The sequence below is a fragment of the Ferrovibrio terrae genome, assembly GCF_943372915.1.
Lineage (GTDB): Bacteria > Pseudomonadota > Alphaproteobacteria > Ferrovibrionales > Ferrovibrionaceae > Ferrovibrio > Ferrovibrio terrae_A.
Genome location: NZ_CALSAN010000019.1, coordinates 1 through 55,878, shown reverse-complemented (window position 1 = coordinate 55,878; position 55,878 = coordinate 1). Strand labels below are relative to the sequence as shown.

Annotated in this window: 57 protein-coding genes and 2 tRNA genes (1 of these 59 only partly in view); 29 read left to right on the top strand and 30 right to left on the bottom strand. The window is 64.4% G+C overall.

All coding sequences use genetic code 11. The features are described 5' to 3' along the window. From AAG821_RS14125 to AAG821_RS14050, 16 genes are all read left to right on the top strand, one after another. On the top strand, positions 1-685 hold the final stretch of the coding sequence (locus AAG821_RS14125; RefSeq protein ID WP_341914557.1) for a portal protein. It extends 944 nt beyond the left edge of the window; only the last 685 of its 1,629 coding nucleotides appear in the window; the start codon falls outside the window, past its left edge; the stop codon is at positions 683-685. Next, positions 685-909, top strand: coding sequence for a hypothetical protein (locus AAG821_RS14120; RefSeq protein WP_341914555.1), 225 nt, complete (start codon positions 685-687; stop codon positions 907-909). Before AAG821_RS14125 ends, AAG821_RS14120 begins: the two co-directional genes overlap by 1 nt. A 2-nt stretch (positions 910-911) precedes the next feature. Further along, complete coding sequence (locus tag AAG821_RS14115) at positions 912-1,805, top strand: hypothetical protein (protein ID WP_341914552.1); 894 nt, start codon at positions 912-914, stop codon at positions 1,803-1,805. Positions 1,806-2,018: 213 nt separating this feature from the next. Beyond that, on the top strand, positions 2,019-2,837 hold the full coding sequence (locus AAG821_RS14110; protein ID WP_341914550.1) for a phage capsid protein: 819 nt from the start codon (positions 2,019-2,021) through the stop codon (positions 2,835-2,837). A 47-nt stretch (positions 2,838-2,884) separates the two neighbouring features. After that, positions 2,885-3,154, top strand: coding sequence for a hypothetical protein (locus tag AAG821_RS14105; RefSeq protein WP_341914548.1), 270 nt, complete (start codon positions 2,885-2,887; stop codon positions 3,152-3,154). 69 nt (positions 3,155-3,223) lie between these two features. Beyond that, on the top strand, positions 3,224-3,370 hold the full coding sequence (locus tag AAG821_RS14100) for a hypothetical protein (protein WP_341914547.1): 147 nt from the start codon (positions 3,224-3,226) through the stop codon (positions 3,368-3,370). A gap of 3 nt (positions 3,371-3,373) precedes the next feature. After that, positions 3,374-3,952 carry a hypothetical protein gene (locus AAG821_RS14095; protein ID WP_341914545.1) on the top strand — a complete coding sequence of 193 codons (579 nt, stop codon included), beginning with the start codon at positions 3,374-3,376 and terminating at the stop codon, positions 3,950-3,952. Next, the gene (locus AAG821_RS14090) at positions 3,949-5,916 is read left to right on the top strand and encodes a hypothetical protein (protein WP_341914543.1); all 1,968 of its coding nucleotides are present in this window, start codon (positions 3,949-3,951) and stop codon (positions 5,914-5,916) included. The genes AAG821_RS14095 and AAG821_RS14090 overlap by 4 nt, the downstream gene beginning before the upstream one ends. Positions 5,917-5,919: 3 nt before the next feature. After that, entirely contained in the window at positions 5,920-6,663 is a 744-nt protein-coding gene (locus tag AAG821_RS14085) for a hypothetical protein (protein WP_341914541.1), read from the top strand. A 2-nt stretch (positions 6,664-6,665) separates the two neighbouring features. After that, a complete protein-coding gene (locus tag AAG821_RS14080) occupies positions 6,666-9,035 on the top strand; it encodes a hypothetical protein (protein ID WP_341914539.1) in 2,370 nt (789 codons plus the stop codon). Then, positions 9,036-13,214: a hypothetical protein gene (locus AAG821_RS14075; protein WP_341914537.1), complete on the top strand. Its 4,179-nt coding sequence runs from the start codon at positions 9,036-9,038 to the stop codon at positions 13,212-13,214. A gap of 1 nt (position 13,215) precedes the next feature. Beyond that, positions 13,216-14,568 carry a hypothetical protein gene (locus AAG821_RS14070; protein ID WP_341914535.1) on the top strand — a complete coding sequence of 451 codons (1,353 nt, stop codon included), beginning with the start codon at positions 13,216-13,218 and terminating at the stop codon, positions 14,566-14,568. Beyond that, positions 14,568-16,820, top strand: coding sequence for an SPRY domain-containing protein (locus AAG821_RS14065; protein ID WP_341914533.1), 2,253 nt, complete (start codon positions 14,568-14,570; stop codon positions 16,818-16,820). The genes AAG821_RS14070 and AAG821_RS14065 overlap by 1 nt, the downstream gene beginning before the upstream one ends. A gap of 10 nt (positions 16,821-16,830) precedes the next feature. Beyond that, on the top strand, positions 16,831-17,037 hold the full coding sequence (locus AAG821_RS14060; protein WP_341914531.1) for a hypothetical protein: 207 nt from the start codon (positions 16,831-16,833) through the stop codon (positions 17,035-17,037). Further along, positions 17,037-17,531, top strand: coding sequence for a lysozyme (locus AAG821_RS14055; protein WP_341916317.1), 495 nt, complete (start codon positions 17,037-17,039; stop codon positions 17,529-17,531). The genes AAG821_RS14060 and AAG821_RS14055 overlap by 1 nt, the downstream gene beginning before the upstream one ends. Continuing rightward, entirely contained in the window at positions 17,519-18,022 is a 504-nt protein-coding gene (locus AAG821_RS14050) for a lysis system i-spanin subunit Rz (protein WP_341914527.1), read from the top strand. The genes AAG821_RS14055 and AAG821_RS14050 overlap by 13 nt, the downstream gene beginning before the upstream one ends. A 63-nt stretch (positions 18,023-18,085) precedes the next feature. Here the strand turns inward: AAG821_RS14050 and AAG821_RS14045 are convergent, their stop codons facing one another. Then, positions 18,086-18,379, bottom strand: coding sequence for a hypothetical protein (locus AAG821_RS14045; protein ID WP_341914525.1), 294 nt, complete (start codon positions 18,377-18,379; stop codon positions 18,086-18,088). 187 nt (positions 18,380-18,566) lie between these two features. Here AAG821_RS14045 and AAG821_RS14040 point away from each other — a divergent pair. Continuing rightward, positions 18,567-18,641 (top strand) — tRNA-Thr (locus AAG821_RS14040). 14 nt (positions 18,642-18,655) lie between these two features. On the opposite strand, the gene AAG821_RS14035 is transcribed toward AAG821_RS14040, so the two are convergent. From AAG821_RS14035 to AAG821_RS14025, 3 genes are all read right to left on the bottom strand, one after another. After that, entirely contained in the window at positions 18,656-19,024 is a 369-nt protein-coding gene (locus tag AAG821_RS14035) for a nuclear transport factor 2 family protein (protein WP_341914523.1), read from the bottom strand. A 104-nt stretch (positions 19,025-19,128) separates the two neighbouring features. After that, positions 19,129-19,911 (bottom strand): DnaJ domain-containing protein, encoded by a 783-nt coding sequence (locus AAG821_RS14030; RefSeq protein ID WP_341914522.1) that lies wholly within the window; start codon positions 19,909-19,911, stop codon positions 19,129-19,131. Positions 19,912-19,914: 3 nt separating this feature from the next. Next, complete coding sequence (locus AAG821_RS14025) at positions 19,915-20,622, bottom strand: VWA domain-containing protein (protein WP_341914521.1); 708 nt, start codon at positions 20,620-20,622, stop codon at positions 19,915-19,917. Positions 20,623-20,837: 215 nt separating this feature from the next. Between AAG821_RS14025 and AAG821_RS14020 the strand changes: the two genes are divergently transcribed. Together AAG821_RS14020 and AAG821_RS14015 are read left to right on the top strand one after the other, a co-directional pair. Then, a complete protein-coding gene (locus AAG821_RS14020; RefSeq protein WP_341914520.1) occupies positions 20,838-21,824 on the top strand; it encodes a TAXI family TRAP transporter solute-binding subunit in 987 nt (328 codons plus the stop codon). A 98-nt stretch (positions 21,825-21,922) separates the two neighbouring features. Then, on the top strand, positions 21,923-23,884 hold the full coding sequence (locus AAG821_RS14015; RefSeq protein WP_341914519.1) for a TRAP transporter permease: 1,962 nt from the start codon (positions 21,923-21,925) through the stop codon (positions 23,882-23,884). Between the two features lie 74 nt (positions 23,885-23,958). Here the strand turns inward: AAG821_RS14015 and AAG821_RS14010 are convergent, their stop codons facing one another. From AAG821_RS14010 to AAG821_RS13970, 9 genes are all read right to left on the bottom strand, one after another. Then, entirely contained in the window at positions 23,959-25,464 is a 1,506-nt protein-coding gene (locus AAG821_RS14010; RefSeq protein ID WP_341914517.1) for a tripartite tricarboxylate transporter permease, read from the bottom strand. A gap of 13 nt (positions 25,465-25,477) precedes the next feature. After that, on the bottom strand, positions 25,478-25,936 hold the full coding sequence (locus AAG821_RS14005) for a tripartite tricarboxylate transporter TctB family protein (protein ID WP_341914515.1): 459 nt from the start codon (positions 25,934-25,936) through the stop codon (positions 25,478-25,480). A gap of 127 nt (positions 25,937-26,063) precedes the next feature. Next, a complete protein-coding gene (locus AAG821_RS14000) occupies positions 26,064-27,038 on the bottom strand; it encodes a tripartite tricarboxylate transporter substrate binding protein BugD (RefSeq protein WP_341916315.1) in 975 nt (324 codons plus the stop codon). 161 nt (positions 27,039-27,199) lie between these two features. Next, the gene (locus AAG821_RS13995) at positions 27,200-28,027 is read right to left on the bottom strand and encodes a division plane positioning ATPase MipZ (protein ID WP_341915577.1); all 828 of its coding nucleotides are present in this window, start codon (positions 28,025-28,027) and stop codon (positions 27,200-27,202) included. A gap of 37 nt (positions 28,028-28,064) precedes the next feature. After that, positions 28,065-28,484: a DUF1489 domain-containing protein gene (locus AAG821_RS13990; RefSeq protein WP_341915578.1), complete on the bottom strand. Its 420-nt coding sequence runs from the start codon at positions 28,482-28,484 to the stop codon at positions 28,065-28,067. Position 28,485: 1 nt separating this feature from the next. Continuing rightward, on the bottom strand, positions 28,486-29,391 hold the full coding sequence (locus tag AAG821_RS13985) for a hydroxymethylglutaryl-CoA lyase (protein ID WP_341915580.1): 906 nt from the start codon (positions 29,389-29,391) through the stop codon (positions 28,486-28,488). Position 29,392: 1 nt separating this feature from the next. Continuing rightward, entirely contained in the window at positions 29,393-31,411 is a 2,019-nt protein-coding gene (locus AAG821_RS13980; protein WP_341915581.1) for an acetyl/propionyl/methylcrotonyl-CoA carboxylase subunit alpha, read from the bottom strand. A 16-nt stretch (positions 31,412-31,427) separates the two neighbouring features. Further along, positions 31,428-32,222 carry an enoyl-CoA hydratase/isomerase family protein gene (locus AAG821_RS13975; protein ID WP_341915582.1) on the bottom strand — a complete coding sequence of 265 codons (795 nt, stop codon included), beginning with the start codon at positions 32,220-32,222 and terminating at the stop codon, positions 31,428-31,430. A 4-nt stretch (positions 32,223-32,226) separates the two neighbouring features. Beyond that, entirely contained in the window at positions 32,227-33,834 is a 1,608-nt protein-coding gene (locus AAG821_RS13970; protein WP_341915584.1) for a carboxyl transferase domain-containing protein, read from the bottom strand. 162 nt (positions 33,835-33,996) lie between these two features. On the opposite strand from AAG821_RS13970, the gene AAG821_RS13965 reads away from it, so the two are divergent. Next, positions 33,997-34,782 (top strand): SDR family NAD(P)-dependent oxidoreductase, encoded by a 786-nt coding sequence (locus AAG821_RS13965; protein WP_341915585.1) that lies wholly within the window; start codon positions 33,997-33,999, stop codon positions 34,780-34,782. Here AAG821_RS13965 and AAG821_RS13960 read toward each other — a convergent pair. From AAG821_RS13960 to AAG821_RS13915, 10 genes are all read right to left on the bottom strand, one after another. Further along, complete coding sequence (locus tag AAG821_RS13960; RefSeq protein ID WP_341915587.1) at positions 34,767-35,720, bottom strand: DMT family transporter; 954 nt, start codon at positions 35,718-35,720, stop codon at positions 34,767-34,769. The genes AAG821_RS13965 and AAG821_RS13960 overlap by 16 nt on opposite strands. Positions 35,721-35,729: 9 nt before the next feature. Further along, positions 35,730-36,335: a 2-hydroxychromene-2-carboxylate isomerase gene (locus AAG821_RS13955; protein WP_341915588.1), complete on the bottom strand. Its 606-nt coding sequence runs from the start codon at positions 36,333-36,335 to the stop codon at positions 35,730-35,732. Between the two features lie 32 nt (positions 36,336-36,367). After that, on the bottom strand, positions 36,368-36,973 hold the full coding sequence (locus AAG821_RS13950) for a 2-hydroxychromene-2-carboxylate isomerase (RefSeq protein ID WP_341915590.1): 606 nt from the start codon (positions 36,971-36,973) through the stop codon (positions 36,368-36,370). Positions 36,974-37,001: 28 nt separating this feature from the next. After that, entirely contained in the window at positions 37,002-38,783 is a 1,782-nt protein-coding gene (locus AAG821_RS13945) for a potassium/proton antiporter (protein ID WP_341915591.1), read from the bottom strand. A 24-nt stretch (positions 38,784-38,807) separates the two neighbouring features. Further along, positions 38,808-39,953, bottom strand: coding sequence for an acyl-CoA dehydrogenase family protein (locus AAG821_RS13940; protein WP_341915592.1), 1,146 nt, complete (start codon positions 39,951-39,953; stop codon positions 38,808-38,810). A 14-nt stretch (positions 39,954-39,967) separates the two neighbouring features. Further along, on the bottom strand, positions 39,968-40,354 hold the full coding sequence (locus AAG821_RS13935; protein WP_341915594.1) for a RidA family protein: 387 nt from the start codon (positions 40,352-40,354) through the stop codon (positions 39,968-39,970). A gap of 3 nt (positions 40,355-40,357) precedes the next feature. Further along, a complete protein-coding gene (locus AAG821_RS13930; protein WP_341915595.1) occupies positions 40,358-40,978 on the bottom strand; it encodes a hypothetical protein in 621 nt (206 codons plus the stop codon). Continuing rightward, a complete protein-coding gene (locus tag AAG821_RS13925) occupies positions 40,975-42,147 on the bottom strand; it encodes an isovaleryl-CoA dehydrogenase (protein WP_341915596.1) in 1,173 nt (390 codons plus the stop codon). Before AAG821_RS13925 ends, AAG821_RS13930 begins: the two co-directional genes overlap by 4 nt. A 61-nt stretch (positions 42,148-42,208) precedes the next feature. After that, entirely contained in the window at positions 42,209-42,685 is a 477-nt protein-coding gene (locus tag AAG821_RS13920; RefSeq protein ID WP_341915598.1) for a PaaI family thioesterase, read from the bottom strand. Further along, entirely contained in the window at positions 42,682-43,134 is a 453-nt protein-coding gene (locus tag AAG821_RS13915; RefSeq protein ID WP_341915599.1) for a thioesterase family protein, read from the bottom strand. The genes AAG821_RS13920 and AAG821_RS13915 overlap by 4 nt, the downstream gene beginning before the upstream one ends. Positions 43,135-43,242: 108 nt before the next feature. On the opposite strand from AAG821_RS13915, the gene AAG821_RS13910 reads away from it, so the two are divergent. Continuing rightward, positions 43,243-44,130 carry a LysR family transcriptional regulator gene (locus AAG821_RS13910; protein ID WP_341915601.1) on the top strand — a complete coding sequence of 296 codons (888 nt, stop codon included), beginning with the start codon at positions 43,243-43,245 and terminating at the stop codon, positions 44,128-44,130. Here the strand turns inward: AAG821_RS13910 and AAG821_RS13905 are convergent. From AAG821_RS13905 to AAG821_RS13895, 3 genes are all read right to left on the bottom strand, one after another. Next, positions 44,127-46,433: an NADP-dependent malic enzyme gene (locus AAG821_RS13905; RefSeq protein ID WP_341915602.1), complete on the bottom strand. Its 2,307-nt coding sequence runs from the start codon at positions 46,431-46,433 to the stop codon at positions 44,127-44,129. The two genes, AAG821_RS13910 and AAG821_RS13905, sit on opposite strands and share 4 nt — an antisense overlap. 129 nt (positions 46,434-46,562) lie before the next feature. Further along, positions 46,563-46,649: transfer RNA gene (locus AAG821_RS13900), tRNA-Leu, on the bottom strand. A gap of 72 nt (positions 46,650-46,721) precedes the next feature. Beyond that, entirely contained in the window at positions 46,722-46,961 is a 240-nt protein-coding gene (locus AAG821_RS13895) for a FliM/FliN family flagellar motor switch protein (RefSeq protein WP_341895870.1), read from the bottom strand. Between the two features lie 82 nt (positions 46,962-47,043). Between AAG821_RS13895 and lipB the strand changes: the two genes are divergently transcribed. Beyond that, positions 47,044-47,760 (top strand): lipoyl(octanoyl) transferase LipB, encoded by a 717-nt coding sequence (gene lipB / locus AAG821_RS13890; protein WP_341915604.1) that lies wholly within the window; start codon positions 47,044-47,046, stop codon positions 47,758-47,760. A 29-nt stretch (positions 47,761-47,789) separates the two neighbouring features. Here lipB and AAG821_RS13885 read toward each other — a convergent pair whose 3' ends face one another. After that, positions 47,790-48,020, bottom strand: a complete 231-nt coding sequence (locus tag AAG821_RS13885; protein WP_341915605.1) for a hypothetical protein — start codon at positions 48,018-48,020, stop codon at positions 47,790-47,792. Positions 48,021-48,513: 493 nt separating this feature from the next. On the opposite strand from AAG821_RS13885, the gene AAG821_RS13880 reads away from it, so the two are divergent. Beyond that, positions 48,514-49,194 (top strand): hypothetical protein, encoded by a 681-nt coding sequence (locus AAG821_RS13880; protein ID WP_341915607.1) that lies wholly within the window; start codon positions 48,514-48,516, stop codon positions 49,192-49,194. Between the two features lie 129 nt (positions 49,195-49,323). Here AAG821_RS13880 and AAG821_RS13875 read toward each other — a convergent pair whose 3' ends face one another. Both AAG821_RS13875 and AAG821_RS13870 read right to left on the bottom strand, forming a co-directional pair. Then, positions 49,324-49,887 carry a hypothetical protein gene (locus AAG821_RS13875; RefSeq protein ID WP_341915608.1) on the bottom strand — a complete coding sequence of 188 codons (564 nt, stop codon included), beginning with the start codon at positions 49,885-49,887 and terminating at the stop codon, positions 49,324-49,326. 177 nt (positions 49,888-50,064) lie between these two features. Continuing rightward, on the bottom strand, positions 50,065-50,355 hold the full coding sequence (locus AAG821_RS13870) for an acylphosphatase (protein WP_341915618.1): 291 nt from the start codon (positions 50,353-50,355) through the stop codon (positions 50,065-50,067). A 163-nt stretch (positions 50,356-50,518) separates the two neighbouring features. Between AAG821_RS13870 and AAG821_RS13865 the strand changes: the two genes are divergently transcribed. The 6 genes from AAG821_RS13865 to arsB all read left to right on the top strand — a co-directional run bounded on the left by AAG821_RS13865 (position 50,519) and on the right by arsB (position 55,536). Next, positions 50,519-50,920: an ArsR family transcriptional regulator gene (locus AAG821_RS13865; RefSeq protein ID WP_341915609.1), complete on the top strand. Its 402-nt coding sequence runs from the start codon at positions 50,519-50,521 to the stop codon at positions 50,918-50,920. A 62-nt stretch (positions 50,921-50,982) separates the two neighbouring features. Beyond that, positions 50,983-52,380, top strand: coding sequence for an FAD-dependent oxidoreductase (locus AAG821_RS13860; protein WP_341915611.1), 1,398 nt, complete (start codon positions 50,983-50,985; stop codon positions 52,378-52,380). After that, positions 52,380-53,564 carry an MFS transporter gene (locus AAG821_RS13855; protein WP_341915612.1) on the top strand — a complete coding sequence of 395 codons (1,185 nt, stop codon included), beginning with the start codon at positions 52,380-52,382 and terminating at the stop codon, positions 53,562-53,564. Before AAG821_RS13860 ends, AAG821_RS13855 begins: the two co-directional genes overlap by 1 nt. A 73-nt stretch (positions 53,565-53,637) precedes the next feature. Continuing rightward, entirely contained in the window at positions 53,638-53,988 is a 351-nt protein-coding gene (locus AAG821_RS13850) for a metalloregulator ArsR/SmtB family transcription factor (RefSeq protein ID WP_341915614.1), read from the top strand. Further along, positions 53,960-54,478 (top strand): arsenate reductase ArsC, encoded by a 519-nt coding sequence (locus AAG821_RS13845; RefSeq protein WP_341915615.1) that lies wholly within the window; start codon positions 53,960-53,962, stop codon positions 54,476-54,478. The genes AAG821_RS13850 and AAG821_RS13845 overlap by 29 nt, the downstream gene beginning before the upstream one ends. A gap of 38 nt (positions 54,479-54,516) precedes the next feature. Then, positions 54,517-55,536 (top strand): ACR3 family arsenite efflux transporter, encoded by a 1,020-nt coding sequence (gene arsB, locus AAG821_RS13840; RefSeq protein WP_341915620.1) that lies wholly within the window; start codon positions 54,517-54,519, stop codon positions 55,534-55,536. Here arsB and AAG821_RS13835 read toward each other — a convergent pair. Continuing rightward, positions 55,533-55,878 (bottom strand): SRPBCC family protein (locus tag AAG821_RS13835; RefSeq protein WP_341916312.1); only part of this gene is annotated, 346 nt, incomplete at its 5' end. The two genes, arsB and AAG821_RS13835, sit on opposite strands and share 4 nt — an antisense overlap.

The following is a 55,878-nucleotide window of genomic DNA, read 5'->3' as shown; positions in this document are numbered from 1 at the left end:
TCCGGCTAACGTCCGGCTTGTGCCTGGCGCGATCATTCCCAAGGCGCTCGGTTCGACCGGCCTGACCCCGCTCAAGCCCGCCGCTGATTTCAACCTTTCGACCATCATCCTTGGCGATCAGCGCGCGCAAATCGACTTAGGGATTGCCGGGCCGCTGCCGCCCGAGGCGGCCCGGTCGTCGCGCCGCACGGCGGAAGAGGTCGCGACCGACGAACGGCGGCACCAGCGCATCGACATGCCGAAAACGCTGCAGGTCTATGCCGAGCTCTACGAGCCGCTTGTCGCAGCGATCCTCTACACGCTCGGCCATCCCTACAATGCCGGCGGCCGGTTCCATGTTCCGCGCGAGGATCAACCGACCATCTGGCCGATATCGCCGCTGGTGCGGCTGCGGAACCAGCACAAGGCCGAGCAAATCCTGCGGACCTTTGTGAATGCGCGCGCTATCGCTGAGGATTTGGTCGCGGAAATCGTCAAGGTTCCCGACCTGATCCGCTGGTATCTGGATTGGGGCGGCATGCCCGGAGAACTGATCGTCTCGGCCAAACAGCAAAAGCCGGCCGGCCCGTCGCCTGTCGAGGAACTTGCTGGCGCGGTGGCTGCGCCTGCGGCGAATGCCGCCGGCAAGGTAATCGGCGAAGCCGCTGCGGCTGAGCTCGTCTCGTCTGCGGTTGGGGGCGGCTGATGGCTGATCATGCTGAGCTCGCCCGCATCGCCGTGCAGCTTTTCAAGTCGCATCCCGGCTCGGTCCTGTTCGAGCATCTGCGTGCCCGGACGGTTGATCACCAGTTGCCGGCCAGCGCGACAGAGGCTGAATTGCGCGATCTGGAAGGCCAGCGTCGCAACTTTCGTTACATCGAAAATCTCGTGCGTAGCGGTTCCACTCAACCTCCATCCCCCGAGGAATGACCATGACGACTCCTGCCGATAATTCTGCTGGTGATAGCGCCGCGACCGTGGACACGGCCGCCCTTATGGATTTCACCCCGCCCGGTAATCAGGGCGGCGCGGATGACACTGCCGCCGATCAGACTGGCGATGCCAAGATTGCGGCCGACAAGGCAGCGGCCGATAAGGCGGCCGACACTGCCGGCGGCAAGCATATGTTCAAGATGCCGGACGGTGCCGAAATCGAGGTTCCGCCGGAGCTCTGGGATGCGAAGGCGAATGACGGCAAGGGTGGCGTCAATCACGCAGCCGCGCTCAAGCGTGCCATCGACCTGCGGCAGAAACTCGGCCTGGCCGGCGATGCCGCCAAAGAGTTGGTTCTGACGGTTCCGAAAGAGTTCGAAGGGAAATTCGAGGTCGATCTGCAGCACCCGTTGGCGCAGGCGCTTGGCGAGGCGATCAAGGGCGGGGCAATGATCCCGCAGAAAACAATCGACGCGCTGTTCGAAACCTTCGTCAAGGGCGAGCTCGGCCGCGACGATTTCTCGGCCAAGCAGAACGAGGAACGCCAGGCCGATATTGAAGCGATCAAGGCTGATGGCGCGAAGCTGCTGAAAGAGATTGGCGGCAATGCCGGCACCGTGCTCGGCGAGCTCAATAGCTGGGCTGCAGCCACGTTCGGCACCGATCCCGAGACAGTCTCCGAACTGCAGGCGATGCGGTCGAGCTACACAGGAACGAAAATTCTGATGAAGATGCGCGACCTGATGAAGGGCGGCGGCGGTGGCGGCGGCGGCGGTGTCTCGCTGACACTTGAGGATCTGCACAAGCTGCAGGAAAGCCCTGAATACCTGAATGGTGACATCGAAGTTCGGCGGAAGGTCGAGGCGGGCTACAAGGCCCTGTACCCCGGTTGACCGCAGCGGGCGTCGCCCTCCCGTGGCCGGGACCGACGCTTTCCGCATTTAGCCCGCCAGGTCGAGCGTTATCGACCCGCTGCGCGGCAGCCCATCTGGGCTGGCCGCGCCTCCGGGCCTCTCTCGGCAAGACCCCGGCAGTAGTTGCCCGCTGCCCGTAGCGCGAAACGGGCGCAAGCAACCCACTGTGTCATCAAACGAGAGAGACAACCCATGAACCCGACGATTGAAAATTCCTTCGTCAAGCAGTTCGAACACGACGTGCATGTCGCCTATCAGCGCCAGGGCGCGAAGCTGCGTTCGACTGTTCGCAGCAAGACCAGCGTCAAGGGCTCGTCGACCACCTTCCAGAAGGTCGGCAAGGGCACCGCGAGCACCAAGGCCCGTCACGGCAAGGTTCCGGTGATGAATGTCGACCACGGTTCGGTCGAATGCATTCTCGCCGACTACTATGCTGGCGAATGGGTCGACGCGCTCGACGAACTCAAGGTCGGCCACAGCGAGCGCGATGTCGTGGTCAATGCCGGGGCGTATGCGCTCGGCCGCAAGACCGACGAGCTCATCATCAAGGCGCTCGACGTGAATACCAATTTCGCCCTGACCGACGCCGATGGTCTGACCAAGGCGAAAATTCTGGCCGCCTTCGAAGCGCTCGGCAATGCCGACGTGCCCGACGACGGTCAGCGTTATGCCGTGGTCGGCTGGCGCCAGTGGTCGCAACTGCTCGACATCCCCGAGTTCTCGGATGCCGATTATGTCGGCGACGCTGATCTGCCGTGGAAGGGCGCGCAGGCCAAGCGCTGGCTCGGTACGCTGTGGATGGCCCATAGCGGCCTGACGCTGACCAGCAGCAAGCGGTTCTGCCACTGGTATCACAAGACCGCTGTCGGCCATGCCTCCGGTCAGGATGTCAAAAGCGACATCACCTGGCACGGCGATCGTGCGGCGCATTTCGTCAACAACATGATGTCGCAGCAGGCGGTTCTTATCGACCCGACCGGCGTCGTGACGATGCGCTGCCACGAGGCGTAATCGCCTCGCGGTTCTCCCATCCCGAAACCTAACTAGGAGCCTGCATCATGGCGCTTAACACTAAGAACTTCGCGGCGCTGTCGTATGCCAATGGGTATACCCACTGGCATTACGCCACGCCCGACACTGCCGCCACCGTCGATACGACGGGCTACTTCAATCTGGTCGCCAGCATGGTGAATGTCGGCGACCGCATCACCGCCAATGTCGGCATCGGCGGCACGCCCGCCTATGGCGAGTTCGTCGTGCTGTCGAACACGGGCGGCGTCGTCGATGTCGGCGACATGACCGCCATGGGCGGCACCGATACCGACTAACCCTCGGTCGTATTGCCAGGGCGCGGCGACCCCGCGCCCTGGTCCTTTCCCTCTAGCCTGCGAGGCAACATGACCAAACAGACCGATAAGAAAGCCGACGATGACGCAGCGCTGAAAGCTGCGGCCGAGAAGGCCGAGGCCGATGCCCAGCCGGGTCAGCGCTTCAAGACGCGCACCGTGTCTTGGATTTCCGGCCATCCGAAAAAGGCTGGCTAAGCCATGCTCGGGCCGCTGGGTATCCTCAATGCATCGCTGATCGAACTCGGCGTCGGGACGATCACGGCGTGGGGTGAGGACTCGCCCACGGCTGAAGCCGCGCGGACCATCTATCCGATGGTCCGCGACGCGCTTCTCTCTTCCTATACATGGTCGTTCGCGACGGTCGATGAGGACCCGGTTCCGGTGCCGACCTCTGAGGGGGCTCCGAAACGCTTCGCGATCCCGAACGCCTGCCTGCGCGTCGTCACCTTGACGGCTGGCGAGGATAACAGAATTAAGGTTCCGTACCGCCTGCGGAAGCCGCGCCATATCGTGATCCGCGCGAGCGCGATAGAGCCGGATACGATTACCTTTATCGAACGCGTCGATGAAAGCCTGTGGCCGTCCTATTTCGAACAGACCATGGTTATCGGCGTCGCAGCCAGGCTTTGCATTCCGCTGACCGAGAATGACGCGCGCCGCGCGGCTCTCAGCACTGTTCTTAAGAACGAGCTCTCAGGCGCACGCCTGATTGACGCACAGTCCAGCACGCCGCAGGCCCTTGAAGGCGTCGGCGATCTGATCGCGGTACGCTCGTGAGCACCACGCGGCTCGCATCTAATGTGTTCTCTCGGGGTCAGCTTGACCCCGATCTGTGGCCGCGTTCCGATCTGGAAATCTATTACAAGGCCGCGCAGAAAATCGAGAACCTGCAAAGCCTGCCACTCGGCGGCGTGGCGCTGCGCCCCGGTCTGGTCTTTGTGGCCGACCTTGGCGTTGCGGCGGATATGCACCGCATCAAGGAATTTGTGTTCGATCCGACTGCCGGCTCGACGCAAAGCTATCTGCATGTTTTCGTCGACGGCAAGCTGTGGGTTTATCACAACGATGTACGCGTTGCGGAGCTCGTGACGCCTTGGACGGCCGCGCTCGTTGGCGACATCGACTACGCGCAGTCCCTCGACACCATGATTGTCACGCATAAGCAGGTGCGAACCCGCCGCGTCATGCGCCGTGGCCGCCATGATGCGTGGGTTATTGAGAACGCGCCTTTCGAGAATATCCCAAAATTCGAATATGCCCGCAGCTTCCCGAATATGACGCTGACCTTGGCTGCCCTCAGTGGCGGGTCGGTTGCCGTTTCGACAAATGTCGACTGGTTCGAAGCCAATGACGTTGGCGCGACGGTTCGGGCGGATACCGGCCAGGCGACCGTAACGGCCGTCGCCGATGCTCGCCATGCAACGCTGAATATCAGCGTCGTTTTTGTTGCTCTGGTGCTCGATCCGTATTTCTGGTCGATTGACCGCAGCACGAGCACAACCAAAGCCGAGGACGTTTGGTCCGACCGGCGCGGCTGGGCTGGTGCTGTGGCGTTGCATGATGGTCGAACCTATCTCGGCGGCTCTCTGTCGCGCCCGAGCACGATCTGGGGCTCGTTCGTCGAAAAGGCATTCGACTTCAAGAGCACGACTGACGCGCACGATGACGAGGCGGTCGAGGCCACGCTGTCCGAAAACAATCCTGTCATCCGCAGGATGCGAAGCATCGGCGGCGCGCTCTGGGCGATGACCTCGGCCGGAGAATACTCCGTGACTGCGGTTCCGGTCACGCCCAAGGATTTCGCGCCGACCCGTCAAACCGACCTTCCGTCCGCGATGATCGCGCCGGCCGAAGTTGAAGGCTCGCCGGTTTTCGTGCGCTCCAATGACGACGGCGCGGACAATGCCATTTATGAGCTGGTGCGGTCGTCTTCCGAAAGCGTCGACAACGTAGCCTATGAACCGGTCGACATCGCGCAGCATGCCGGCAACCTGATCCGCACGCCGATACAAGATCAGGCTTACGCGCCGGGCAGCGATACCTCCGGCGCGAACCATCTTTTCGAGGTTAATGGCGACGGCACGCTCGCGGTATTCAATACCCGCCGCAAACAGAACATTTCGGCCTGGACGCTTTACACCTCGGCCGGGCAGTTCAAGCGCGTCGCTGTTGTCGGCGGCCGGGTCTATCTGACTGCAACCCATGGCGGCCGTCTCATGCTGCTGCGCCTCGACCGCACTGCTCGACTTGATTTTTCCAAGACCGTGACCAGTGAAGCGCCGGCAACGAACTGGCCGGGCTTCAATCATCTGGCCGGTCTGACTGTCCATGTCTATGCCGATGGAAAATTCCTCGGCCCGCATGTCGTCTCTGTTGGCGGTGCGATCACCACGGCGGCGGCCTATAGCAACGTACATGCCGGCCTGCCGTTTACCTGGCGGCTCAAGCTGCTGCCGGAAGAGGCGCGCACCGAGGAAGGCACGATAGTAGGCCGCCGCTATCGAGTTGTCGGCGTCAACATAAAAGTTCGCGATACGGCTGAGCTCTACATCAACGGCAAGCCGGTCGATTTTCGCAGGCTCAAGACCACGAATGACCCGATCCCGCTGTTCTCCGGTCATATCGAGCAGCGGTTGCTCGGCTGGTCAATCGGCGGCGATGCCGATGGCAGCCTCGAATTGTCCGGCCCGAACTGCAAGCCGGTCACCATTCAATCAGTCGTGCGTGAAATTAAGGGGTGAAGCATGGGTGCTAAAGCGATTATTCCAATTGTCGGCCTTGGCATCCTTGCTGTTGCTACGGGCGGTTTCGGGCTGCTCGGTGCTGGTGCTGCGGCGGGGGCTGGAGCCGGTGCCGGTGGCGCGGCGGCGGCAGGTGCAGCGGGAACGTCGCTCGTCGGCGGTGCCGCGGCCACTGCCGCCGCCGCTGAAACCACAGCCGCGATTGCGGCTGGCGACGTGCTGGCCGGCGCGGCCGCCAGCACTGCGACATCTGCGGCGGCAGTCGGAGCGCCGGTTGCTGCTGCGGCAAGCCCATGGGCGCAATTTCTGACTTGGGCCGGCGCGAACAAGACCGGCATCGGCCTCGGCATGTCGGGCGTTTCGTCGGTCTGGAATGGCGTTCAACAGTCGCGCCAGGCGTCCATGATGGAAGGGCAGCTTAAGGCTGAGGAAAGCTACCGCGCCCGCGACGAACTGACGGAAGAGGTCGAGGCCGAACGCGAGCTCGGGCGCGCGCTGGCGGCGCAGTCGGCGCTCTATGCCGCCGCCGGCATCGAAGCCGGTTCCGGCTCGGCAGGCAATATCGCCGACGCGACACAGCGCGAGGCGGGCGAGCGTTCCGCGACCATGCGGCTCAATTCCGAAGAGGCCGCCGGCATGGCGCTGCTTGACCGCCGCGCCGTGCGCCGCCGCCGTTCCATGGCCCCGGTCGATAGCCTGCTGCAATTCGGCGGCTCGGCCACGACCGCCCTGCTCGGGAGGGCCTAAGCATGGCTGGGCTTCCCTTCGCCTATCGGCAATCGGGTCTGCCGCGCCGGCCCGGTAGCACGCTGGCACCGCTGGCCTCACTGGATAGCACTGCCGGCGCGAGTTCGATCATTGCCCGCCTGGCCGATAACCTGATCCAGTCCGGTGCAATCGACCGTGAGCGCGCCGACCTGACCACTGCCCATGGTGAAGGTATCTCCGAAGGCCTCGCGGCAGCGGCCGAGGGCCGGCAGGTCCAGCGGCGCACGGGCGGCAGTGCTGCCGATGTCGCTTATACCCGTGCGGTTGCGACCTCCTATTTCACCCGCCGGCAATTGAATATCGACGACGCAATTTCCGGTGCGGCGGTCGAGAACTCCAAAGACGTTTCGGCGTTCCGCGCCAAAGCCGGCGAGCTCAAGGCAAATCTGCTGTCGAGCGTGCCGCCGGAAATCATGAATGACGTGTCGCTGTATATCGACAAGTCTGTTTCCGAGAACGGCCGCACCATCGCGCTCGCGCAGCGCAAGGATGTCGAGGCTAATGCCAACGCTGTACAGCTTGAGGCCTTCACCCGGTTCAGTGATAAGTCCGCTGCCGCCTGGCGCTCGGGCAATCAGACGGAAGCCGCGGCGCGCGACCTCGACGCGCGCACCGCCCTTGATGCGCGCTCCGATCTGACTGCGCCGCAAAAAGCTGCCGCGCTGCTCGAAATGGAAAAGCGCGGTCAGCGCGAATTGCTGCTCGGCGGATTTGACCGCGCCAAGGGGCGCGGCCTCGAATACGCCGAAAGCTATATCGCCGCCGTCCGCAAGAATGAGGCTGTCGAGCCCGACCTGCGGAACAAGGCTGCAGATTGGATGACGGCGCATGTCGCCGATCTGCGGCGCGACGCACGCGAAGCCGAACAGGAAACCCGGACCAAGACCGAGGAACAGCGCCAGCGCTGGCTGAGCGATTTCACTCTGCGGTTCGACGGCAACGGCGTTCGCGAGGCTGACATCGAGGACGCCTATGGCAAGGGCATGCTCAAGCCGACCGAGCGGACGCATTTCCGCCAGCAGCTTGCCAAGCGCGAGGGCGATGTCGTTCGCGTCGACCGTGCGCTCGATGGCGGCCGCAAACTCGATCCGAAAGAGGGTGACGACCGCAAGGCCGTCGACGCGCATTTCAAGCGCCGCTCGGCGGTATGGTCTGACCTCGATCCGTTGACGCGCGGCAACCGCGAGCTCGACTACATCGCCAAGGTCGGCGTCGTGCCTGATAGCGTGCAATCCCGCATCCGCGTGGATCTGCGTCAGAACGACCCGGCGAAGCTGGCTGAGACCTCGGGTTTCCTCGACCGCCTGTTCACGACCAATCCGTCGTTCCGCAATGATTTCAGCGATAGCGAGTTGTCGCTTGCCGATGCGGCGGCGACGCGCATGCGTCTGGGTGAACCGCCTGAGCAGGCCGCGCGTGCGGCGCTCGCGGCGCAGGCCGCGACGCCACAGGAACGCAAAATCCGTTCCGAGCTCTTTAAAGAGGAAAAGCCCGAGGTTTCGCGTAAGTGGATCAAGGGTAAGACCTCCGGCGGTGTTTTCTCGTCGCTGCCTGGCTCGACCGAGGATGCGCTGATTGGCGATTTCAATGCCGCCTATGAGCAGGAATTCATGGCGCATGGCAATGCCGAGGTCGCCAAGGAACTCGCATGGAAGCGGCTGCAGCGCGTGTGGGGTGAAAGTAACGCGGACGGCGGCGGCAAGCGCTGGATGCGCTATGCGCCCGAGGCGATCTATGGCAACGGACAAGACCCTGAATGGATTGGCGAGCAATTGCGCGCTGACCTCAAATCGGTCGGTGCTGAGCCTGGCGAAAAGGCCAAGCTGCGGCTGCAACCCGATGCGCTGTCGGCCTATGAGACCGGCGTCGACGGTCGGCCGATGCCGCATTACCGCATCGTCAAGCTCGGCGATGACGGCGCATGGCGGCCGATGCTCGACAAGGATGGCGGCTATCTGCGCTGGCGGCCGGAATGGTCGAACAGTCCGGCACGGTCCCGCCTGGTCGATGAAGCCAAGGGGGCGCTCAAGCGCGACCCGCTCTCGGCCGAGGCGACGCCAGATAAGCCCGGCGCGACCGGCAGTCCGATCCGAACCGGTGAAATCAAGGACTGGTTCTCCGGCCTCGGCAAGCTGGTGCGCGAAGGCGGCGGCGCTGACGGCTTCCGCGCGCGGTTCGATCAGTCGATGCAGACCTCGGCTGAGAACAACGACGCGATGTATGGCCGCCTGCGGAAAATTCTCACCTGGGATTTCGAACGTCTGACTGCGGCTGAGGAAGCGCAAATGGAAGCGCTGTATGCCGATCTGCAGCACGGCGGCAACTGGAACTTTACCGGCAAGGGGCGATGAATGCCGTTTCACACTCCCAACCAGACCGCAGCCCGCCCGACCTTCGCGGCTGATGGCCTGCTGTTCGATACCCTGCCGGCCGCACCGCGTACCGAGCTCTCGGCCGCACCGACCTTGATCCCGGAGCGGCCCGAGCGGGATATCCCGTTTGCCGATCTGCTTGCCGCCGGCTTCCGCCAGGATAACAGCATCGGGTCGCTGATCACGGCGGGCCGCTATCGGCGGCCGGCCGGCGCGGCGGGCGAACCTGATTTCGACCCGCTGCCGATGCTGGAAGATCGTTACCTCGCCCATGCGACGCATTTCGTCGACGCGGAGTCGGCCGAGGATGTCTCCCGTATCAAGCGGCGGCTCGACGCCGAGGCCGAGGATAAGCGGTTGCTGGCCGAGGGTGGGCTTGCCGGCATGGCGGCATCGCTGGCCGCCGGCCTGACTGACCCGATCAACTTTATCCCGGTCGGCGGCCAGATTTACCGGAGTGGCCGCATAGGCGCTTCTGTGGCCCGCTCAGCGCTTTCGACGGGCGCGGCGGGTGCAGCGGCCGGGGTACTGTCCGAAGGTGCCCTGCAGGCCACGCAATTGACCCGCACGCCGCAGGAAAGCGCTGAGGCGGTCGCCGCCTCGGCGATGCTGTCGGGTGTGTTTGGCGCAGCCGCGCCACTGGCCTATGCCGCTTTCGCGCGCGGCCGGGGTCATGCGACCCTTTCCCCGGCCGATGCGGTCGGCCTGGCCGAGCGCCAGGTCGCGGCCGATCTGGCCCCGCGGGCTGTCGGTCTGCCTGATCCGGCCGTAGAACCGCACGGCGTGCGGATTTCGGCGGCCGACGCCGAGGCCAGCATCGCGGCCGAGCGGGCCGCCCTGCGTGATGCTTATGGTGATGTCCGCGACCGGCCGGACGGTCCGTCCGATGATCCGCTCGTTCTGATCAAGCCTGAGGATATCGAGGGCACGATTGTTTCGCGCGGCGGCTTCCGTGAGCTCGGCGGCGCTGATGTCTCTGGCTCCGGCTGGGGCCTGGTCAAATTTATCTGGAAGCATGGCGAGAAATCGAACAAGGCGGCGGTCAAGCAGGTGACCGAGGCCGATGTCGTCAACTTCCCGAATGTGATCCGGGAATACGAACCGAGCGTGCGCGGCGAAACCCGCGAGTGGATCGTGCCGCGCGGTGACGGCGAAACGCTGGTCTATGTCGACCGCAAGTTTGTCGAGGATGGTCAGCGCCGGACGGTCAGCATTTTTGTGCAGGAAAAGCCTGATGGCCGCCCGCTGTCCGCTCGACTGAATGATGGGAAAGGCACCGGCCCGGCTGGGTCTCCCGACCGGGCTGTTCAAGGCCCTGCCGGGGATACGACTGGTCCGACTTTGAGATCGGCGGACCAAAGCCAGCGCGGGCCGGCGGACGCCAGTATAGACCCGCCGTCGCAATCCGGCAATCCGGCTCCCGGCGGCGGTTCGCTGTCGGCCGCCAGCGCCGCCGAGAACGTACTGCACGAGCGGCTGAAATCCGCCCTTGGGGTCGAAAAGGCGACGGCCTTCCAATCCCCCATGCTCCGCCTGGCGACTGCCGGCTCGGTCAAGGCGCGGCAGATGCTGCAGCTCGTGGCCGAGACCCCGTTCATGTACGAAAAGAACGCGCTCGGCATCGCTTCGCCGGTCTCGGCTGAAACGAGGGTCAAGTTGCGCCAGGCTCCGCTTGCCGAGGCGCTGGCCGAGGTAGACCGGCAATGGCTGAAGCATCGCGGCATCGAAGGCGGCAGCCGCCGTCTGCGTGAGGCGGCCGACCTGTTGCGCTCGCCGGAGGCCGGCCAGCTTCCGCGCCGGGCATTCATGGAAGAGGTCGGCCGCGCCATGCGACGCGGCGACGCGCACGAAATCCCCGAGGTTGCGGCAGCGGCGCGCGAACTGCGCCGCAAGGTGTTCGACCCGCTGAAAGATGCCGCGATCCGCGAGGGGCTTCTGCCTGAGGATGTCGCCGTTGAAACCGCGACCAGCTATCTCAGTCGCGTCTATGACATCGAACGGATGAAGGCGCGCAAGCCCGATTTCATCCGCACGGTCGGCAACTGGCTGGAAAGCGAACAGGCAGAAAAGGCCACGCTGCAATCCCGCCTGCGCGATCTGGATACCGACCGTGACGACCTCGTGCGGCTGCTAGACCAGACCGACGCGAAGATTGCCCGGCGCGAAAGCGCGCTCGGCAAGCTGACGGCGCGGGTCGATGAAGCCGGCAAGGCGCTCAAGACCGCCGTACAGCGCGGGTTCGACCTGGGCGGCCGGCGCGATGCGGCCGACATTGAAAGCCGCACGCTCAAGGTCCGCGCGAACGAGGCCGACTATCAGGGCCGCCGCCTGTCTTCCCGGTCGCAGGCGCTGCAGGACCGTCTCAGCGGCATCACGCATGACGCCGACGCCCTGCGTCTGCTTCGCGACGATATCGACGCGCGGCTGACCGACAATGGCAAGGCTATGGATGACATCGTGGCGCGCTGGCCGGGCAAGTCGGATACGCCCGACGCGATCCTGAAAGCCGATACCTCGCGCGAGCGGGTCGAGCTCGACGACGTTGCCGCGCAAATCTATGACCATATCCTGCGGACGCCTGGCGGCCGTGCGCCTTACGAGGCCGCGCCGATCAATCGCCGGCTTGGCGATCCTGCGGCGCGTGGCCCGATGAAGGCGCGCGCCTTCAATATTCCCGATGCGATGATTGAGGATTTTCTGATTAACGATGTCGGGGTGATCGCGCGCAACTACAGCCGCACCATGTCGCCCGATATCGAGCTCAAGCGCGCGCTCGGCAGCATCGACGGCGCCGACTGGATGGGCAGTATCCGCGACGACTACAACCAGTTGATCGGCGCGGCCAAGTCCGAAAAGGAACGCCGCGCGCTGGAACGCCAGTCGGCGAATACCGTGCGTGATGCCGAGGCCATCATCCAGCGCCTGCGCGGCACCTATGCGGCTCCGGCCGACCCCGACCATTGGGCGGTGCGGACCTCGCGGCTTGTGCGTGATTGGAATTACCTCCGCATGCTCGGCATGATGACCACGAGCGCTATTCCTGACATGGGGCGGCCGGTCATGGTCTATGGCATCGGCCGCGTGCTCGGCTCCGGCCTTGCTCCGCTGATGCGCGACCCGGCTGCCTTCAAGCTGCTCGGCCGCGAGGTCCAGCATGCGGCGGCGGCGCTCGACATGGTGCTCGATAGCCGCGCGCTCAATCTGGCCGACATCGGCGACGACTATGGCCGCCTGTCCAAATTCGAACGCGGCGTGCAGGCCATGGCCGACAATTTCGGCGTCGTGACGCTGATGGCCCCGTGGAATGCGACGATGAAGCAGTTTGCCGGCGCAGTCGCCAGCCAGGCATTCATTGACGATATCCGCGCCGTGGTGCGCGGCGGTGCGGCGGCCAAGGTGACGGAACGGCTTGCCGCTGCCGGTATCGACCGGGGCCGCGCCGGCATGATCGCCAAGCAGCTTGCCGAGCATGGCGAGAACCGCTCCGGCCTGGTGCTGCCGAATACCGAGCGCTGGACGGACGCGGCGGCGGTCGAGAGTTTCCGTGCCGCCATCCTGCGCGATGTCGACCGGGTGATTATCACGCCCGGAATTGGCGACCGGCCGCTGTGGATGTCGAGTGAGCTTGGCAAGCTGATCGGTCAGTTCAAGTCCTTCGCCTTTGCCTCGGCGCAGCGCGTCGCCATTGCCGGCCTGCAGCAGCGCGACGCAGCGGCGCTAAATGGCCTGCTGCTGATGACCGGCCTCGGCATGCTGACCTATGGCGTACAGGGCACGCTCGCCGGCCGCACCCTCAGCGATGATCCGGCTATCTGGCTGTCGGAAGGTATCGACAAGGCGGGCTATACCGGCTGGCTCTACGACGTGAACAATATCGTCGAGAAAGCGTCCCGTGGTCGGCTTGGCATTCATGCCATGACAGGCGGGCCGCCGATTTCGCGCTATGCGAGCCGTAACGTGATCGGTGCGCTGTTGGGGCCGTCTGCCGGCACCGTTGCGGATATGACGCAGGTGATGGGCGGGGCGGCATCTGGCGAGTGGACCGAGACCGAGTCTCGCGCTGTTCGGCGGCTGCTGCCCTATCAAAACCTGTTCTACCTGCGCCGGATGCTCGACCAGGCCGAGGCCTCGATAAACGACGCATTCGGGGTCCAATGACATGCCTGACGTACCGGTTCCTGCCATCGTCCCCCGCGAGCAGTATCTTGCGACCGGTGCAGGCCGGGTCGATTACGATTTCACCTTTCCGTTCCTGTCGGCCGAGGACATCGTTGTCTATCTGAATGTCGCGCCGGCCGATGGCTTCTACATCACGGGCGACGGTTCGGCGGAAAGCGGCACGGTGCATTTCGGCGTATCGCCTGTCACCGGAACGCTTATCACCATCATGCGGAAAATGGACCTCGTGCGCGAGGGCAACCATGTCGATGCCGTGGTGCAGGACGATTTCAACCGCCTAACCATGCTCATTCAGAACCTTGCCGAAATTACCGGCCGGGCGCTGACCGCATCTGAAACCGATCCGCCAAGCCTGCCGATGATCGTCCCGCCGGTCGCGGCGCGCGCGAACCGCGTGCTCGGCTTCGACGATGATGGCAAGCCGCAGGTGTCCACGCTATCGCTCGGCCAGCTTGAGGCCGGTATTTCCGGCGCGACCGAGCAGGCCGGTATCGCCACGACGCAGGCAGGTATTGCCACGACCAAGGCTGGCGAGGCTGCGGCCGACGCGGCCGACGCCGACTTGCACCGCATTGCGGCGCAGGCTGCGGCGGCTCAGGCCGAGGCCTTTGCGGCGGCGGTCGGCTTCGATCCCATCATTCGCGTACTGCCAGGCGACAGCCCGATTGCCGCGCAGAATGGTGCGTTCTATGTGTTCGAAAATCTGGCGGGCGCGATCACCTGCCAGATGCCGCAGATTGGCCCGTCGGCCGAGCCTTACAAGCTGGGCTGGTCTGTCATGTCCGAGGCTTATCCCGTCACGTTCCAGCCCCATGCCGGCGACACCGTGAACGGCCTGGCGTCGGCCGTGGTGCAATCCGTCGTGCATGGCCAGCTTGACGCCGACGACAACACCGGCACCGACGACTGGCTGTTCCGCATCTTCAATAAGCCCGGCACGAATACGGTCGGCATCGGCGAAGCGAAAGCCGAGATGAAGGCCTATGATCTGCCGTTTGTCGCTGGCTATGACGCGGACGGTACGGCGGAAACCTGCGAGGTCAAGGCGTTCCCGCCGATGGCGCTCGGCCGCGATGTCACGTTCGAAGGCTTCGCCGGCAAGCTGGCGAGTGCGCCGGCCGGCGCGGCGCTCATCTTCGACATCGAGCTCAACGGGGTGACCATCTTTTCCGTCAAGCCGCAGGTGGCGGCTGGCGCAACGGCGATCACTGCCGGCACGCTGAGCACGACGCAGGGTGCGGCCGGCGACCGTATCCAGTTCAAGGTTACGCAGGTCGGCAGCACCACGCCAGGCAGCGGCCTTATCGCGACGCTCAAGGCGCGGGTGCGATAATGACGCATCTGCTGTCCTCGCCGGCAGCGCGCGGCCTGCCGATCTTTCAGCGTAAGCACGGCATCGTCTTAAAGGGCTCTCACTACCTGACGCGCAACGTCGGTTCCGCTGGCGCGCTGAAAAAGTGGACGCTTCTCTTTGGTTTGCGCCGCACAAAGATCGCAGTTTCAAGTACCCAATATCCCACGGTGGTAAATGCCGGCGGCAGCGCCGGCTTTGGTTTTTATTTTACGGCCGCAGCGGCTCATCTGAATAAGCCGACGATTTACAACAACGGCACCGATTACCGCGCGGCTGAAATCGACCTTGAGTTCGCCGCGACCGAGCATCATTGCATCCAGTGGGATAGCGCCAATGCGACGGCTGCTGATCGTCTCAAGTATTTTCGGAACGCCAGGCAGACTGGCTTCGATGCTCTCGGCCTGAATGTCGATAGCATCTGGAATGCCGCGAACACTCATTACATTGGCACATTCAACCAAGTCGCGGGCTACTGGCTTGAGGGCCTGCTCGAATACGTCATTTTCGTTGACAACACTCTGGTCGCTCCGACTGCGGTTCTCCGCTACAGCGCGCAGACGAACGGCTATATCCCGCGCGCTTACAGCGGTCCTGTCGGGGCGGGCAACAGCTTCTATCTCGATTTCTCGAACGATGCCTCGCTGACCACGCTCGGTCACGACAAGTGGAACGGCAACCACTGGACCTTGAGCGGCTGGGCGAATGTCGCCGATGCGATCACCAGCGACCTCGGCACGCTGGGGCCGACCAAATCGACCTATCCGCGCCTTGATCCGTTGTCGTCGGCTGGCACCGTATCGAATGCCGGGCAGTCCGTATCCTCTGCGAACCTTACGCGCGTCACCGCGCCGCTGCCGAACTCCGGTGTGTGGCAAGCGGAATGGAAGGGCGGCGGCTCGACCGAAATGCCGGGCGTCTGCACGAACCGCGTCGATGCTGCAAACTACCTCGGCAACAATGCCTATGGCTGGTCGTACCATGGCAACGGCACGAAATATAACAACGCCTCCGCGCCGGCCTATGGCGCGGCATGGGGCGCTGCTGATTTCATCGGCATTGTCGTCGACAGCAATGCTCATACGCTGACCTTCTGCAAGAACGGCGTGTCGCAGGGTGTGGCCTTCTCTGGCCTGCCCGAGGATCTGAGTTTCGCTATCGGCCAGGCGACGGCCGGCGGCGTCATGAATTGCGGTCAAGCGCCATTCCAATATCCTATTGCCGGCGCGAAGCCGCTGAATGCCTATAACGCGCCATCGCCGGCAGTGAAGCGGCCAACAAACGTAACGGCAATTCCGACCTGGACTGGCAACAACGGCACGACAAATGTCCCGCTGCCGTGGGATGCCACGACCGAGCCGACGCTTGTGATCGCGCGCAACTATACGCAGACCTATTACGCGCAGGTTTATGATACCGTGCGCGGTGCCGGGAATGTGCTCTATGCCGGCTTGAACAACGCGCAGGCTTCGCTCGCTGGCCTGACCGCTTTCACGTCGACGGGCTTCACAGTCGGTAGCCATGGCAGCCTGAATGCCGGCGCAAACCAGTCGATTGCCTTGGCGCTGCGGATGCGGCCGGAATACGGCTGCCAGATGGTCGCCGTTCCGGCCGGCACGTTTACCGGCGCGGCACCCGTGGCGGTGGCCGCGCATTCCGGCGGCCCGAATGGCAACCGCGCGCCCGACATGATCTGGGCAAAATCCCTCGGCATCGGCAGTTGGGTTTGCTGGGTCAAGGGGATGGCGAACAACGAGTATATCTCGCTCAATCAGAATATCGGCATCACCACAAGCGCCAATGTCTGGGGCGCGCATTCCGCTTCGCAAATCATCGCCAGCCCTTCATTCATCTTCGGCGATAACGTCGCCGGCATCATCTATCTGTTCTGGAACGTGCCGGGCCTGCAGCATATCGGCTACGGCCGGGGCACTGGCGGCACCGCGCCTGCTCGCCGCGTGCTGACCGACTTCGATCCGATGTTCTGGCTTTGCAAATGCGTCAGCACGACATCGGCATGGATGCTGCTCGACCGCGCGCGTTCGTCGCGCCGGCAGTGGGGTAATTACCTGCAACTTAATGTCGACAGCCCGCAGTTCGGTAACGACACGTCGTTCCCCAACTATCCGGTTGCGACCGGCATGGCTGTCGGCACGACCGACGCAAACTGGAATGCCAGCGGTGCTTTCTATCTCGACTGGCTGCGCGCTGATCTGCACTGGAAATATGCTTAAGGGGGTGGCTGTGATCCACGACGAAATCAAGACGCAGGCGTTCAAGGCGGCTCCGGCCGTTGCCGGCGCGGCCTATAGTCTGACCGAGCTCACCGCGTCGAATATCGCGGCGTGGTCGACCGTGGCCTATATCGCGCTGCAGGCGTTTTTCCTCGTGCGCGACAAGTGGTGGCGCGATCCGCAGCGCAAGCGGTTCCGTCGCAAGGTGCGCGGCTAATGGCTGTGCCACGTCTCCCGCCGCGCGTCGTTGCCGCACTCGCCGGCAGCGGTGCGATGGCGATAGCCGCCACCTTCATCGACGTTCACGAGGGCTTGGAGTTGCAGGCCTATCAGGATGGCGCAAAGGTTTGGACGATCTGCCGGGGCCATACCAAGGGCGTCAAGCCGGGGATGCGTGCCACGGTCGATGAATGCGACAGGCTGTTCGCTGCCGACCTGGCGCAGACATTCGCCGAGGTCGACGGCCTGGTCAGCGTGCCGATGTCGGACCCCCGGCGCGCGGCCGTGGCGTCGTTCGTCTACAACTTCGGCGCGGCCAAGTTCTCGGACTCGAGGTTACGCCGCAAGCTGAATGCCGGCGACGCCTCGGCTTGCGGCGAGTTCCTGCGCTGGCGCTACATGGCCGGGTTCGACTGCTCGGCCAAGGGCAACACGGTTTGCGCGGGCCTGTGGACCCGCCGGCAACAGGAATACCAGCTATGCCAGCGCTGATCCCGTTCCTTGCGAAGTACTGGAAGCCGCTCGCCTGCCTGCTGCTCGCCGCCGGAATCTTCTTTGCCGGCTGGAAGGCGCAGGGATGGCGCTACGAGGCCCGCCTGGCGGCCATGGATGCCGCGCAGGCCGACGCCCATGCCGAGGCGCAGAAACTCGCCCTGCGCCGTCTGGTGGCGGAACAGGCGCGCTATGCCGATATCGACAACGCCAAGACCAAGGAACTGACCGATGCGCGCACTGAAGTTGATCGCCTTCGCAACGATGTTGCTGCCGGCCGTCGCCGGCTGCAGTACGCCACCCGCCCGGCCGATCACTGTCAGCCCGGAGCCGCCGCCGCCGCCGGCTTGGATCATGCGCGCCCTGCCGAGCTTACTGCCGACGCTCGACAGGCTTATTTCGATCTCCGAGCCGGAATAGCCGAGCGCGAGACGATGCTTTCGGCCTGCCAGGCGATCCTGCGCGGGCGGACGCAGCACGAGGCCGAATAGCGCCCTCAGCGCCGTCCTCGTGGACCTGCGAAACGGTCGCCTTCGGGCGGCCGTTTTCATTGGTCAATCCTTCCAGCCCTGACCGAAACCCCAGTGCGCCTTAAAGAGCTCGCGGTCGCGCAGGCGGTGGCTTGGCACGATGGGATAGGCCGTTACCGTTTTCTGCTTGCATGATCTGCAGCGCATTTTCCGGGCGATCTGGTTGGGGTCGGTGTATTCGGGATAGGCTTTGAGCGCGTCGCGCGTCGCGGCCGTGCGCCGGACTCCGCAGAGGCATTTAAAACCGATGTCGGCCTCGGCCTCGTGGTAGGCACGCAGGCTGTCTAGGTGCTTGTGCGGGTCGTGCCGGCTGGGCATTCCGGCCTTAAATCATGTTCTCAAAATGTTCTCAAGTGACAAAGGCCGGCCGGTTGACAGGGATGGGTACTGCCTCTAATTCGGTGCGCGATCCGCCGCGCTGCCCGCTAAAGTTGGATGCGTCCAACCCATGTTCCGATTTTCAGTTGGACGCGCCGGGGCGAAATGGTAGTGATATCAAGTAGATGCCGGATTAGCTCAGCGGTAGAGCAGCGGTTTTGTAAACCGAAGGTCGGGGGTTCAATCCCCTCATCCGGCACCATTTTCCCGTTTTGCTCAGCCCCTGGGGTCGAGCACCGGTTCGCCCATCACGAACCAGGCTTTGGCGATCCGGCCGTCCCTCACCTCGTAGATGCCGATCACATCCACCCGGCCTGGTCCTTCCGGAAACATGCGCGTCACCACTTCGCGGTCGACCACGGTGTTGCCCACCGCCATGCGCTGGACCAGCCGGCCGAACAGGTTGGGTTCCTGGAAACGCAGCACATGGCGGGCGCGAATCTCCGCAGCACCATTGGCCAGCAATGTGTCGGGGTGGGCGAAGACCTGCGCATCCTCGGCCCAGAAGGCCATGAAGGTGTCGATGTCCTTGGCGTTATAGGCATCGAGTTGGCCCTGCACGATCGCTTCATTCTGCGCTGTCATCACTCGCATTCCATACTGGTTTCCTGCCGGCACTCTAGCGAGCGCCCGCGCAAACGAAACAGCGGAATTGTCAGCATGCAATGTGCCGGCCGATTGCCGGTGCGCTATTCGCCGAGCAGCAGATCCTTGGCGCGGTTGATCTGCGCCGCCAGGAAGGTGGAGCCGCCCTGGTCGGGATGGAATTTCTTCATCAGGCGGCGATGGGCACTGCGGATATCGGCATCGCTGGCGCCCGGGGGCAGGCCCAGCACCTCCCAGGCCTGTTCGCGCGTCATCGCGCCGCTGCTGGCCGGCGATGCGGCCTCGCCGGCATCACCGGTCGTGGCCCGCTCGCGCCAGTCCTCGCCGATGCTGCGGTCCAGATAGGCCTCCAGCAGGGCGGCCGCCTGGTTGTCGCTGGCGCGGCAGTCGCGCAGCAGCAGAATCAGGTCTTCAAAGCTGAGCGACGACAGCCGCCGCCCGGCATGGCGACCCTGAAGCACATCGCCATCCATGCGGCCGGTGGCGTGATCAAGCTGCATGCGCAACCAGCCGGTCTCGACCGTGGACTGCTGGCCGGTGCCGCTGCCATTGCTGCCATCGAGATCGGCATACCCGGTGCGGGCGCGCTGCCAGCCACTGCCCAGACCACGACCACCGAACAGGTTGCTGAACGGCAGCAGGCTGCGCGGCAGATAGCCCAGCGAAAATGCCGCCACCGCACCCAGCATCATCGCCACATCGATGCGGCCACGGATCAGGAAAAAGATCGCCAGTCCGCCGCAGATCACGGCGCCGCCGATCTTCAACACCCTGGCGAGAAATTTCGGATCGGCTTTGACGAAACCGCGTGCACCGAGCAGCAGCAGGATCAGGCCGACAACGCCCAGCGCAAGATAGGCGATCATGGCTTACCGCATCTGCCCGATCAGGGCGCGCACTTCGCGGCCGGATCCAGCGGCGAAATTCTCCAGCGCGCGATAGCCGCCGGCGGCATAGACCGCAACAGCAGACAGCAACTCGCGCAGGGTGGCGGCACTGGAAGCATCGAAGCTGGAATAGGCGCCGCGGGTGAGCCGCGCCATTTCCTGGAAACAGGCCTTGGCGCGTGGCTCGCCGCCCTCCTGGAAAGCAAAGATCGGTACGCCGAGCAGGCCCAGTTCGCCGGCTTTCACCGCGATGTCGTCCGGGCTCTCTTCCATGCAGTCGCCGATATAGACCAGCGCATTGACCTTGCGCTCGCGTCCTTCGGCCAGGGTATGCTTGAGCACGCGTTCGATCTGGGTATGGCCGCCGACGCAGTCCACCTGACGCATCAGCCGCAGCATCACATTGGCTTCCGACACCCAGGGCGAGGCGCGGCATTCGCCCAGACCCCGGAAAAACACCAGCTGGATATCGAGGCCGCCAAGCGCGGCCGTGGTGCGGAACATCTCGGCCTGGATGCGCTGCGCCTCGTTCCAGGTGGAGCGGCGGCTGGCGGTGGCATCCATGGCGAAAACCAGCCGGCCGCGACCATCGGCAGCAGGCGCGGTGCGCGGGCTGAGCGCCACCTGACGGAGAAAGGCCTCAACCTCATGGGTCGCTGCTGGGGCCGGAATTCGGCCATCGGTACCCATTTCAACTCCCACGGAAGACTGATCCAACTCAGGATATAGGCATCGCCCGCATGATTGCCAGCCCGGCAAACCGGAACCGGACGGTAAATCGTTTGCGCCGCCCACAAATCCGCTGGTCAGGACGCGAAGCACATGGGTATCCTGCGTGCCTAAGTTCGGCGAGACCGCTCAACAACCGCGGCAATCAGTCCGGCAATCTCTCGGGAGGAGATATAATGATCGCGTCCAAACTGAAGACTCTACTTGCCTCTGCCGCCCTGCTGCTGGCGGCTCCGCTGCTGGTCTCACAGGCCGTGCAGGCCCAGCCGAAATCGCTCACCCTGGGCACCGCCTCGGTCGGCGGCACCTATTTCATCTATGGCGGCGTGGTTGCCACCCTGCTGACCGACACCATCGGCATCAATGTCTCGACCCAGCAGACCCAGGGCCCGAACCAGAACATCATCCTGGTCGATGGCGGCAATATCGAGCTGGGCATGACCACCATGGGCATCGCGCTGCAGGCCTGGGAAGGCAGCGGCGAATGGACCAAGGGGCGCAAGTTCACCAATGTGCGCGCCCTCTTCCCGATGTATGACACGCCGTTCCATTTCGTCACCACGGAAAAGACCGGCATCAAGTCGGTGGCCGAGATGGCCGGCAAGACGCTTGGCGCCGGCCCCAAGGCCGGCACGCCCGGCACTTATTTCCCGCTGATGTTCGATGCGCTGGGCATCAAGGCGAACTGGCGCTTCGGCCAGGCCAGCGACATGCAGAACCAGCTGGCCGATGGCCTGCTGGATGTCTTTGCCTTTGCGGCCGGACTGCCGATCGCCGCCTATTCGGAACTGGAAGCCCAGCGGCCGGTGCGCTTCATCACCTATACCGATGCGCAGCTCAACACCCTGAAGCAGAAAATGCCGGAGCTGAGCGACAGTGTGATCCCGAAGGGCACCTACAAGTCGTTGACGGAAGACCAGAAGACACTGGGCGTCTACAACTTCGCCATCGCGCATAAGGATCTGCCCAACGACGTCGCCTACAAGATCGTGAAGGCCGTGCTGGAAAACAACGACCGCATGGTCAAGGGCCATGCTGCCGCTGTCGAAACCCTGGCCAAGAATGCATCGCGCAACGGCTTCCTGCCGTTCCACCCGGGTGCTGCACAGTATTACAAGGAAAAGGGCATCGCGCTGAATCCGAAGGCCATGCCGTCCAGCTAGACCGGCATCGCACCATCACCTGAATGCCGCCGTCGGAATTGCGACGGCGGCATTTGTATCTTCACCATTCAGAGCGCAGATAAAAACGGGGGCGCGGAATGGCCGCAGGGCAGGACAAGGCCGGAGATATGGTCGATATCTCCGCCGCCGACAATTATGAATTCACCGGCTACAAGCGGAACCTGCAGGGCTGGCAGGGGCACCTGATCTTCTGGTGTTGCGTCAGTTTCACGGTTTTCCATCTGCTGATTCTGAATGTCTTTCCGATCGACTCCATCCTGTTCCGGGCCATTCATGTCGGCTGGGGCGGCGTGATCGCCTTTGCCGTCTATGCGCCGCTGCGCGGCAAGACGCTCGGGCAGATCCCGCTTTACGACTGGCTGTTCATCCTGCTCAGCATCGCCTGTGCCGGCTATGTCGGTTATTACATCGACGAACTGCAATTCCGCGCCGGTGCCCTCTACGAGCCCGGCGATGTGGCAGCCGGCTTTGTCGGCGTGCTGCTGATCCTGGAAATGACCCGTCGTACCGCCGGCCTGGCACTGCCGATCATTGCCGGCGTGTTCATCCTTTATGCCTTCATCGGCCCGTGGCTGCCCGGCATCCTGTATCACAAGGGCTATGGCTTCGGCTTCTTCTTCTCCTATATCTACAGCGACCAGGGCATCTTCGGCGTCACCACCCAGGTCTCCTCCACCTATATCGTGCTGTTCATCACCTTCGGCGCCTTCCTCACCGCGTCGAAGGCCGGCGATTACATGAACGAACTGGCGGTCTCCCTAGTCGGCTGGGCCCGTGGCGGTCCGGCGAAAGTGGCCGTGCTCTCCGGCGTTCTGTTCGGCACCATCAGCGGCAGCGCCGTGGGCAACGTGGTGGCCAGCGGCATGATCACCATCCCGATGATGCGGCGCGTCGGCTATGACCGCTCCACGGCCGGCGCCATCGAGGCAACCTCCTCGACCGGCGGACAGATCACGCCACCCGTGATGGGCGCCGGCGCCTTCCTGATGGCTGAAATCACCGGCATTGCTTATACCGAGATCGCGCTGGCCGCAGTGATTCCGTGCCTGCTGTTCTATATCGCCTGCTATGTGCATTGCGACCTGCATGCGGTGAAACACGGCCTGCGTGGCCTGCCGCGCAGCGAACTGCCGCCGATTGGCGCCATGCTGCAGAAAATCTATCTGCTAGCGCCGATCTTCGTGCTGATCGGTACGCTGCTGATGGGCTATTCCGAGTTCCGTGCCGGCACTCTGGGCATTGTCAGCGCCCTTGTGGTCAGCTGGATCAGTTCCAAGCATCGCATGGGGGTGAGCGCCACGCTGGAGGCTTTGCATCACGCTGCGCGTGAAACCGCACAGCTGGTGGCGATCTGCGCCTGTGCCGGCATTATCGTGGGCGTCATCGCGCTCACCGGCATCGGCGGGCGCTTTTCGCATGTGATCCTCACTGTCGCCGGCGAAAACCAGGTCCTGGCCATGTTCTTTGCCATGCTCATCTCGCTGGTGCTTGGCATGGGCATGCCAACCACGGCGGCCTATGCGGTGGCGGCGTCGGTGGTGGCACCCGGCCTGGTGCGCATCGGCATCGAACCGATCGTGGCGCATATGTTCATCTTCTATTACGCCGTGATCTCCTCGATCACGCCGCCGGTGGCGCTGGCCTCGTTTGCCGCCGCCGCCATTGCCCAGGCCGACCAGTGGCGCACCTCGATCATCGCGGTGAAACTGGGCCTGGCCACCTTCATCGTGCCGTTCATGTTCTTTGTCAGCCCGCTGCTGCTGGCGCAGGGCGAGTTGCTGCCGATCCTGTATGTGTTCGTCACCGCCAGTGCCGGCGTCTTCTTCCTCGCCTGCTCGACCGAAGGCTGGCTGAACGGGCCGCTGATCTGGCCGCTGCGCATCCTGCTGTTCGGCGGCGCGATCTGCCTGATCACGCCGGAAACGATCACCGATCTGATCGGCATCGCCATCGGCATCGGCGTCTGGGGCTTCCAGCGCCTGCGCCATGGCGCCGATCCCGGCGCCAAAATCCCCTCACCCGCCATCGCACGGTCATAGGCCGGACGGCGCCGGAAAGCAAAACGCCGCCGGGATGAGCCGGCGGCGTTTGCAGGGGTGACCGGATAACCGGATCAGCCTTCTTCGGTGAAGGCCTCGTCGCGTTTCTTGCGGATCGAGGGCAGCAGCACCACCACCAGGCCGATCACCGCCATCGCCAGCATGGTGGCGCTGATCGGACGCTCGATGAAGACCATCGGGTCGCCGCGCGACAGCACCATGGCGCGCCGCAGGTATTCCTCCATCATCGGACCGAGGATGAAGCCGAGCAGCAGCGGTGCCGGTTCGCAGTCCAGCTTGGACAGCACGTAACCCAGCACGCCGAACAGGGCCATCATGTAGACGTCGAAGCCGGAATTGTTCAGCGAGAACACGCCGATGGCGCAGAACACCAGGATGGCCGGATAGAGCAGATGATAAGGCACGGTGAGCATGCGCACCCACAGGCCGATCATCGGCAGGTTCAGCACGACCAGGAAGAAGTTGCCGATCCACATGGAGACGATGATGCCCCAGAACAGCGTCGGCTGTTCGGTCATCACCTGCGGACCTGGCTGGATGCCCTGGATAATCATGGCGCCGATCATCAGCGCCATCACCGGATTGGACGGAATGCCCAGCGTCAGCATCGGGATGAACGATGTCTGCGCGCCGGCATTGTTGGCCGATTCCGGTGCGGCAACACCCTCGATGGCGCCCTTGCCGAAATTCTTGGAGTTCTTCGAGACTTTCTTCTCCAGCGAATAGGCGGCAAACGAGGCCAGCATGGCGCCACCGCCCGGCAGGATGCCGAGTGCGGAGCCCAGCGCGGTGCCGCGCAGCACCGGCGCCACGATCTGCTTCAGATCCTTCAGGGTCGGCCACAGGCCGGTGATCTTGCGAGCAAAGACGTCGCGGGTCTCTTCATTCTCCAGATTGCGGATGATCTCGCCCAGGCCGAACATGCCCATGGCGACGATGACGAAATTGATGCCATCGGCGAGTTCCGGAATCTCGAAGGTGAAGCGCGGCGTGCCCGAGGTGACGTCGGTGCCGACCAGGCCGAGCAGCAGGCCGAGCAGGATCATCGCGATCGCCTTGGGCAGCGAGCCATGCGCCAGCACCACCGAGGCGACCAGGCCCATCACCATCAGCGAGAAGTATTCCGCCGGACCAAATTTCAGCGCAACTTCGGCCAGCGGCGGTGCGAACAGCGCCAGCAGGAAGGTTGCCACCGTGCCGGCGAAGAAGGAGCCGAGCGCCGCCGTGGAGAGAGCGAGGCCGGCCTTGCCCTGACGCGCCATCTGATAGCCGTCCAGCGCGGTGACCACCGAGGATGATTCACCTGGCAGGTTGATCAGGATCGCGGTGGTCGAACCGCCGTATTGCGCGCCGTAATAGATGCCGGCCAGCATGATGAGCGCCGAAACCGGCGGCAGGCCGAAGGTGACCGGCAGCAGCATGGCAATGGTGGCCGTCGGACCGAGGCCCGGCAGCACGCCGATCAGGGTACCGACGAAAACGCCACCCAGGCAGTACAGCAGATTCAGCGGGGTCAGCGCGACTTCAAGGCCAATGTAAAGATTGGAAAGCAGTTCCATAACGCAAATCCCCTCAACCGCCGAGCCACGGCCCGCGCACCGGCATCGGTAGGCCAAGCGCGTAGACGAACACGACAACACAGAAAATCGCCATGCCGATGGCCAGCACCAGCGTGGGCTTCCAGTTGAAGCGCTGGCTGGCGATGGCGCTGACGGCAACCATCAAGGCAACCGCGATCGGCACGCCCGCGGTGCGCACCAGAAAACCAAAGATCAGGGTAGAGAGCGTGACCAGGACAAGACCCTTGAGGGTGAAGCCCTTCGGCGGGTCTTCGGTCATCGCCACGCCGCGCACGCCAATCAGGATGCCGATGGCGATCAGGATGCCCGACAGCACGATCGGGAAGAAAGCCGGCCCCATGCGACGGGCCGTACCAAAACCGTAATCGCGGGCCAACCAGATGAAACCGATGCCGAACAAGATGAACAGCAAGCCGGCAAAGAAATCTTTCGGGTTGCGTATAAAGGACATTGTTCCCCCTGCGCCGTGTCTCCGGCTGCCCCAAGGTCACCCTGACCACGGGGCAGTCTTTGTACAAGGGGCGCCCGACCTGCAAAAGGCCGGACGCCCCAACTTTTACGCCAAAGATATGCCGCGTTTAGTCGGCGTATTCACCGGCTGCTTTGATGACCGGCGCCCACTTGGCGATCTCGGCTTTCAAATGCGCACCCAGCGCATCCGGCGTGGCGCGGTTCTGCGCGACAGGCTCGGTGCCCAGCTCGGCAAAGCGCTTCACCACATTCTCGTCCTTCAGGGCGACCTTCAGGGCTTCCGACAGCTTGTCGATCACCGGCTTCGGGGTGCCCTTCGGTGCGTACACGCCATGCCAGATCGAGACCTCGAAGCCCTTGATGCCGGCTTCGTCCATGGTCGGCAGGTTGGGCAGCGACGGCACGCGGGTCTTGGTGGTCACCGCATAGGCCTTGATCTTCTCGCCCTTGATCTGACCGGTGGTGTTGGTGGTCTGGTCGCACATCAGGTCGATCTGGCCGCCCAGCAGGTCATTCATCGCCGGGCCGGTGCCCTTGTAGGCAACCGTGGTCATCTGGGTCTTGAGCGCGCTCATGAACATCAGGCCGCACAGATGCGAGGCCGCGCCGATGCCGGCATTGCCATAGGACACCTTGTCCTTGTTCTGCTGCACATAGGCGATCAGTTCCTTGAAGTCCTTCGGCGGCAGATCCTTCTTCGCCACCATCGTCATCGGCACGTCGGTCACCAGACCGACCGGGGCGAAGTCGTTGATGGTGTCGTAGGGCAGCTTGCGGTACAGCGTGGCGCTGGTGGCATGGCCGATATGATGCAGCAGGACGGTGTAGCCATCCGGCGCGGCGCGCGCCACGCGGCCGGCGCCCAGCGTACCGCCGGCGCCACCAACGTTTTCAACGATGACCTGCTGCTTCAGTGTGGTGCTCATCGCCTGGCCGACCAGGCGGGCGACCGTGTCGGTCGGGCCGCCAGCGGCAAACGGCACCACGATGGTGACGGTCTTGTTCGGGAAATCCTGTGCCTGGGCGGCAGCGCCCGTCAGGATAAGGGTGGCACCGGCCAGCAGCGATAGCGTGGTCTTCATGATTTCTCCCCGTGAGAACAGCGTTCGGAATAAGCCCCCGAATTGACGCTGTATAAAGCACAGATCAGGGGCTTCCTCCAAGGGAAAGCAGGGTGTTTTCGACATCTTGTGAAATCGAAATTTCCCTTTGTGCGCTGCAGCATGCCGCCGTTTAAGGCAGATCAGTCTTCCGTAATCAGATTGAGTCCGAGCAGCAGCGCGCGCACCTCCTGCCGTGCCGCCGCCTGGGCCATGTTCAATCCCGCCACACCGCCTGACAGGCTGGTGCGGTCCAAGTCCATCAGCGTCAGGCCGGAGAGGAAAAGTTCGCGGAAAATCACGCGTTCCGACAGGCCCGGGAGAAACCGGAAGCCGATGCGCTTTTCCAGCGCTTCCAGCACATGGCCAACATTGCGCTTGTTGCGCGCATCCAGGTGCGACAGGCGGTTGCGGATCACCACCCAGTCGACACTCTGGCGATCGCGCGCCAGCCGTTGCTTGCGCTGCTCCCAAACCATCACGGCATATCGGCTCGGCCTGATCACCTTCAGCGTGTCGGGGTCGACGCTGGCCAGCAAATCCACATCAATGAAGCTGTCATTTACCGGCGTCACCAGCAGATCGGCATGGGAATGGCCGACCCGGGCCAGATTGGTGTCGCTGCCGGGACAGTCGACCAGGATGAAATCATGGGCGGCCGAAAGTTCGGCCACGACAGACTCAAAGCGCGCCGCCTCCTCTGCGGCCGCCTCCGCCTTCAACGGCAGGTCGCTTTCGACGATCACGCGATGAACGGGCATAGCCAGCTTGAGCGCGTGTTTGTCGATGAAGGACTGGCGGTTTTCCAAGTAGCGCGTCAGCGTGCGCTGCTTGCCGTCCAGGTCGACGGCGGCAACCCGGCCGCCCTCGGTCAGCAGGGCAATCAGGATATGCATGGCCGTGGTCGACTTGCCCGAGCCGCCCTTCTCGTTGCCGACGACAATGATGCGCGGCCGGGGCTGCACGGTCATCCCGAATCACCTGATGGAGGAAACAGACTGCTAGGTATTACAGCAGACCGAGGTCGCGCAACTCGGCCAGCAGCTTCGGCGGCAGCTCAGCGGCACCCTTGCCGGCATCGGCGACATCGGGCGGCGCGTCTTCGGCTTCGAGATAGCGCCAGCCCTGATGCGGCCGGCGCGGCAGCGGCAGCACCGGGATCAGCTGGGTCTTCATCACGATGCCGCAATGGGGACCCTTGTTTTCCAGCACGGCCTCTTCCAGCCGCACGATGGGGCAGCGTACGGCAATCGCGCCCTTGACGATCCAGTAGAGCGAACCGCCATCCAGCACTTCTTCAGCCCGCTTGGGCATATGGCGGGTGTAATGCGTAAACGTCTTGCCGGCCTTGCGACGCACCTTCATGCGTTCGCGGAAATGCTCCAGGCTTTCGATACCGACGGCGATCTTGAGCAGATGAACCGGCATCTCACAGGCACTTGGATTTGAGCGCGCGCGCCACACTGGACGCGGGCGGACGGCCAAGGCGGTCGGAAATCCACCAGGCGGTCTGCACCAGCTTCTTCAGGTCGACGCCAGTTTCGATGCCCATGCCGTCCAGCATGTAGACCAGATCTTCGGTGGCGACATTGCCGGTCGCACCCGGCGCATAGGGGCAGCCGCCAAGGCCGGCGACGGAGGCATCATGCCGCGCGATGCCGCATTCCAGTGCTGCCAGCGTATTGGCCAGCGCCTGGCCGTAGGTGTCGTGGAAATGACCGCCGAGTTTCTCCACCGGCACCAGTCTGGCGCAGGCCTCGATCATCGCCTTCACCTTGCCAGGGGTGCCGACGCCGATGGTGTCGCCGAGCCCGATATCGTCGCAGCCGAGGTCGTACAGCTGCCTGGTCACCTTGGCGGTCTGCGCCGGTGCGATCTCACCTTCAAACGGGCAGCCGACCACGACCGAGACAAAACCACGCACCTTCACGCCATCGCGCTTGGCGGCTTCCACCACCGGACGGAAGCGCTCGATGCTCTCGTCGATGCTGCAGTTGATGTTCTTTTTCGAAAAGCTTTCGCTGGCGGCGGCAAAAATCCCGATCGCTTCGGCACCGGCGGCACGTGCACCTTCATAGCCCTTCATGTTGGGCGTCAGCACCTGATAGACCACGCCGGACCGGCGCTTCATCTGCGCCATCACCGCTTCATGGTCGCCCATCTGCGGCACCCATTTCGGCGAGACAAAGCTGGTCGCCTCGATATGGGTCAGGCCGCACTCGGCCAGGCGGTCGATCAGTTCCACCTTCACTTCCGTGGGCACCACGCCGGGTTCATTCTGCAGGCCGTCACGCGGCCCGGCTTCCCACAGGGTGATTCTGGTCGGCAGGGCCATGTCAGTCCTCCGCCTCGATCTGCAGCAGCGCGGCGCCTTCGGGCACCTGATCACCGGCGCGGAAATTCACCTTGGCAACCACGCCTCTGGCCGGTGCGCTGATCGTATGCTCCATCTTCATGGCTTCCAGGATCATCAGCGCCTGGCCCTTCTCGACCTTGGCGCCCTCGTCCACCAGCACCTGCACGATCTTGCCGGGCATCGGTGCGGTCAACTGGCCGCTGCCAGCCTCGTCCAGGTCGCCAGCCGCACGCGGATCGACAATGCTCAGGCGATGGGTCTCGCCCGGCAGCAGCACGATCACATCGTCGTCCTGCCGCACGATGCCGGCGCGCAGGCGGCGACCATCGATCACCGCATCCAGGCTGCCATCACCATCCAGGCTGCCCTGTGCGGTCACATGACCTTCGGGCCCATGCACGCGCAGCGCACCATCGGCGAGGTAGTCGATGCGGCAGAGGATGTCGCTGTCACGCTCCTTCATCACCAGTTCATCCCAGCCCTGGTCGTTCATGCGCCAGCCATCCACGGCCGACCATGGCGACCAAGGATCGCCGCTCTGCGCCGCCTGCCGCGTCACCGCCTCGCGGCGTTCCAGCGTCACGGCAAGGGCGGCCAGCGCCAGCACCACCGTCGAGGCGGGTGCCGGCGGCGGCAGCAGATCGGCACGGAAGCGTTCGATGAAACCGGTATCGAGATCACCATCGACAAAAGCCTTGTGGCCCACCAGCGCCATCAGGAAAGCGGTATTGGTGGCGACCCCGGCAATCTGGTATTCCGCCAGCGCCTGCCGCAGGCGGCGCAGGGCCGAGCGGCGGTCGGTATCCCAGACGATCAGCTTGGCGATCATCGGATCATAGTAAGGCGTAACAGAGTCACCCTCGCGCACGCCGGTATCGACGCGCACATGGGCATTCTCCACCGGCGCGCGCAGGCGATGCAGCCGGCCCACCGAAGGCAGGAAGTTCTTCTGCGGATCTTCGGCATAGATGCGGGCTTCCACCGCATGGCCGTCGATCGACAGTTGATCCTGTGCCAGCGGCAGCTTGCCGCCGGCGGCGACATCCAACTGCCAGGCGACGAGATCCTGGCCGGTGATCATCTCGGTCACCGGATGCTCGACCTGCAGGCGGGTGTTCATTTCCATGAAATAGAAACGATCCGGCCGAAGTCCATCCGACACATCGGCGATGAACTCCACCGTGCCGGCACCGACATAGCCAATCGCCTTGGCAGCGGCCACCGCTGCATCGCCCATCGCCTTGCGCATCTCGGGCGGCATGCCCGGCGCCGGTGCCTCTTCCAGCACCTTCTGATGGCGGCGCTGCACCGAACAGTCGCGCTCGAACAGATGCACGGCATTGCCATGGCTGTCGGCAAAGACCTGGATCTCGATATGACGCGGCTTGACCAGATACTTTTCCAGCAGAACCTTGTCGTCGCCAAAGGCATTGGCGCCTTCGCGCTGCGCACCGGCCAGTGCTGCGGCAAATTCCTTCGCACTGTCCACGCGGCGCATGCCCTTGCCGCCACCGCCGGCCACCGCCTTGATCAGCACCGGATAGCCGATACGCTCGGCTTCCCTGGCCAGCAGGTCGGGCGACTGGTCGTCGCCGTGATAGCCCGGCACCACCGGCACCCTGGCTTTTTCCATCAGCGCCTTGGCAGCGCCCTTCAGGCCCATCGCCTCGATGGCCTTGGGCGGCGGACCGATGAACACCAGCCCGGCCTCGGCGCAGGCCCTAGCGAAAGCGGCATTCTCCGACAGGAAACCATAGCCCGGATGGATCGCCTGCGCGCCGGTCAGCTTGGCGGCATTAATGATGCGGTCGGGCAGCAGGTAGCTTTCGCGCACCGGCGCGGCACCGATATGCACGGCCTCATCCGCCATGGCGACATGGCGCGCATGGGCATCGGCATCGGAATAGACTGCCACGGTGGCAACGCCCATGCGCTTGGCCGTGCGGATGACCCGGCAGGCGATCTCGCCACGATTGGCAATCAGGATCTTGCGGAACACGATACGGCCGCCCTTCTTATGACTGCGCCCAATTGGGCTTGCGCTTGTCGAAGAAGGCCGCCAGCCCTTCCTGGCCTTCCGCGCTGGCGCGACGGTCGGCGATATTCTGCGCGGTGAACTGCATCAGCTCTTCATCGACACTGCGGCCGGCGACACGGCCGACCAGGATCTTGCTGTCGCGGATCGCACCCGGCGCGCCCTGCAGCAGCATGCCGATCAGCTCGACGCCACGGGTTTCCAGCGCGCCCTCGTCGGCCACCACCTCGTGGATCAGGCCGATGCGGCAGGCATCCTCGGCACCGAAGCGCTCTGCGGTGAGGAAATAGCGTCGCGCCTGACGCGGGCCGATGGCGGCCACCACATAGGGCGAGATGGTTGCTGGCGTCAGGCCAAGGCGCACTTCGGTCAGCGCGAACTGCGCCGCGCTGGTGGCCACCACCATATCGGCAGCCGAAGCCAGCCCGGTGCCGCCGGCCATGCAGTTGCCGTGCACCAGGGCAAGCGTCGCCTGCGGCAGGTCATTCAGCTTTTTCAGCATGCGCGCCATGTTCATGGTGCTGGCGCGGTTCTGCTCCGGCGTCGCCTGGCCGGACTTGCGCATCCAGTCGAGATCGCCGCCGGCGGAAAAGCTCTTGCCCGCCCCTTTCAGCACGACGACGCGCACATCCTTGCGCGCGGCGAGATCGTCCCAGATTTTCGTCAGGCCGAGAATCACATCGTCGTTGAAAGCGTTATGCACCTGCGGCCGGTTCAGCGTCACGGTGGCGACGCCGCGGCCGTCGATATCGAGCAGGATGATCTGGTCACTCATGGCATTACATCCGGAACACGCCGAACTTGGTCGGCTCGATGGGGGCGTTATGGGCGGTGCTGAGGCCGAGCGCCAGCACGGTACGGGTATCAACCGGGTCGATGATGCCATCGTCCCACAGGCGCGCCGAGGCATAGTAAGGATGCCCCTGGCGGTCGTATTGGGCGCGGATCGGATTCTTGAAGGCCTCTTCCTCCTCCTTCGACCAGCTGCCGCCGCCGGCCTCGATGCCGTCGCGCTTCACCGTAGCCAGCACGCTGGCGGCCTGCTCGCCGCCCATCACCGAGATGCGGGCATTGGGCCACATGAACAGCAGGCGCGGGCTGTAGGCCCGGCCGCACATGCCATAATTGCCGGCGCCATAGGAGCCGCCGATGATGACGGTGAATTTCGGCACCCGCGCGGTCGACACCGCCGTCACCAGCTTGGCGCCGTCTTTCGCGATGCCGCCGGACTCGTATTTCTTGCCGACCATGAAGCCGGTGATGTTCTGCAGGAAGACCAGCGGGATATTGCGCTGGCAGCACAGCTCGATGAAATGCGCGCCCTTCAGCGAGCTTTCCGAGAACAGGATGCCATTGTTGGCGATGATGCCGACCGGATAGCCATGGATGCGGGCGAAACCGCAGACCAGCGTGCTGCCATACAGCTTCTTGAATTCGTCCAGCTCGGAATCATCGACGATGCGGGCAATGATCTCGCGCACGTCAAAGGGAATGCGCCCGTCCTTCGGGATCACGCCATAGAGTTCAGCCGGATCGAAGCGCGGCGGCAGCGGTGCCCGCACATCGCCCGATACCTGCTTCACCGTGTTCAGATTGCCCACGATCCGCCGGGCGATGCCCAGCGCATGGGCATCGTTCATCGCATAATGGTCGCTGACGCCCGAGGTGCGCGCATGCACATCCGCGCCGCCGAGGTCCTCAGCCGAGACCACTTCGCCGGTGGCCGCCTTCACCAGCGGCGGGCCCGCCAGAAAGATGGTGCCCTGGTTGCGCACGATGATCGACTCGTCCGACATCGCCGGCACATAGGCGCCGCCCGCAGTGCAGGAGCCCATCACGACGGCGATCTGCGGGATGCCGGCGGCCGACATATTCGCCTGATTGTAAAAGATTCGGCCGAAATGCTCGCGGTCGGGGAAAACCTCGTCCCAGGTCGGCAGGTTGGCGCCGCCGGAATCGACCAGATACAGGCAGGGCAGCCGGTTCTGCAGCGCGATCTCCTGCGCCCGCAGATGCTTCTTCACCGTCATCGGGAAATAGGTGCCGCCCTTCACGGTGGCATCGTTGCAGACGATGACGCATTCGCGCCCCATCACCCGGCCGATGCCGGTGATCACCCCTGCCGCAGCGATATCACCGCCATACATGTCGTAAGCCGCGAACTGGCTCAGCTCCAGGAAGGGCGAGCCGGGATCGAGCAGCGTGCGCACGCGGTCGCGCGGCAGCAGCTTGCCGCGTGAAAGATGCTTCTCGCGCGCCTTGTCGCCACCGCCCTGCTTGATCTGCTTGACCCTGGCTTTCAGGTCATCGACCAGGCTTTGCATCTGGGCGGCATTGTCGCGGAAGGCGGCCGAACGGGTATCGAGTTGGCTGGTGAGCGCGCTCATGGCAAGGCGTCTGCTTCTCGTTCTCGGGCTGTGATTGCAAACGACCATGCCAGCGCCTCCGGAAGCCTGCAAGGGGTGCCGCGGGAAAAGGGTGCGGCGCAAACCACAACCTGTTAATTTCGCCTATCTATCGGCTGCATCGACAAAAACTATGGAGGGAACATGGCCGGCAAAGGCTTCGATCTGAAAGGCAAGGTTGCGCTGGTGACCGGCGGCAATGGCGGTATCGGTTTAGGGATGGCCGAGGGGCTGGCACAGGCCGGCTGCGACCTGGTGATCTGGGGCGGCAACCCGGACAAGAATGCCGCTGCCGAGGCGAAACTGAAGGCCCATGGCCATCGCGTGCTGGTGCAGAAGGTGGATGTCTCCGACGAAGCCCAGGTCGAGGCCGGCTTCGCTGCCGCGCTGAAAACCATGGGGCGTATCGACGGCTGCTTCGCCAATGCCGGTGTCAGCCAGAAGCGCGCCGCCTTCCACGAACTGAGTACGGCGGAATGGCGCCGGGTGCTGTCGGTCAACCTGGACGGCGCCTTCTTCACGCTGCGTGCTGCCGCCCGCCACATGGTCGAGCGCAGCAAGGCCGGCGACACCGCTGGCGGCCGCCTGATCGGCATGGCAAGCACGGCCGGCGTGCATGGTGCAGCGCGCGCCGAATCCTACGCCGCCAGCAAGGGCGCGATGCTGTCGATGATCCGAGCGCTGGCCGTGGAAATGGCACGCTATGGCGTGACCGCCAATTCCATCCTGCCGGGCTGGATCGAGACCGAGATGACGGCGGCCGGCGTCGCCGATCCGAAATTCAGCGGCAATGTGCTGCCGCGCATTCCGGTGCGGCGCTGGGGCCAGGGTTCGGATTTCGCCGGCATCGCCACCTACCTGATGAGCGATACCAGCAGCTACCACACCGGCGACAGCTTCGTGATCGACGGCGCCTATACCATCTTCTGACGGGCGCGGGCGGCCTGCACGCCCAGCCACTGCATGCGGATGACGCCGGCGAGGATCAGGATCCCGCCGGCGATCTGCTGCAGGGTGATGGTGCTGCCAAAGAACAGCGCCGCAACGGCCACCGAGAAGACCGGCGCCAGGCTGGTGTAAAGCGTCGCCACCGGCACGCCGACATGGCTGACGCCGTAATTCCAGAACAGGATCGCCAGCCCCGCCCCGCCGATGCCGACCCAGGCCAGCATCCACAGGGCCGCGCTGGACGGCATCTCGGTCGGCAGACGTGCCGGCGTGATCGCCGCCAGCACGATGAACAGACCGCATATCAGAAGGCCACCGGCCAGAGAGGTCAGGCAGGTGATACGCATGTTGCTCCAGCCCAGCGGCGCGAGCCAGGCCTGCACCTTCAGTGAATAGAAACTCCAGCTTGCCATGGCGCCGACCAGCATCGCCTCGCCCAGATAGCTGAACTCGCCGGGGCCGCCGGCCTTGGGACGCACGGCATCCAGCGCCACCAATGCCGCGCCGATGGCAGCACTGATCGCCGCCGGCCAGAAGCCGCGCGCCAGCGGCATCCGCAGCATCAGCTTGGTCATCACCGCCGCCACCAGCGGACCGCAGCTCATGGCAATCGCCGCCCGCACCGGGTCAGACAGCATGATGCCGACGGTGTAGAAGATCGAGAAACAGGCCATGACGGCGCCCAGCTTCGCCACCACCAGCCAGGGTACTGGCGTGCGGAACGGCGATGCCCGGTCGAAGACCAGCGCCATGCCGATCAGCAGCGGCGCCGGAATCAGGTAGCGGATCGCCGACATGAAGAACGGGTCGATATGCCTGGTCGCCAGCACATGCGTCATCGGGATCATCGCGCCCCACAGCAAGGCTGTGGCGATGAGGCCGGTGACGGCGAGCGCGCCGCCGGCAGGCTTTTCGGTCATGGTCAGGGCTTACTTCTTGTGCGCCAGGGTCAGCCAGCGATCGATATGGTCGATGCGGTCCGAGCCCCAGAACATCTCATCATCGACGATAAAGGTCGGTGTGCCGAAAGCCTTGAGTTCAATCGCCTCGGCGGTGGCATCCAGCACCGCCTGGCGGGCATTGGCGTCTTCGGCCGCCTTGGCGATCTCGGCTTCGGGCACACCGGCCACATGCACCACGGTCTTCAGATGCTCGGGCTTGGCGATATCCTTGCCCTCGCCCCAGTATTGCTTGAACGCCGCCTTGGCAAAGGCCACCGCCTTGGTCGGATTCTGCTCCTTCAGCCGGTAGAACAGCAGGCGCGGCAGCTTGGCATCGGTGGGGAACGGGTTGGGCGTGGTGACGATGGGTAGCCCGGCGAGTTTGGCCGAGCGCGTCCAGTCATGCTCCATGTAATCCATCTTCACCTTGGGAAACGGCGTGCGATCCGGGATCGCCTTCCACAGATGGCCGATCGAAACCGGCCGCCAGTCGACGCTGCGGTTATGCTTGCGCGCCACCGCCTCGATCAGGTTGGCGCCGATATAGGCGTAGGGCGAGGTGAAATCCCAGTAGAAGATGATCTGCTTGGCCATGGCGAGGTTTCCTCGATTTTCTTTGTTATGGGTTACCAGCCGCCACGCGACAGCCAGCGGTCGATCTGGTCGAGACGGTCGGCGCCCCAGAAAGGTTCGCCGTCGACAAAGGTATAGGGCGAACCGAACACGCCGCGATGCTGGATCGCATCTTCGGTCACCTCGCGCAACTTCGCCTTGATCTCCGGGCTTTCGATACCGGCGAGAAAGGCCTTGCGGTCGATGCCCAGGTCCGCCGCGATATCGGCCAGCACATCAGGCGACGAGATATCGCGGCCATCAATGAAATAGGCCTTATAGACCGCCTTGGCAAACGGCACGGCCTGGTCGGGCGCCGTCTGCTTCAGCCAGTAGGTGCCACGGCAGGCGCCCTGGGTCGGCAGCGGAAAGGTGGCCGGCATATTGAAGGCAATGCCATGCTCGCGCGCGCTGCGCTTGAAATCATGGGTCGAGTATTTGCCCTTCATCGGATACTGCGTCAGCGGCTGGGTGCCTTCCGCCTTGAACACGGCGCCCAGCAGCATCGGGCGCCAGTCCACGCTGCGGCCATGCTTGGCGGCAACGGCATCGATGCGCTGGGCGGCGATGTAGCCATAGGGCGAAGAGAAATCGAAATAGAATTCCAGCGGCGCAGCCATCGCAGGCCTCCCTGTCGTTTTTTATCGTCTAGTCAAACCCGAAGGCGCGGCGGAAGCCACGCAGGATCGGATGCTCTTCCGGTTCCAGCTCGATGCCGACCGAGGTGATGCGGTCGTTGCGGATCTCGCGCACCACCAGCTCCACCGGTCCCCAGCGCAGGCGGTCGCCCACCACCGGGCGATGGCGCAGACGCCGGCGCACATAGCTACCCACAGGGTCATTGCGGTCCTTGTCATCGACCGGCAGGCCATAGAGCAGCGCCACTTCGCCCAGCAGCGTATCGCCCGACAGCACGAATTCGCCGAACACCTCCTCGCCGCGCTCGCGCCGTTTGCGCTGCTTCTTCGACTGCTCGCGGGCGGTGAACAGGCGGTCGAGCGAGAAGAACTGCTCGGCCGGCGCCAGCACCAGCAAGTAGTCACCCGGCTCCAGATGCTCCAGCCTGGCGCGGTCCATCACGGTGCCCTCGCGGATCACGGTGATGATACGGCAGCGTCGTGGCAGCGGGATTTCAGCAAAGCGATAGCCCAGCGCCGGCGCGTCGGCTTCCAGCCTGTAGCTCGCCACATCGCGATCCGAGGTGGAGCCGAGGTCGAGATCGGTGCGGCTGACCGCTTCGGGTTTCGGCGGCAGCTCCAGGCCGAAGAACCGCGCCACCGGGGCAATGGTCCAGCCCTGCAAAGTCAGCGAGGCCAGCACGCAGACGAAGGCCGCCGTCACGTAGAGTTCGGAATTGGGCAGGTTGGCCAGCACCGGAATGGTGGCGAGAAAGATCGGCACCGCACCACGCAGGCCGACCCAGGAGATGAAGCCGATCTCACGCATCGTGTAGCGGAACGGCAGCAGGCAGATCATCACCGCCAGCGGCCGCGCCAGCAGCATCAGCACAGCGGCGACAACCCCGCTGCCCACCGCATAGGGCGTCATCTCGTCCGGCGTCATCAGCAGGCCGAGCAGCAGGAACATGACGATCTGGCTGAGCCAGCTCAGACCGTCATAGAAGCGCAGGATCACCTGGGCGCCGCGATGGCGCCGGTTGCCCAGTACCAGGCCGGCGACATAGACCGCGACATAGCCCGATGCCTGCACGAAATGCGCGCCGGAAAAGATCAGCAGCGCTGCCGCCATGGCAACAATCGGATACAGGCCACCGGCAACCGATACGCGGTTGAACAGCGCCACCAGCAGGAAACCACCGATCAGACCGACCACCAGGCCGCCGGCCATCTGGGCGACGAAGTCGATGGCAAGCTTCAGCGTGTCGGGCGGCTGGCCATGACGCAACAGTTCCACCGTCATCATGGTGAGGAAGATCGCCATCGGATCGTTGATGCCGGATTCGACCTCCAGCGTACCGCTGACGCGCTTTTGCAGCGCCAGGCCCTTCATGTTGAGCAGGAAGAACACCGCTGCCGCGTCGGTCGAGCCGACAATGGCACCGACCAGGAAAGACTCCATCGGCTTCAGGCCCAGCGCATAATGCGCCGCCACGCCGACCAATACGGCGGTGCCAACCACGCCGATGGTGGCCAGCACGAAGGCCGGCGCCGCCACCAGCCGCACGGTGGCGAAATGGGTGCGCAGGCCACCATCGAACAGGATGATGCCCAGCGCCGCCGAGCCGACCGCATAGGTGAGCTGGTAGTCGCGGAAGACGATGCCGCCCGGCCCGCCCTCGCCGGCCAGCAGGCCAAGGCCGAGGAAGACCAGCAGGAAGGGCACACCAAACCGGCTCGAGGCCGATCCGGCGAAGATGCTCACCAGAACCAGGAGAGATGCGATAAAAAGGATCTCGTTCGCCTGGTTCAAATGACCTCTTTTCTGTTTGGCGGCCTAGCCGCCGGCTGCATTTCCGGCAATGGCCCGGCTGATCACCAGCCGCTGCACATCGCTCGTGCCTTCATAGATCTGACAGACCCGGACATCCCGGTAGATGCGTTCCACCGGGAAATCGGCCAAATAGCCGTAACCGCCGTGAATCTGGATGGCATCCGAGCATACCCGCTCGGCCATTTCCGAGGCAAACAGTTTGGCCATGCTGGCCTCTTTGAGGCAAGGCTGCCCGGCATCTTTCAACCGCGCAGCGTTCAACAACAGTTGATGCGCCGCCTCGATGCGGGTGGCCATATCGGCGAGCCGGAAGGCCACGGCCTGATGGTTGATGATGGCGGTGCCAAAGGCCTCGCGCTGGCCTGCATACAGCCGCGCAGCATCAAAGGCGGCCCGGGCCATGCCGGTGGCCTGCGCGGCGATGCCGATGCGGCCGGATTCCAGATTGGCGAGGGCAATGCGATAGCCCTCGCCCTCGGCCCCCAGCAGGGCATCTGCCGGCACCCGCACATCTTCCAGCACAATCTGGCAGGTATCGGAGCATTTCTGGCCCAGCTTGCGCTCGATGCTGGCAACGCGATAACCCGGGGTGTCGGTGGGCACCAGGAAACAGGAGATGCCGCGCTTGCCCTGGGCGGGGTCGCTGACCGCGAAGACCAGCGCCAGTTTGGCGATCGAGCCCGAGGTGATGAACTGCTTCACGCCGCTGATCAGCCATGAATCGCCGTCACGGCGGGCGCGGGTCTTCAGGGCCGACGCATCGGAACCGGCCTGCGGCTCGGTCAGGCAGAAGGCACCGATCCATTCCCCGCGCGCCAGCGGCTTCAGATAGCGTTCCTTCTGCTGCAACGTGCCATAGCGCAGCAGGGCAGCACAGACCGGCGAATTGTTGACGGACATGATGGTGCTGACCGCGCCGTCGCCGGCGGCGATCTCTTCCAGCGCCAGAACATAGGCGACGAAATCGGCCTCCGCCCCGCCCCACTGCTCTGGCACGCCCATGCCCATCAGGCCCAGATCGCCCATCTGCCGCAGCAGATCCAGCGGCGGCTGAGCGGTGGTGTCGCGCTCGGCCGCCCCCGGTGCCAGCTTTTCCTGGGCGAAGTCCCGCGCCATGTCGCGGATCATCTGCTGCTCGTCGGTCAGCATGCGGCGTCTCCGGTCTAGGCTTGCTTGCGGGCGGTGACTTCGATCTCCAGCTTCATCCTGGGATCGATCAACTGGCAGAGCAGTGCGGTGGCCGCCGGCAGCGCCGTGGCGAAATGCCGGCCGCAGATTGGCGCGATCTGCTCGAAGATGCTGGCATCGGTCAGGTAGTAATGCACCCGCACCACGTCATCCAGGCTGCTGCCGGCCTGGGCCAGCGCTGCCGCGATATTCTTGAAAATCTGCTCGCACTGCGTCACCGGATCATCGCTGATGGTCATGGTGGCGTAGTCGAATCCGGTGGTACCCGAGACATGAATCCAGTCGCCATCCACCACGGCGCGGGAATATCCCATGGTCTTTTCAAAGGTCGATCCCGATGAAATCCGGCGACGTGCAGTCATGAACTATTCCTTGCGCGAGGTGAGTTTGACGCCAGCGGCATAGGCCAATACCTGATCAGCGGTCAGCGGCTGGCCGGCCGTGGCGCAGTAGACGCCATCGAGCCGCAGGCTGCCTTCGGCGAGCGGTTCATCCTTGGCCGCCCTGGCCTGACTGCCGTTGCCTTGCGGCTGGGCATAGAAACCAAGCGCCACACATTGCCGCGTGCCGAGATTGAAACGACGGCTCAGCACCGGGCCATTCAGCGTCGCCACCTTCACATCTTTTGGCTCGCTCACCTGCGGTTTTGGCGCTTCCAGCCCCTTGAGCACGGCTGTGGCAAACTTGATCAGATCGACGGGGCCGCTCAGGTAATGATCGTCCTCGCTCAGGTCACGCAGCACCGCAATGGCAAAGCTGCCGCCCGGTTTCTGCGCCTTCCACAGATAGCGTTCCAGCCGGTAACCCAGCGGTGACGTGAAAGACTCCGCCATCTGCGGCGGTGCCGTCAGCCCCTCGGCCTGCCAGCGCACGCGCTGGTCAGCCGGGCGGATGGCTTCCCAGCGTGTATCCGTATCATGTGCCGCCGCCGGCAGGGCCGACAGCAGCAAAAGGCAGGTGGCAGCGAAGCGATACAGCAAACTCACTTGGTCTCCTCGAAGATTTCGCGGCCGATCAGCATGCGCCGGATTTCCGAGGTGCCGGCGCCGATCTCATACAGCTTGGCATCGCGCAGCAGGCGGCCGGTCGGATAGTCGTTGATATAGCCATTGCCGCCCAGAATCTGGATCGCATCCAGCGCCAGCTTGGTGGCCTTCTCGGCCGCGAACAGGATCGCACCGGCGGCATCCTTGCGCGTGGTCTGGCCACGGTCGCAGGCCTTGGCCACGGTGTAGACATAGGCGCGCGCCGCATTCATTTCGGTATACATGTCGGCCACCTTGCCCTGGATCAGCTGGAAGGTGCCGATCGACTGGCCGAACTGCTTGCGTTCATGGATATAAGGCAGCACCACATCCATCGCCGCCTGCATGATGCCCAGCGGACCGGCAGCCAGCACGGCGCGCTCATAATCCAGGCCGCTCATCAGCACGTTGACGCCCTTGCCCACCTGGTTGAGCACGTTTTCTTCCGGCACTTCGCAATCCTGGAACACCAGCTCGCCGGTATCGGAGCCGCGCATCCCCAGCTTGTCGAGCTTCTGCGCCGTCGAGAATCCCTTGAAGCCCTTTTCCACCAGGAAAGCCGTGATGCCGCGCGCGCCGGCGGCCGGGTCGGTCTTGGCATAGACCACCAGCACATCGGCGGTGGGGCCATTGGTGATCCACATCTTGTTGCCGTTGAGGATGTAGCGATCGCCCTTCTTTTCGGCGCGCAGCTTCATCGACACCACATCCGAGCCGGCATTGGGCTCGCTCATCGCCAGGGCGCCCAGATGCTGCCCGGAGATCAGCTTGGGCAGGTACTTCTGCTTCTGGGCTTCATTGCCGTTGCGGCGGATCTGGTTGACGCAGAGATTGGAATGCGCGCCATACGAAAGTCCCACCGCGGCCGAACCGCGACTGACCTCTTCGACGGCGATGCAATGCTCCAGATAGCCCAGCCCGCTGCCGCCGTATTCTTCTTCCACCGTGATGCCATGCAGGCCGAGATCGCCCAGCTTGGTCCACAGATCGCGCGGAAATTCGTTGGTCTTGTCGATGGCATCGGCGCGCGGCGCCAGTTCGTTGTCGACAAAGCCGCGCACGGACTGGCGCAGCATATCGGCGGTCTCGCCGAGCCCGAAATCGAGCGTCGGATAGCTGTTGGAGATCATGATTTTACCCTTCTCGGACGGCTCTTCTGAATCGGGTGGCGGCAGTGTAGCGGATCGGGCGTCAGGATGCAGCCGTGCGGGGTGCGTCAGGACGCCCCAGCATGCACATCAGCGTCGCCAGTCCCGTGGCGCAGTGCAGCATCTTTCCCGCTTTTTCGGCAAAGACATCGAAACCCACGATGGTGAGCGTCTTGCCATGGCGGGTCACCTGGGCGCGGGCCAGCAGGCGGTTGCCATCGGCCGGCGCCATCAGGTTCATCTTGTATTCCACCGTCAGCACGGTGGCATCGGCGGGGAACAGGCTGTAGGCGGCATAACCGGCGGCTGAATCGGCGATCATGCCGACGATGCCGCCATGCACGAAACCATGCTGCTGGGTCAGGTCATGCTTGCGCGGCATGCCGATTTCGCAAAAGCCCGGCTTCAGCGCCTCGATCGTGGCGCCGATCAGATGCATGGCCGGCTGGCGGTTGAAACTGTCGCGAACCCGCGCCTCAAAGTCTGGGTCGGCCGGTTTGAACTCCGGCAGCATGTTCATGCCGCCACCTCCTTGGGTGCGACGGGCTCAATGCCGAAGTTTTCACAAATGCGGGCGACAAAACTGGCCGGTAACGGCCGCGAGCGCCGCTGCACCGTATCGATGCACACGCCGGTCAGCCGGGCGGCCATGGCCTGCCGGTCATCACCGATGCGGATCAGGCGATGCCGGAACACGATCTTACGCTCGCCGATGCTTTCCACGGTGCTCTCCATTTTCACCATGTCGCCGCCGCGCAGCTCAGCCTGGTAATCCACCTCGGCCTTCACGGCGGCCACGCCGGCATTCTCGGCCATCATCTGCTCGCGCGGCCAGTCATGCATCGCGGCAACGGCGAAGGCCGCATCGCCGAGCCAGCCCATATAAAAACTGACATTCACATGGCCCAGATGATCGCATTGCCAGGCCTGGGTCATCAGCCGCAGGGTTTCGACATAGCGCTCCGCCATGGCGCCCTCCTCTTTTCAGCGGTTTCCTCTGCCTGCGGTGATAGCCCGGATTATTGAATAGAGAAAATCAATTGTCTTTATGTTCGAGATAGGGTTTTCCTATGGGCCATGAATCTGACCCTGATCCGCTATTTCATGGCCGTGGCCGAAACCGGCAGTTTCACCCGCGGCGCCGAACGCGCCAATGTCACCCAGCCGACGCTGTCGGCCGGCATCAAGCGCCTGGAAGAGTCGCTGGGCAGCAGCCTGTTCGAGCGTGGCCGCGCCTCGCAACTCACGCCGGCCGGCGCCCGCTTCCTGCCGCGTGCCCGCCTGTTGCTGCAGGAATGGACCGCCGCCCGGCGCGAACTGCGCCAGGAAGGCCGGCCGGCAAAGCTGCGCCTGCGGCTGGGCTACATTCCCGGGCTGCCCCAGCAAAGACTGACCGCCCTGCTCGGCAGTTTCACCACGGCACACCCTGATGTTGCGCTGGAGATTCTCGAAGCGCCGGCGGCAACGCTGACCCGCCGGCTCGATATGGGCCGCATCGATGCAGCGATCCTGCCGCTGGGCGATGACGGCGATGAGCACAGCCTGAGCCTGTTCCGCCAGCGCTACCTGCTGGCGGTGCCGCCGGCGCATCCGCTGGCCCGGCGCAGCAGTGCGAAGATCACCGACCTGCAGGACCAGCCCTTTGTGATCCGGCCGCAGGCCGAGATCATGCCGGCGGCGGAAAAACTGTTCGACGGATTGAATGTGCGGCCGCGCATCATCGGCCGGGCCGAGAGCGATGCGGCCCTGTTGGCGCTGGTGGAAGCCGGCATCGGCGTGGCGATCCTGCCGCACTGGCTCGGCAGCGATCAGGTGGCGACGCTGACCCTGCCCGAGCTGCGCGACACGCACCGCATCGGCCTGCGCTGGCGCGAGGATGACAGCGCCGCGTTACAGCAACTGCGCGATTTCGCCGCCGGCCATGACTGGGATGCAGCGGCCGGGCGCACGGTACTCGGGCATTAGTCGCCGGAGGCGCTGCGCCCCATCAGGCCTTCGGCATGGTCCTGGGCATCGACCACGGCAACCGCGCTCATATTGACCAGGCCGCGGACGGTGACATTGCGCGACACGATATGCGCCGATTTTGCCATGCCCATCAGGATCGGACCGACATAGAAGCCCTGCTCCATCTGGCGCACCAGATTGGCCGAGATATTGGCGGCATCCAGGTTGGGCATCACCAGCAGGTTGGCGCTGCCCTTCAGGGTGTTGTCGGGCATCAGCTTCTCGCGGATCGCTTCCGAGACGGCGGCATCGGCCTTCATCTCGCCCTCGATCTCCACGCCCGGCATCAGCTGGTGCAGGCGCTGGGTCGCTTCACGCATCTTCAGCGCCGAAGGCGCCGAAGACGTACCGAAATTGGAATGCGACAACAGCGCGATCTTCGGCACCACGCCGAAACGGCGTACCTCGTCGGCCGCGATCTGGGTGATCGCCACGATCTCGTCGGCACTGGGATCGAGATTCACATTGCTGTCGGTGATGAACAGCATGCCATGCGGCAGCACCAGCAGCTGCATGGCCGCCGGCAGCGATGCGCCAGCACGCAGGCCGATCACATCGACGATATGCGGCAGATGCTGGTCATACTGACCCACCGAGCCGCAGATCATGGCATCGGCCTCGCCACGCTGCACCGCCATGGCGGCAATCACCGTGGTGTTGGTGCGGATGATGGTGCGGGCATCGTCGGGCGCCACGCCCTTGCGCTTCATCAGCGCCAGATAACCGGTCCAGTATTCGTTGTAGCGGTCATCGCGCTCGGGATCGATCAGCGCGACATTCTCGCCGATCTTGAGCCGCAGGCCGAGTTTCTCGATGCGGCGCTCGACCACGGCGCGGCGGCCGATCAGGGTCGGAAGCGCCACCTTGTCGTCCAGCACGATCTGGGCGGCGCGCAGCACGCGCTCGTCCTCACCCTCGGCATAGATCAGGCGCATCGGCTTGCGCTTGGCGCGCTCGAATGTCGGCCGCATGACAAAGCCGGTGCGGTAGACAAAACGCTCCAGGCCCTCGCGATAGGCCTTCATGTCGGTGATCGGCCGCGTCGCCACGCCGCTGTCCATCGCCGCCTGCGCCACCGCCGGCGCAATCTGCAGGATCAGGCGCGGATCGAAGGGCTTCGGGATGAAGTATTCCGGGCCGAAGCTGAGCGCCTCGTCATTGCCATAGGCCCGCGCCACGACATCGGAGATTTCCGCCATTGCCAGATCGGCGATCGCGCGCACCGCGGCCAGTTCCATCGCCGTGTTGATCGTGGTGGCACCGACATCCAGCGCGCCACGGAACAGGAACGGGAAGCACAGCACGTTGTTGACCTGGTTCGGATAGTCCGACCGGCCTGTGGCCATGATCGCATCGGGCCGCGCCGCCTTTGCCACTTCCGGCAGGATTTCCGGCGTCGGATTGGCCAGCGCCAGAATCAGTGGCTTCGGCCCCATCTTGGCGACCATCTCGCCCTTCAGCACATTGGCGGCTGAAAGCCCGAGGAACACATCGGTGCCGACGATGGCATCGCCCAGCGTGCGGTGGTTGGTCTGCCGCGCATAGCGCGCCTTGAATTCATCCATCTGTTCGGTGCGGCCCTCGTAGACCACGCCGACGATATCGGTGACGACGATATTCTCTTTGCGCACGCCCAGCTCGACCAGCAGGTCGAGGCAGGCCAGCGCGGCGGCGCCGGCGCCGGACGCCACCAGCTTCACCTCGTCCATCTTCTTGCCGACCACGCGCAGGCCGTTCAGCACGGCGGCCGCCACGGTGATCGCGGTGCCATGCTGGTCGTCGTGGAAGACCGGAATCTTCATCTTCTGGCGCAGCGCGCGCTCGACCACAAAGCATTCCGGCGACTTGATGTCTTCCAGGTTGATGCCGCCAAAGGTCGGCTCCAGCGCCGCGATGATACTGATCAGCTTGTCGGGGTCGGTTTCGTTGATCTCGATATCGAAGACGTCGATGCCGGCGAACTTCTTGAACAGCACCGCCTTGCCTTCCATCACCGGCTTGGACGCCAGCGGACCGATATTGCCCAGGCCGAGCACGGCGGTGCCGTTGGAGATCACGCCGATCAGGTTGCCGCGCGCGGTCAGCTCGGCGGCCTGGGCCGGGTCTTCGACGATGGCATTGCAGGCGGCGGCGACCCCGGGGCTGTAGGCCAGCGCCAGGTCGCGCTGGGTGCCGAGCGGCTTGGTCGGGGTGATTTCCAGCTTACCCGGCTTCGGCAGCCGGTGGTATTCCAGGGCCGCGCGGTCGAGATCGGATTTCATCAAAATACTCGCAGGATCGGTACGATCAGGGGCACCGGCCGGGCAGAGCTGCCGCCGGGGAAATCAGGCTTACAACAGCCTGCCATGCGAGGAAAGTGGGACGGCCCGGTCCCGGACGGGTTTGTCGAATGGTGCGGTCGAAAAGACTCGAACTTTCACGGCCTTTCGGCCACAGCCACCTCAAGGCTGCGCGTCTACCAATTCCGCCACGACCGCATTTTCGGGCGACGCGGGGGAATAGCAAATCCCGCCCGGGTATTCAAGGCCGCGCCAGAGGTTAATACGGCCCTAGTCGTCCGACATGGTGTCGGTGATGGAAACCGCAACCTTCTCGCCGGAAATGACGATTTCGCCCCGGGCGATCAGCTTGTTGTTGGCGAAGATCCAGGCATGGTCGTCCACGCTGGCATCCAGCTCGATGACAGCGCCGCGGCCGACCTTCAGCACCTGATGGATCGGCATGGTCGCCTTCCCCAGCACCACGGAGATTTCGACCGAGACATCGTTGACGGCGGTATTGATCGCCATGCCGCACCTTCCTTCCGGTCCCTGCAGGGCTTAAGTAACCCGGGCAAGGTTAGCACAGCGTTAAGCCGCCCGGTACGTCCCCATGTCTCTCCCCCCGCCCAACCAGATCATCGCCACCCCGGCCGGCCCGGTGGAGTGGATCATCAGCGACGCGCCGGTCGACTACCCGGAGGCCCTGGCCGCCATGGAGGCCCGGGTGGCCGCCATCCATGCCGGCACGGCGCCCGAGGCGATCTGGCTGCTGGAACACCCGCCGCTCTATACCGCCGGCACCTCGGCCAAGGCCGCCGACCTGCTCACCCCCCAGTTCCCGGTGTTCGAGACCGGGCGCGGCGGGCAGTACACCTATCATGGCCCCGGCCAGCGCATCGCGTACCTGATGCTGGACTTGACCCGGCGCGGCCGCGACGTGCGGGCCTTTGTCTGCCGCATGGAGGACTGGGTGATCGCCAGCCTCGCCCGCTTCAACGTCACCGGCGCGATCCGCGACGGCCGGGTCGGCGTCTGGGTCGAGCGCCCCGACCAGGGCCCGGGCCGGGAAGACAAGATCGCCGCCATCGGCGTCCGCGTCCGGCACTGGATCACCTTCCATGGCCTGAGCCTGAACGTGGACCCCAACCTCGACCACTATGGCGGCATCGTCGCCTGCGGCATCCAGAAGACGGCGGCCGAGCCTTTCGGCGTCACCTCGCTGGCTGATCTGGGCCTGACGCCCAGCCTGCCCGAGGTGGACCTGGTGCTGCGCGACACGGTGGAAACCGCCCTGCTCGACCGGCTCGGCGCAAGCTGCCAAGCCTGATCAGGCAGTCTTCTTAAACTACTGAACTTCTAAGACTTATTCTTGCGCTCATGGGCGCGGCGCTGCTGCCGGGTCATGCCGGCGGTCGAAACCACCTGCGGCTCGGCTGAGGCTTTGCGTGACTTCAGCAGCAGGACGTAAACCGCGGTAAAGATGACGATGGTGCCGAAGCCGACCCACTGGTTGCCGGTCGCCCACCAGCCCACACCGCCAAAGGCCAGCGCGCCGACATAGCAGAGCGCCCACTCTTTGAGGGTCATTCGATATTTTTTCTTTGTAATCATAATATTACAGCGTCTTTCGATATTGATACGTCATGACTGGCCAGCCGGGCCGGCTGAGGGGCATTCTGCGTCATTCCGCTTCGCGACACCATCATTCGTGTTCGCCAGGCTTCGCCAGTGTTCGCTGGGGTTCGCTGGGGTTCGCTGGATGCTCGTGCGGCTTCGCTGGGGTTCGTTCAGGTCCATCCAGGTTCGTTCAGGTCGGTTCGGGGTCGCGCCGGCCCGCCGGCCTGCCGGCCTGCCGCTTTTCCCGAGCTGCAAATCCAGGAACATATAAGGTACATTTTCCGGCGATCAAGACCGGGATTACCCCCCGTCGCTCCCGCGAAAGCGGGAGCCCAGTCGGTCAGCTTGCTGGATTCCCGCTTGCGCGGGAATGACGGTTACGGGCGAGACTGTGATGGTCGCCCTGTCGCCGCTACCCCCGGCCGCTATGATCGGGACAGCTTTCCTTCAGCCCGGGGCCTTTATGAACATCCTGATCTTCGGCGCCACCGGCATGGTCGGCCAGGGCGTGCTGCGCGAATGCCTGCTCGACCCCGGCGTCAGCCGGGTGGTCGCCATCGGCCGCAGCCCGGCCCGCGATACCCCGATGGGGCGGCTGCCTGAGGCGACCAAGCTGACCGACCTGATCCAGGACGACCTGTTCGACTATGCCGGGATCGAGGACCGGCTGAGCGGTTTCGATGCCTGCTTCTTCTGCCTGGGCGTCAGCGCGGCGGGCATGAGCGAGGCGGCCTATACGCGGGTAACCCACGACCTGACGCTCGCCGCCGCCCGCACGCTCGCCCGGCTCAACCCGCAGATGGTGTTCACCTATATCACCGGGCGGGGCACCGACAGCACCGAGGCCGGCGCGCTCATGTGGGCGCGGGTGAAGGGCCGCACCGAGAATGCCCTGCTCGCCCTGCCCTTCAGGGCGGCCTACATGTTCCGCCCCGGCGCCATCGAGCCGCTGCATGGCATCACCCCGAAAAGCCGGGTCTACCGCCTGGCCTATCTGCTGCTGATGCCGGTGCTGCCGCTGGTGCGGCTGCTGTGGCCGCAGGCGCTGACCACCACCGAGCAGGTCGGCAAGGCGATGATCGCCTGCGCGCGGACCGGCGCACCCAGACCTGTTTTAGAAGTGGCGGATATCAACGCGCTGTAGCGCGCGATTCAGAAGACCTAGGCTCCCGCTTTCGCGGGAACGACGACTGTATTTCGGTCCATATCTCCGTCATTCCCGCGCAAGCGGGAATCCATGCCTGTAAGCAGCATGAGCGATACGTTGTAGCGATCAGTATTGCCCGAGCGAAGTGGGAGCGGCACCGCCCAGCTCTTTAAGATGCTGCTGCATCCAATAGACATATTGGCGGTAATTCGAGGTCGAACGGTCGCCATTCGACGCATGCAATGTGTACTGCTCGGCTTCGCCGCTCTGAATCATGTCGGTGATGTATTGAATCTGCTCTTTGGTCTCATCAAGAGTCAGGTCGGCAACATTCCGTGCAGAGAAGTTTATGTTGTCCGGACCTTTAGCAATGGCGACCCGCCGGTTATCCGCTTCGTCCATTATCCGATAGTGCTCGGCCAACCGTGCATAGGAGGATGCAAGATCGGTTCGAATCATCGCCTGTTCTTCCGGCGACAGATCGGTGACCTTTGTCGGCTCAACACGCGGGATGGTGCGCTGTGCTGGCGTTTTATAGGTTGTGGGCCGTTCTGCCGTTGCCGCCTTCAGCGCCTCAAGAAATTCGGCCTGCTGCTCCGGTCTGCGGTCTTCATGTCTACCGACAGCCTCAACCACTGTGATCGCCTGAACAGAATCGATGGAAATCGAATTTGAAACTGAACTCGTCATCGCGGACTCCGAAGTTGCTACCTTTGGAAGCAGTCCGCGACAGTTTCTCCTCCGATGATTAACGCATCGCTTGGAGAGATTATGAATTTCGCGTTTACCATAAATTTTCGCACCGCGCATATACGCGCAATATCCCCCGATTGCGTGGTCGGAGTGACCGCGTTTACGGCATCGCTTTCACAGCGTCGGCGTCTGCGAGAATTTGGTCGCGCCGGCGGCCAGCTCGGCTTCTTCCGGGGTCACCGGACCGGGCTCCACTGTTTCCACCGTGGCGGCTTCGGGACCGCCATGCAGGGTCTGCTCCAGGCTGTCGAGATCGGCGGTCTCGCCATAGGCCAGCACTTCCACGCGGCCGTCGCGCCGGTTGCGCACCCAGCCGACCAGGCCCAGCGCCTTGGCCCGTGTCGTGGTCCAGTAGCGGTAACCCACGCCCTGCACCCGGCCGGAAACGAAGTATCTGCGCGCCATCTTTGCCATGGCCCAAGCTTAGACTGTCGGCCCCCGGCGATCCAAGACCGCCTTAAGACAAAGACGGGGTTTCGCCAGGGTTTTCCGCCCGGGCCAGGACGGGCTTGACGACATCGCGAGTGTGCATTACGTTATTCGTCGAATTACGAACGGAGTACCTCCAATGCCCATCCGGGCCAAGACCAGCAAGACCAAGGCCGGCGCCGCCAAGACTGGCACCACTAAGGCGGATGCTGCCTGCTGCGATCCCGGCCTGTCGGCGGCGGCGATCCCGGCCGACCTGGTTGAGCATGCCCGGCCCGAGGATGACGAGCTGGCCGAACTGGCCAAGGCCGTCGCCCATCCGGTGCGCGTGCTGATCCTGCGCAACCTGCTGCGCATCGGCACCTGCTATTTCGGCAAGCTGGCCGACCTGCTGCCGGTGGCGCCCTCCACCGCCTCGCAACATCTCACCATCCTGAAAGACGCCGGCCTGGTGCGCGGCGATATCAGCGATGCCCGCCCCTGCTATTGCGTCGATGTGCCGAAGCTGCGCCGCCTGCAGCAGCTGCTCGGCACCCTGTAAGTCTCAACCCCTTTTTTTGACTGTTGCATTCGTATTTCGACGAACACCGAAGGAGCCCAACCATGAACGCCATCAACACGTCACTCTCGCTGCCCATTGCCGTGATCGGCGCCGGCCCCGTGGGTCTGGCCGCTGCCGCGCATCTGCTGGCGCGCGGCCTGAAGGTGAAACTCTATGAGGCCGGCGACGACATCGCCGATCATGTGCGCGACTGGGGTCATGTGCGGCTGTTCTCGCCGTGGTCCTACAATATTGACACGGCCGCACGCGCCCTGCTGGAACCGACCGGCTGGACGGCGCCGCGCCCGAGCGTGCATCCCACCGGGGCCGAGCTGTATGCGCAGTATCTGAAGCCGCTGGCGGCGACGCCGGCGATCAGCGCGGTGCTGGAAACCGGCGCGCGCATCACGGCGGTGAGCCGTCAGGGCTTTGACAAGATGAAGACGGCGGGCCGCGAGGCGGCGCCCTTCCTGCTGACCGTGCGCAAGCGCGATGGCAGCGAGCGGCAGGATCTGGCGCGCGCGGTGATCGACTGTTCGGGCACCTGGAGCCAGCCCAATCCGATCGGCAGCAGCGGCCTGGCCGTGCCGGGCGAACGCGCAGCCGCCGCACGCATTGCCTATGGCATCCCCGATATGCTGGGCCGCGATGTCGATGCTTACGTGGGCAAGCGCGTGCTGGTGCTGGGCGCCGGGCATTCTGCTGCCAATGTGCTGCTCGATCTGGCCAAGCTGAAAGGCCGGGCACCGACCACCGAGATCGTCTGGGCGGTGCGCGGCGGCAGCCTGGCGCGGCTGTTCGGCGGCGGCAGCAACGACAAGCTGGCGGCGCGCGGCGCGCTGGGCCATGCTCTGGAAACCCAAGTGAAGGCTGGCGGCATCGACCTGCATATGAACAGCACAGTAACGAAGATCGACAGCGGCACGGCGTTGCAGGTGACCCTGCAGCAGCCGGGTGGCGCGAGTGAGACCGTGACGGTGGACCGCATCATCGTGGCGACCGGCCAGCGCCCGGCGCTGGAGATGCTGCGCGAAATCCGCCTCGATCTCGATCCGGCCACCGAAAGCCCGCGCGTGCTGGCGCCGCTGATCGATCCGAATGTGCATTCCTGCGGCACGGTGCGGCCCCATGGCCATCGCGAACTGGCACAGCCGGATGCGGGCTTCTACATCGCCGGCATCAAGAGCTATGGCCGCGCCCCCACCTTCCTGCTCGCCACCGGCCATGAGCAGGTGCGCTCGATTGCCGCCGCCCTCGCCGGCGACATGGCCGAAGCCGACGATGTGCAGCTCGACCTGCCGGAAACCGGCGTGTGCAGCAGCACTCTGGCGACCGCCGGCGAAGGCAAAAGCTGCGGCACCGCCAAGCCGCGCGTCACGGTGACGGCGGCCACCGAGAAAAGCTGCTGCACGCCGAAGCCACATTTCGCCGGCACCGAAGCGGCCAAGGACTGCTGCTGATGCAGATCGGCAAGCAGCATCGCCTCGCCGTCATCCTGGCGCTGGGCACCGCGCAGACGCTGGGCTGGGGCTCGACCTATTACCTGCCGGCGATCCTGGCCGGACCGATGGCGGCCGATCTGGGCGTCACCACCGGCTGGATTTACGGCGCCTTTTCGGTGGCGATGCTGCTCACCGCCTTCATCGGCCCCGGCGTCGGCCAGCGCATCGACCGCTTCGGCGGCCGCAATATCCTCACGCTGTCCAGCCTGATCTTCGCAGCCGGCCTCGCCCTGCTGGGCAGCGCCACGCATCTGGCGGTGTTTGTCGCCGCATGGCTGATGATCGGCTTCGGCATGGCGATCGGCCTGTATGAGGCGGCCTTTGCCACGCTGGCCGCGATCTATGGCAGGGAATCGCGCAGCGCCATCACCGGCATCACCCTGCTGGCCGGTTTTGCCAGCACGATCTGCTGGCCGATCTCGGCGCTGGTGGATGCCGAATGGGGCTGGCGCGCCACCTGCTATGTCTGGGCCGGCGCGCATCTGCTGATCGGCCTGCCGCTCAACCGCCTGATGATTCCGCGCGAACTGGGCGACCATATCACCGCGCCGCCGCCAGCCATGGCGCAGGAGGATGCGCCGATCTTCAGCCGGCCGATGCTGCTGCTGGCCTTTGCCTTCGCCGTCACCTGGATCACCAGCACGGCGATGGCCGCGCATCTGCCGCGCATCCTGGAAGCCGCCGGTGCCAGCAAGACCATGGCGATTGCCGCCGCCGCCCTGGTGGGGCCCGCCCAGGTGGCCGCCCGCGTGCTGGAACATACCGTGCTGCAGCGCTTCCATCCGCTGCTCTCCGCCCGCATGGCCTCGATCACGCATCCGCTCGGCGTCGGCCTGCTGCTGATTTTCGGCGCGCCGGCGGCGTATCTGTTCACCCTGCTGCATGGCGCCGGCAACGGCGTGATGACGATTGCCAAAGGCACCCTGCCGCTGGTGATCTTCGGCCCCGTCGGCTATGGCCGGCGCCAGGGCTGGCTCGTCGCACCGGCGCGCTTCGGCCAGGCCGGCGCACCCTTTGTGTTCGCCCTGCTGCTCGAATGGTACGGGCAGCATGTGCTGCTGTTCACCAGCGGGCTGTGCCTGGCGGGCTTCGCCGCCATGCTGATGCTGCGCACCGCCACGGCGGAAACCGCCAAAGCCTGACGCAGCCGCGGCTGTCATCAAAGCTTCACTGGCGGCTGCCCGATATTTTGATATATCTGGAAATATGAAACGGATGACGGATTCGCTTGCGGTGCGCGCCTTCGGCGCCCTGGCGCAGGACACGCGGCTGGCGGTGTATCGCCGGCTGGTCGAGGCCGGGCCGGCGGGGCTTTCCGCCGGCGCGATTGCCGAGGCGCTGGATGTGCCGGCCCCCACGCTGTCCTTCCATCTGGCGCAACTGCGCGGCGCCGGGCTGATCACGCAGCGGCGCGACAGCCGCTCGCTGATCTATGCCGTCGATGTCGCGCTGATGAACACCCTGATCGGTTTCCTGTCCGACCGCTGCTGCGGCGGCCAGCCCGATCTCTGCCTGCCAACCCCCAAGAGTGCATCCGATGCCCGATCAAGACGCAAAGCCGTTTAACATCCTGTTCCTCTGCACCGGCAATTCGGCGCGCAGCATCCTGGCCGAGGCGATCATGAACGAGATCGGCGGCGGCCTGTTCCATGCCTACAGCGCCGGCAGCTTCCCCAAGGGCGACGTGCATCCGATGGCGCTCGACCTGCTGAAGAAGAGTGGCCATCCCGTCGCCGGCCTGCGTTCGAAATCCTGGGACGAATTCGCCGGACCCGACGCGCCGCCGCTCGATTTCATCTTCACCGTCTGCGACAACGCCGCCAACGAGGTCTGCCCGGTCTGGCCGGGCAAGCCGATGACCGCCCATTGGGGCCTGCCCGATCCGGCAGCCGTCGAGGGCGATGAGGTCGCGCAGCGGCTGGCCTTTGCCGAGACCTATCGCATGCTGACCAACCGCATCCGCGCCTTCACCAGCCTGCCGCTCAAGGCACTGGATGAGCTGACCCTGCAGAACCGCCTGCGCGAGATCGGCCGCGACCAGTCGAAGGCCTCGTGATGACGGATGTTGCGGCTGCCGCGCCGGCCAAGCCGGCGATGACGCTGTTCGAGCGTTATCTCACGCTGTGGGTGGCGCTGTGCATCATCGCCGGCATCGCGCTGGGCCACTGGCTGCCCGGCCTGGTGCAGGTGGTGGCGGCGGCCGAAGTGGCGAAGGTCAACCTGCCGGTCGCCGTGCTGGTCTGGCTGATGATCATTCCCATGCTGCTGAAGATCGACTTCGCCAGCCTGGGCGAAGTGCGGCAGCACTGGCGCGGCATCGGTGTGACCCTGTTCATCAACTGGGCGGTTAAGCCGTTTTCCATGGCTTTGCTCGGCTGGCTGTTCATCGGCTGGCTGTTCCGCCCGTATCTGCCGGCCGAGCAGATCGACAGCTATATCGCCGGACTGATCCTGCTGGCCGCCGCGCCCTGTACGGCGATGGTGTTCGTGTGGAGCAACCTGGTCGATGGCGAGCCGCATTTCACGCTGAGCCAGGTGGCGGTCAACGACCTGATCATGGTGGTGGCCTTTGCGCCGCTGGTCGGGCTGCTGCTCGGCATCTCGGCGATCACCGTGCCCTGGGATACGCTGCTGCTCTCGGTCGGGCTCTATATCGTGGTGCCGGTGCTGATCGCGCAACTCTGGCGCCGGTCGCTGCTGCGGCGCGGCCAGGCCGCGCTGCAACGCGCCCTGCAGACTCTGGCGCCGCTGTCGCTGCTGGCCCTGCTCGCCACCCTGGTGCTGCTGTTCGCCTTCCAGGGTGAGCAGATCGTGGCGCATCCGCTGGTGATTGCGCTGCTGGCGGTGCCGATCCTGATCCAGGTCTATTTCAATGCCGGGCTGGCCTATGGCCTGAACCGGCAATGCGGCGTGGCCCATTGCGTCGCCGGACCCTCGGCGCTGATCGGCGCCAGCAATTTCTTCGAACTTGCCGTGGCGGCGGCGATCAGCCTGTTCGGCCTGCAGTCGGGTGCCGCGCTCGCCACCGTAGTCGGCGTGCTGATCGAGGTGCCGGTGATGCTGTCGGTGGTGCATATCGTCAACCGCAGCAAGGGCTGGTACGAACGACGCTAGGGCGAAAGCCGTTTGTCCAGGCTGTCGTGGAACCAGGCGCAGGCCTGCTCGAAACGGCCGAAGGTGACATGCGTGTTGGCGCCGGCGCGGAAGCCGGCCTGGATCGCCTGGCCCATCTGGAAATCCTCGTCCAGCGCATCCCAGAAGATCTTCACGTTCTTGTCCCAGTAGGCCACCGCCTTCTCGGTGGCCGGCGGCTGCGGGATCAGCGCGCCGCCCTGCACGATGCAATTGTCCGTGCCCTGCGGGAACACCGTCATCACGGTGGCATGGTCGGGCTGCACCAGCACGATCAGGTTGGGGAAGATGAAATACAGCGGATTGCCGTAGTCGCGCACGCTA

Bases quoted from the DNA above. Each gene is read 5' to 3' on its own strand.
- AAG821_RS13925 (WP_341915596.1), bottom strand. From the start codon at position 42,147: ATGATCTCCAACAGCTATCCGACGCTCGATTTCGGGCTCGGCGAGACC.
- AAG821_RS14010 (WP_341914517.1), bottom strand. From the start codon at position 25,464: ATGGAACTGCTTTCCAATCTTTACATTGGCCTTGAAGTCGCGCTGACC.
- AAG821_RS14075 (WP_341914537.1), top strand. From the start codon at position 9,036: ATGCCGTTTCACACTCCCAACCAGACCGCAGCCCGCCCGACCTTCGCG.
- AAG821_RS13975 (WP_341915582.1), bottom strand. From the start codon at position 32,222: ATGAGTGACCAGATCATCCTGCTCGATATCGACGGCCGCGGCGTCGCC.
- AAG821_RS13860 (WP_341915611.1), top strand. From the start codon at position 50,983: ATGAACGCCATCAACACGTCACTCTCGCTGCCCATTGCCGTGATCGGC.
- AAG821_RS14000 (WP_341916315.1), bottom strand. From the start codon at position 27,038: ATGAAGACCACGCTATCGCTGCTGGCCGGTGCCACCCTTATCCTGACG.
- AAG821_RS13965 (WP_341915585.1), top strand. From the start codon at position 33,997: ATGGCCGGCAAAGGCTTCGATCTGAAAGGCAAGGTTGCGCTGGTGACC.
- AAG821_RS13885 (WP_341915605.1), bottom strand. From the start codon at position 48,020: ATGACCCTCAAAGAGTGGGCGCTCTGCTATGTCGGCGCGCTGGCCTTT.
- AAG821_RS14100 (WP_341914547.1), top strand. From the start codon at position 3,224: ATGACCAAACAGACCGATAAGAAAGCCGACGATGACGCAGCGCTGAAA.
- AAG821_RS13985 (WP_341915580.1), bottom strand. From the start codon at position 29,391: ATGGCCCTGCCGACCAGAATCACCCTGTGGGAAGCCGGGCCGCGTGAC.
- AAG821_RS13910 (WP_341915601.1), top strand. From the start codon at position 43,243: ATGAATCTGACCCTGATCCGCTATTTCATGGCCGTGGCCGAAACCGGC.
- AAG821_RS13995 (WP_341915577.1), bottom strand. From the start codon at position 28,027: ATGACCGTGCAGCCCCGGCCGCGCATCATTGTCGTCGGCAACGAGAAG.
- AAG821_RS14120 (WP_341914555.1), top strand. From the start codon at position 685: ATGGCTGATCATGCTGAGCTCGCCCGCATCGCCGTGCAGCTTTTCAAG.
- AAG821_RS14095 (WP_341914545.1), top strand. From the start codon at position 3,374: ATGCTCGGGCCGCTGGGTATCCTCAATGCATCGCTGATCGAACTCGGC.
- AAG821_RS14105 (WP_341914548.1), top strand. From the start codon at position 2,885: ATGGCGCTTAACACTAAGAACTTCGCGGCGCTGTCGTATGCCAATGGG.
- AAG821_RS13990 (WP_341915578.1), bottom strand. From the start codon at position 28,484: ATGCCGGTTCATCTGCTCAAGATCGCCGTCGGTATCGAAAGCCTGGAG.
- AAG821_RS13880 (WP_341915607.1), top strand. From the start codon at position 48,514: ATGAACATCCTGATCTTCGGCGCCACCGGCATGGTCGGCCAGGGCGTG.
- AAG821_RS14015 (WP_341914519.1), top strand. From the start codon at position 21,923: ATGGCCGCAGGGCAGGACAAGGCCGGAGATATGGTCGATATCTCCGCC.
- AAG821_RS13970 (WP_341915584.1), bottom strand. From the start codon at position 33,834: ATGAGCGCGCTCACCAGCCAACTCGATACCCGTTCGGCCGCCTTCCGC.
- AAG821_RS13845 (WP_341915615.1), top strand. From the start codon at position 53,960: ATGCCCGATCAAGACGCAAAGCCGTTTAACATCCTGTTCCTCTGCACC.
- AAG821_RS14005 (WP_341914515.1), bottom strand. From the start codon at position 25,936: ATGTCCTTTATACGCAACCCGAAAGATTTCTTTGCCGGCTTGCTGTTC.
- AAG821_RS13940 (WP_341915592.1), bottom strand. From the start codon at position 39,953: ATGCTGACCGACGAGCAGCAGATGATCCGCGACATGGCGCGGGACTTC.
- AAG821_RS14085 (WP_341914541.1), top strand. From the start codon at position 5,920: ATGGGTGCTAAAGCGATTATTCCAATTGTCGGCCTTGGCATCCTTGCT.
- AAG821_RS13955 (WP_341915588.1), bottom strand. From the start codon at position 36,335: ATGGCCAAGCAGATCATCTTCTACTGGGATTTCACCTCGCCCTACGCC.
- AAG821_RS14050 (WP_341914527.1), top strand. From the start codon at position 17,519: ATGCCAGCGCTGATCCCGTTCCTTGCGAAGTACTGGAAGCCGCTCGCC.
- AAG821_RS13950 (WP_341915590.1), bottom strand. From the start codon at position 36,973: ATGGCTGCGCCGCTGGAATTCTATTTCGATTTCTCTTCGCCCTATGGC.
- AAG821_RS14070 (WP_341914535.1), top strand. From the start codon at position 13,216: ATGCCTGACGTACCGGTTCCTGCCATCGTCCCCCGCGAGCAGTATCTT.
- AAG821_RS14045 (WP_341914525.1), bottom strand. From the start codon at position 18,379: ATGCCCAGCCGGCACGACCCGCACAAGCACCTAGACAGCCTGCGTGCC.
- AAG821_RS13915 (WP_341915599.1), bottom strand. From the start codon at position 43,134: ATGGCGGAGCGCTATGTCGAAACCCTGCGGCTGATGACCCAGGCCTGG.
- arsB (WP_341915620.1), top strand. From the start codon at position 54,517: ATGACGCTGTTCGAGCGTTATCTCACGCTGTGGGTGGCGCTGTGCATC.
- AAG821_RS13895 (WP_341895870.1), bottom strand. From the start codon at position 46,961: ATGGCGATCAATACCGCCGTCAACGATGTCTCGGTCGAAATCTCCGTG.
- AAG821_RS13855 (WP_341915612.1), top strand. From the start codon at position 52,380: ATGCAGATCGGCAAGCAGCATCGCCTCGCCGTCATCCTGGCGCTGGGC.
- AAG821_RS13865 (WP_341915609.1), top strand. From the start codon at position 50,519: ATGCCCATCCGGGCCAAGACCAGCAAGACCAAGGCCGGCGCCGCCAAG.
- lipB (WP_341915604.1), top strand. From the start codon at position 47,044: ATGTCTCTCCCCCCGCCCAACCAGATCATCGCCACCCCGGCCGGCCCG.
- AAG821_RS14035 (WP_341914523.1), bottom strand. From the start codon at position 19,024: ATGACAGCGCAGAATGAAGCGATCGTGCAGGGCCAACTCGATGCCTAT.
- AAG821_RS14115 (WP_341914552.1), top strand. From the start codon at position 912: ATGACGACTCCTGCCGATAATTCTGCTGGTGATAGCGCCGCGACCGTG.
- AAG821_RS13905 (WP_341915602.1), bottom strand. From the start codon at position 46,433: ATGAAATCCGATCTCGACCGCGCGGCCCTGGAATACCACCGGCTGCCG.
- AAG821_RS13850 (WP_341915614.1), top strand. From the start codon at position 53,638: ATGACGGATTCGCTTGCGGTGCGCGCCTTCGGCGCCCTGGCGCAGGAC.
- AAG821_RS14025 (WP_341914521.1), bottom strand. From the start codon at position 20,622: ATGGGTACCGATGGCCGAATTCCGGCCCCAGCAGCGACCCATGAGGTT.
- AAG821_RS14110 (WP_341914550.1), top strand. From the start codon at position 2,019: ATGAACCCGACGATTGAAAATTCCTTCGTCAAGCAGTTCGAACACGAC.
- AAG821_RS14080 (WP_341914539.1), top strand. From the start codon at position 6,666: ATGGCTGGGCTTCCCTTCGCCTATCGGCAATCGGGTCTGCCGCGCCGG.
- AAG821_RS13960 (WP_341915587.1), bottom strand. From the start codon at position 35,720: ATGACCGAAAAGCCTGCCGGCGGCGCGCTCGCCGTCACCGGCCTCATC.
- AAG821_RS13920 (WP_341915598.1), bottom strand. From the start codon at position 42,685: ATGAACATGCTGCCGGAGTTCAAACCGGCCGACCCAGACTTTGAGGCG.
- AAG821_RS14020 (WP_341914520.1), top strand. From the start codon at position 20,838: ATGATCGCGTCCAAACTGAAGACTCTACTTGCCTCTGCCGCCCTGCTG.
- AAG821_RS13870 (WP_341915618.1), bottom strand. From the start codon at position 50,355: ATGGCGCGCAGATACTTCGTTTCCGGCCGGGTGCAGGGCGTGGGTTAC.
- AAG821_RS14055 (WP_341916317.1), top strand. From the start codon at position 17,037: ATGGCTGTGCCACGTCTCCCGCCGCGCGTCGTTGCCGCACTCGCCGGC.
- AAG821_RS14065 (WP_341914533.1), top strand. From the start codon at position 14,568: ATGACGCATCTGCTGTCCTCGCCGGCAGCGCGCGGCCTGCCGATCTTT.
- AAG821_RS13875 (WP_341915608.1), bottom strand. From the start codon at position 49,887: ATGACGAGTTCAGTTTCAAATTCGATTTCCATCGATTCTGTTCAGGCG.
- AAG821_RS13935 (WP_341915594.1), bottom strand. From the start codon at position 40,354: ATGACTGCACGTCGCCGGATTTCATCGGGATCGACCTTTGAAAAGACC.
- AAG821_RS14030 (WP_341914522.1), bottom strand. From the start codon at position 19,911: ATGATCGCCTATCTTGCGCTGGGCGTTGTCGGCCTGATCCTGCTGCTG.